Genomic DNA, 57,671 nt, shown 5'->3' with positions numbered 1-57,671 from the left:
AATGGTATGACTGTGCGGCCCATATGTTGTGGATTGGCGATCGCACTCGTCAACTTGATCATGCCCATGTGGAGTTTGCCCGGGGGATTGAAAATGCAATTGGCTTGAAAGCGGGTCCAACAACTGATCCTGATGAGTTGTTACGCTTAATTGATATCATCAACCCGAATAACGATGGTGGCCGCTTGAATCTGATTGTGCGGATGGGAGCCGATCATGTCGCTGACCATCTCCCCGCGCTGATTCGTGCTATTGAGCGTGAAGGTAAGCATGTGGTTTGGAGCTGTGATCCGATGCATGGTAACACCATTAAAGCGCCTAATGGTTATAAAACTCGCCGCGTTGATGATGTCTTGCGCGAAGTACGAAGCTTCTTTGAGATCCATGCCAGTGAAGGCTCTTATGCCGGTGGGGTTCATTTTGAGATGACTGGGCGTAATGTGACGGAATGTGTTGGCGGGGCCTTTCATATTACCGAGCATGACTTAGCTGAGCGTTATCATACCTACTGCGATCCCCGTTTGAATGCGGATCAGGCGTTAGAGTTAGCATTTTTAATCGCTGACAATATTAAAGCAGCGCGTAGCGCGATGGCCTAAACGCTTTTGATTTTCGACAATAAACATCCGAGCCGAGTGCTCGGATGTTTTATCTAAAACTTATTAGATAAACCAGTCTCTCTAGGGTATCTCGACGGTTCAAAATTATATTTTGTTGGTTCTGACAAGGTCAGCTCGCGAAATGAAAAACAATGTGGCGTGATTGCTCATGAGTAACGAGCGGCTGGCAATGAAAAAGTAGGAGCAAAGCCTACTCAGACGAACTCTCTGGTCAACGTTTTATTCAATTTATTATTCATTTGTTATGTCGCATGACGACATGCAATGGAATAACTGCCCGCCAACTCGCTGCAAAAACGTCCCTGAAACGTCAATACGCTCCAAGTAATAGTGCATTCTTGATCATAGTTGCTTGATCTTGATTAGAAAAATCGCGACGATGAATCTTATTATGTGAAACATACACAGGCAATCGACGTGTGAGTGCTCCCTAACAGCCAATGGCTCAACGGGCGATCAGGCTTCAAGGGATAGGAGAATACGATGAAAGTGTTATTTGCAGCGCCAGAAGATGCCTGGGGCGGGATATTTTACCGTTACCAACAGGCGCTACCCGAATTTGAATGGCAAGCATTAGGCCACTATCAATTGCACGATCTGCACGGCGTGGATGTGTTGATCCCAACCATGAGTAAAGTCACCGAACCCGTGCTGGCTTCGGCCAATCAGTTGAAGTTGATTCAGCAAGTGGGGGCGGGGCTTGAAGGCGTTGATTTAGCCGCAGCCGAGATGCGCAAGATTGCGGTGGCCAATGTGCCAACAGGCGATAGCGGTAATGCCGATTCGGTGGCTGAGTTAACTGTATGGATGATGCTCTCCTTGGTGCGTCAAGCGCGCCTTATACCGCAAGCGCTCCAGCAACGCCAGCTTGGCACCCCGTGCGGGGACACCTTACAAGGACGCACGGTTGGGTTAATTGGCTTCGGTGGGTTAGGACAAGCCATCGCCAAACGGCTGCGTGCTTTTGATATGACCTTATTGGCGGTGAAGCGCCATGCTGATACAGCATTAGCCGAACGCTTTGGTTTAGAGTGGTGTGCCGATATGAGTCAGCTTGACACTTTGCTCTCTTGCAGCGATCACGTGATCTTAACGCTGCCCGATTCTCCCGATAGCCACCATCTTTTAAATAGCCATCGATTGGCATTGATGAAACCGAGTGCGTTTGTGATTAATGTTGGTCGCGGTGGGGTGGTCGACACCGATGCATTGGTTGACGCTTTGAATCAACAACGCCTAGCTGGGGCGGGATTAGATGTATTTGAACAGGAACCCGCAGATCCAGATCATCCCTTATTTGCACAAAATGTGATTGCCAGCGCCCATATCGGAGGGGTGACTCACCTGTCTCAGCAGGGGATTTTTGATGCCGTTGTCGAGAATTTACAGAGGCTTAAACAGAATGACCCATTGGCTTATCGAGTTGTATAGCCGATGCTTATTTTGTGACAGATTTAACCACTGCAACTTTGGGCACGAATAACGCTGTAGCTGCTTATTGCTACAGCGTCTGAGTGCGATTACGCGTCACAATGCACAAATTCGCTCGTGCTATTGCCCTGGCATCGGGTGGACACCATCACCACTATGTAATTGTGGACCTGATGGACCTGATGGACCACCACCACCATGTGGTGGTGGAAATAACATGCAGCCTGACAAACTACCGATGAGTATGGTCGTGAGCACGATTTTTATCATAGCTTTCATTGTAACGTTCCAGATTAGGAGATCATACAACAGGTTATTCGTTTATATAATACAATCCAAGGACTTTCTATTGTTTGAGTCATCAAACGACAGCAGTCGCTTTTCGATATATTTCTAAGTTCTTTGCTGTTCGAGACAAATCCTGCAAAGATGAAGGCCTATCTTGAGTGATGTATCTGCCAGTTGGCAAATACTGTAACAAAGGTGAGGCTATGAAAATTTGTTTATTTAGCGCTAAAAAATATGATCGCGAATATTTTGATCTAATCAATCAGACCTACGAATTTGAGCTGGACTATTTTGCTATTACACTAACGCCTAAAACCGCCTCGTTAGCCAAAGGCGCTGATGCTGTCTGTGCGTTCGTGAATGACGAAATAAATGCACAAACGCTCACCATTTTAAGCGAGTTGGGGATCAAAATTCTACTGATGCGTTGCGCGGGGTTTAACAATGTGGACTTGGCCTGTGCCAAACGCTTGGGGATCCATGTAGCCCGCGTTCCTGCTTATTCGCCAGAAGCGGTCGCCGAACATGCGATTGCGTTACTGATGACGCTAAACCGGCGTATCCATAAAGCGTATCTACGCACTCGTGATGCCAATTTTAGTTTGGAAGGGCTGACTGGTTTTAACATGCATGGACGCACTGTTGGTGTGATTGGTACGGGGAAAATTGGGTTGGCTACGGCGCGAATTTTTCGTGGTTTCGGCTGCCAAGTCATCGGTTTTGATCCCTACCCTAATGCCGAGTTTGAAAAACTCGGCGGGCGTTATGTTGCGTTCGATGAGTTGCTTAGTTTGAGCAAAGTGATTAGCTTACATTGCCCGTTAACCGCTGATAGTACTTATTTAATCGACCGCCGCGCTTTCTCATTGATGCAACCTAAAACAGTTCTTATCAATACCAGTCGTGGTAAACTGGTGGATTCTGTTGCTGCTATCGATGCGCTTAAACAAGGACTTTTAGGTGGGTTAGCGCTGGATGTTTATGAAAATGAGCAAAATCTTTTCTTTGAAGATCTCTCGGATGAAGTGATCCAAGACGATGTCTTTCGCCGCTTATCCGCTTGCCATAATGTGATCTTTACAGGTCACCAAGCGTTTTTAACCCATGAGGCTCTGACGGCAATCGCCCAGGTGACTCTCGATAACGCCAAAGCGTTAGGGGCAGGTGATACGACAGTGAATGAGATTATTCAGAACAACCCAGATCACCACTAACGTGCGTTGGCCACCTGTATCATTGCATTTCTGGCAAGTTGAAGGAGCAATTAATCGAAAGGACAAGGAGATATTCAATGATACTGGGACCACTGATTAACAGTGCGGCAATTATTGTGGGCGGGCTTTGTGGCCCGCTGTTGTCGCCGTTAATTCCTCAGCGTTTGCAAAAAGGGTTGCCACCGACCTTTGCGTTGGCCTCTATCGCGATTGGTATTACCATGGTCAATAAATCTCATTTCATTCCAGTGGTGGTGATGTCGCTGATTTTAGGGACCGCCATCGGTGAATTGATTTTTATGGAAGCGGGGGTGAGTCGCGCCGCACAATGGGCACAACGTAAATTGAATCGACTATTGCCGGTGCCGCGAAGCCTGAGTCCGAGTGAATTTAGTCAGCAATTTACGGCATTGATTGTGGTTTTTGGCGCCAGCGGGCTAGGGGTGGTTGGCTCGATGACCGAAGGGTTAAATGGCAATATCCAGCTGTTATTGGTTAAATCAATGATGGACTTTATTACCGCTATGATCTTCTCGATAAGCCTCGGGCCAAGCGTTGCGCTGATAGCGGTGGTACAGTTTAGCGTGCAAGCGATCTTATTTACACTTGCCACCTCAATTATGCCTTATATGGACCCCATTGCATTTGCCGATTTTTCCGCTGTTGGCGGCATTATCATGATCGCAGTGGGACTTCGCATCGCTAACATTATGAATTTTGCAGTGGTGAATTTTTTACCCTCATTAGTACTGGTTTTGCCATTTTCCTATCTTTGGCGGCATTTTTTTACCAGTTAAATAAGACAACATCCTCGGCGGATGCTACTCGCTCTGTAATTATCTTAATCACTTATTTATTAATTGGATGTCGGTCGTTAGTATGGTGATTCCTTTATTCATCATGACTGTTCGGAGTCTAAATTATGTCTGTCGAATTTCACCTACCTAGCCACTATATTCGTGGTGCCAATGTTGCCAGACAACTCGTTGAGTATTGCCAGCGATTGGGGCCACGAACGATGGTGATTGGTGGCCATAAGGCTTTGCAAGCGCTCGAAGAACATATTGGTGTGATCGAATCGACCCGCTACCATTGGTTTGGTGGTGAATGCTCGGTGACTCAAATTGAGCGCTTAAAAGCGCATGCTCGTGAGCAACAAGCGCAAGTCATTGTCGCTGTCGGTGGCGGTAAAGCAATGGATACCGGTAAAGCAGTAGCAGATGAGCTGCAACTACCTATTATAACCATCCCTACTATCGTCGCGACCTGCGCCGCTTTGACCCCTCTATCTGTTCGTTACTTGGATAGTGGTCATTTTTTGGATATATATCATCTTTCCAAAGCACCGGACGTGGTGCTAGTTGATACCACTTTGTTAGCTCATTCGCCGCTTCGTTGGCTGGCCGCTGGCTTAGGCGATACCTTAGCGAAATGGTATGAGTATCGCTCACTTAAACATTCTGAAACAAATTTAATCGGACATCAGCAGTTAACGGCGTTTAATAGCCGCTTATGTTATGACTTAATTGAGCGTTTTGGCGCTAAGGCGTGTCAGGCTTTAGAGCAAGGTCATTCGAGCGAAGCTCTTGAACAAGTCTGTGATGCCATTATTCTTAATGCAGGAATGACGGCGACGATGGCTAGCGGCGTGCATTCTAGCGCAGCACATGCGCTCTATAATGGCTTTACCGTTGATGATGAGGTTCGTGAATTTGGTCATGGGCTGCTGGTCGGTTATGGGAATTTAGTACTGTTGGCCCTTGAAGGGCGCAGTGATGAACAGCTACTCGATGCAATTCGATTAGCACAAGCGTGTTATGTCCCTATTTCGCTAGCGCAGATCAAAGCTAATTGGCAAGCCGAGCAACTGCAAGCCGTGTTTGATATGGCGGTAGCAACGCCAGATATGCATCAATTACCGTTTAGTGTCAGTTGCGAGCAATTAGCCGAGGCGTGTCAGCGCGTGGATGCGCTTAGTGAATGTGTCGCGGGTGAAAGTAGATAAAGTAAAGCCTTGTGGTGAGGATCACAAGGCTTATCCGTATTACATTGCAGCTTTAAAAATAGCGACCACTTCTGCGTGAGTGGGTTGTTTTGGATTGGTAAATCCGCACGCATCGTTCATGGCATTATCTGCTAATACATTGAAGTCTTCTTCTTTCGCGCCTAGCCCTTTTAGACCAGCAGGAATATTGACAGATTGTGATAGTTTAACAATTGCTGCAATTGCAGCATCTGCACCTTGTTGCTCGGTCATGCCAGCCACATCGACACCTAATGCTTTGGCCACATCTGTTAAACGAGCGGCTGCGACTTGTGCGTTATAGCGTTGTACGTGAGGCAACAATACGGCATTACAAACACCATGAGGCAGGTCATAGAAACCACCTAATTGATGCGCCATGGCATGTACATAACCTAATGATGCGTTGTTAAACGCCATTCCAGCCATAAATTGCGCATAAGCCATCTGTTCACGGGCTTGCATGTTGCTGCCGTTATGGACTGCTTCGTACAAAGAGTCGCGGATGATTTCGATGGCTTTAATCGCACAGGCATCGGTAATCGGGGTCGCAGCCGTTGACACATAAGCTTCAACGGCATGCGTTAGCGCATCCATCCCAGTTGCAGCAGTCAGTGATGCAGGCATACCTGCCATCAGTTTAGGATCATTGACGGATAAAACCGGCGTAACATTCTGGTCAACAATGGCCATTTTAATGTGGCGTTCTTGATCGGTAATGATGCAGAAGCGAGTCATTTCAGAAGCCGTACCCGCTGTGGTATTGATACTAATCAGTGGCAGCTGTGGCTTTTTAGAAACATCCACCCCTTCATAATCACTGATATGGCCACCATTGGTTGCCACCAGGGAAATTCCTTTGGCACAGTCATGTGATGAACCGCCCCCTAAAGAGATGACGCAGTCACAACTATGATGATGCAAAGTTTCAAGACCCGCGTTCACATTAGCAACCGTTGGGTTAGGTTGAACGCCATCATAAACCACACATTCAACCGAATACTCTTTGAGTAGCGTTTGAATTTCTGCAGTGACGCCCAGTTTCGTCATCCCAGGGTCAGTGACAATCAACGCCTGTTTAAAGCCTAAATTTTGGATTTGTTGGGCTGCATTTTTTAGGGCACCTTCGCCCATAATGTTGATAGCTGGAATATAAAATGTACTACTCATGAAGCTCACCTTTTGCATAATTGTTAATTTTTCGACTGAATTGTGTCACTCAACCATGTTGATAAATTTGACCTAACTCAAATATTGCGAATAAATCATGTAAATTTATTGTCAGTTGAATTGTTGCATGTTTGTTTATCCCCGATTGATGTTCATCCGCGGTCAAAAAGTATACAAATGCGTTGGTTGAGGGCATGTTGTTGCTTGCAGCAAGCCGAGTATTGATGCAAGGCTGGCATTGACGCTGCAAAAAGCTGGCTTTATTGCAATAGATAAAGTAATCACTGAGTACTATGAGTTGTGTTTGCAGATGGGAAAGGGGTTGATCCAGCACTATCAAGTCGCGACAATTCGATGCGTTACGTTTTACCTTGATGTTTTTTTGCGCAGTCGTTGATGCTTTAACTTTAAGAAAGACGATTGACGATTATCATTAACATCTGGTTTTGAAACGTTGGCTCGTTCTAGGTAACGAGAGTTGTTGTTAACACAATTTGAGTGTCATTACTTAGGTCATAAATTTAACGGTCATAAAAGGAGCGCGTCAATGAATCAATCTAGCCTGTTAGCCGCCATACAGATGAATAGTGGTGATGATGTTGACACCAATATACGCCTTGCCAGTGAGTTGATTGCTCAGGCCGCGGCGAAAGGCGCAAAATATGTGGTGTTACCCGAGTATTTTTATTGGATGGGCGCCGATGAAACGCAGCGCGTTCACTTAGCTGAAGCCTTTGGTGATGGGCCGTTGCAGCGTAAGCTCAGCGAACTGGCCGCAACCTATCAGTTATGGTTGGCCGCAGGGACTTTACCCATTGCCTCTCCTGAGCCTGAGCATGTGTATAACACACAGTTATTATTTAACCCGCAAGGGCAGTGCCAAGCGCGTTACGATAAAGTACACCTATTTGGTTATGACGATGGCTCAATGCGTTACCAAGAGTCAGACGTGTTAACCGCAGGGCGCGACGTTGTCACTTATTCGCTGCCCTTTGCCAAGGCGCGGGCCAGTGTCTGTTACGATCTGCGTTTTCCAGAGTTGTATCGCCAAGCGCCAGATTATCAGATCATCTCTATGGCCGCTGCGTTTACCTATACGACTGGCCTAGCGCATTGGCATACCTTATTGCAAGCTCGAGCGATTGAAAATCAGTGTTACGTTGTGGCGGCTGCGCAAACGGGTGAGCATCTCGGCGCCAAACAGACCTATGGTCACAGTTTGATTGTTGACCCATGGGGAGAAATTGTCAGTGAATGTCCTGCCGGCAATGGTGTGGTCGTTGCTGCTTATGATCCGCAGTTGCTCGCAACGGTTCGCCAGAAGCTCCCTGCACTAGCCCATCGGATGTTGTAGGTAGGGATGAGCGAGATGATGGAGTAGGCAGCAGAATATGACGTTGATTCTGCGGGCGTATGACTCAGTCAGTGGTGTAGTCGTTGTTGTTTAAATCGGGCAGTAAAGAGCAATGGTCAGCCGCTTATGATAGGTTTTACCAGTAGATTGGTAGCGATCTTTAGGTTATGTGGGTTAGCAAACGAAAGGGCGCTGGGCGCCCTTAGAATGGGTGATATTACTTGCTAAGCAAAGGCGGGATAGTTGGCACTATCGGTGCGTTGTCGATATCCGCTTGAGTTATTTTAAATCGCTCAGGGTAGTGTTCTCGGCTGGTGCGGCGTAACGGCTCGGTTGAGCGCCAGGTGTAAAAACAGTGTTGGCACATATGTACGGTCCAAACTCCATTGACAGGAGATTCAGCCAGCAGTTCGATATGCTCATCGCCACAACGTGGACAAATCATCGTTATTCTCCTTATTTTTTATGACGTTCAGCAATCATTTGATTGAGTTTCTCAGCCCATTTAGCCGCTTCGGGGAGATCTTTCACCGGCTGGCTGTAGTGGCCGCGGTTATCTGGGGCGACGGGGGTGGTGGCATCAATCACTAATTTGTCGGTAATGCCAGCAGGCTGTGAGCCTGGGTCAAGCTCTAGCACAGACATGTTAGGAAGCTGAACTAGATCGCCAGCAGGGTTGACTTTGGATGACAGCGCCCACATCACTTGTGGCAGGTTAAATGGATCGACATCTTCATCGACCATAATCACCATCTTCACATATCCCAAACCATGGGGAGTAGTCATCGCCCGCAAACCCACGGCCTTGGCAAAGCCACCATAACGTTTCTTGGTGGAGATAATCGCCAGCAAGCCATGTGTGTACATGGCGTTAACAGCCTGCACCTCGGGAAATTCAGCCTTGAGTTGTTTATATAATGGCACGCAGGTCGCCGGACCAATCAAATAATCGATTTCGGTCCAAGGCATGCCTAAATAGAGTGATTCAAAGATCGGGTTCGTGCGATAGCTAATTTTGTCGATGCGCACCACCGTCATCTGCCGGCCGCCTGAATAGTGGCCAGTGAATTCGCCAAATGGCCCTTCAATCTCACGCTTACGCCCCTCAATAACGCCTTCAAGAATGACCTCTGAACCCCATGGCACATCAAAACCGGTTAACGGCGCTGTGCTAATCGGATAGGGTGCTTCACGCAAGGCTCCTGCCATCTCGTATTCGGACTCATCATATTTCAGCGGTGTTGCGCCCATCAGCGTGATGATCGGGTCATTTCCCAGCGTAATGACGATAGGGAGATCTTCGCCGCGCTCCTCGGCTTTGTGTAAGTGGATTGCAATATCGTGCATTGGTACCGGTTGCAGTGCGAGTTTACGCTTGCCTTTGACTTCCATGCGGTAGATCCCGACATTTTGTTTGTCAAAGTTATCCGGATCGCTTGGATCGCGTGAGATGATACTGGCTTTATCCAGATAGAAGCCACCATCACCATCATTAAGGCGAAATAATGGCAAAATATCAAATAAGTTGATGTCATCACCATCAGCACTATTTTCGGCCCAAGGTGGATTATCACGGCGTTCAGGAGCGACGGGGTAGTTATCCCAACGGCGGATAAACTCATCGATCTGCGCCTTGGTTCCAGTTTGCGGCGACAATCCCAGTGCAATGGCATGGTTCGACCACGAGCCCAAAGTATTCATAGCGATTTGGGCATTGGTAAAACCTGCTACATTGTTGAAAAACAATGCGGGGGCAGCATCCGGATTACTAATGCGTCCAGTGGCGTTGGCGGCTGCGGCGATATCGGGTTCAGCTTGCACTTGTTCTTCTATACGCAGCAATTGCTGGTGTTCATCTAGTGCGTTTAAAAAGCTGCGTAAATCATCATAAGCCATAGATACTCCTTTGAATGTTGGAACTAATGGCGTTCAGGTAGACCTTGCCAACGCTTCGCATCAGGCAAGGCAATATGGAATTGGTCAAGTACACGAGCAACCACGTGGGTAGTGACATCATCAATATGTTGAGGGTGGTTGTAGTAAGCAGGCATCGGCGGCACGATCGCTGCACCCATTTTTGACAGTGCCAACATATTATCTAAGTGGATGCTCGACAACGGCGTTTCGCGAGGCACGAGTACCAGCTTGCGCTGCTCTTTTAATATCACATCAGCGGCGCGGCCAATCAGCCCTTCGGCGTACCCTAAGCGAATGCCTGCTAAGGTTTTCATGCTGCAAGGAATGATAATCATGCCATCGGTGATAAACGATCCGGATGAGATCGCTGCTGCTTGGTCGTCAGGGCGATAGACCACATCGGCAAGTTCGCGGAGATCACCTGCCTTGTAGCTGGTTTCAAGCTCCAAAGTGACTTTTGCCCATTTGGAGAGGATCAGATGAGTTTCTACGTCAGGACACTGACTGAGCGCTTCTAGCAGTTTTACCGCCAAAGGAGCCCCTGTCGCGCCAGTCATGGCTACAATTAATCGCAAAATGATCTCCTACTTGTTCGCATAAGAACTATTTTGCGCTATTATGAGGGGAGTTATCAATAAGATCAATGATTCTTTGTGAGGTAAACTTCTAAAATGATGCATGAACGGTTAGCTATCAAAGGAGTCTCTATGGGTAAATTAATTCACCAAGAAGTGTTCCACCTGATGCGTCGGGTGTTTCAATTACATACCGCAGCGTGGCAAAAAGCCCTGCCGACATTAACCAAACCCCAAATGGCAGTATTACGAACGCTGGCGGAGCATCCTGGGATCGAACAGATTGAATTAATGGCGGCAGCCGCCAGTAGCAAAGCGACGTTGGCTGAAATGCTGCGCCGCTTAGAGCAGCGACAGTGGTTGTACCGACAGACTGACACGAATGACCGGCGCCGGCGGTTTGTTCACTTAACCGAGCAGGGGGAACAGTTGGTTCAAGAGTTACGGCCGCAGTGGGAGCAAGTCGATCAACAATTTTTACAGCGTTTGTCGACAGATGAACAAGGGCTGCTACTGCAATTATTAACTAAATTGGCCCAAAGTGATGATCCGTCTAGTTTGTGATGTGCCCGCTTGCTGTCAATGAGTTTGGAGAGATTATGGCAATAGAATATGTGGTCTTGTTAGATAAACACCGCCGTGCCTACGCTCAGATGGATAAGCGTGCAGTGCACCATCAACAGACCCCATTTCATTTGGGGTTTTCTTGCTACATTTTTAATGCCAAGCGGCAGTTATTAGTGACCCGACGCGCCTTGAGTAAACAAACATGGCCAGGGGTTTGGAGTAATTCAGTATGCGGGCATCCTGCTCCCAATGAGCCGTTCAGTCAGGCCGTGATGCGTCGGGCTCGTCATGAACTTGGGCTGAATATTCGAGCACCACAATTACTAATTGATGATTATCGCTATTGGGCGAAAGATGCCAGTGGTGTTATTGAGTATGAATATTGCCCAATCTATTGGGCTCAGGCGCAAAGTGATTTGGCTTTAAATTCTGAAGAAGTGATGGATTATCAATGGATTAATGGCGATAAACTGGTTCAATCGATTCAGGCTACGCCGTGGGCTTTTAGCCCGTGGATGGTTGAACAGGTGGAATTACTCTGTCAGCGAAAGCTGTGGCCTCATTAATCACGATAAAAATAATTATAAATTTTAGATGAATAGTTATTCTATTTTGCCATATAATCACTCACCAGAAAATCCTGTTGACTAACTCGTTAATGAGTGACTGCCACAGGAGATACACAAATTTAACATTCTTTGTTTTAGCGTATTGAAGAAGGGAAGCGACATGAATATCGTGAAGTGTTTGATCGTTGCATTAGGCGTTGCGGCTGTACCCAGTGTGTGGGCGGGTACAACAGCGATAAAATTTGGGGTAGAGCCACAGTATCCGCCTATGGAGAGTAAAACTTCCGACGGAAAACTGGTCGGGTTTGATATTGATTTAGGCAACGCGATTTGTCAGCAGGCAAAGCTGAAATGTTCATGGGTAGAAAGCTCATTTGATACGCTCATTCCAGCACTGAAAGCGAAAAAATTTGATGTGATTAACTCATCGATGGATATTACGCCACAACGTGCTAAAGCGATTGCCTTTACCCATGCGATCTATCAATTGCCATCACAACTGATTGCGCATAACGGCTCCGGTTTAAAACCGACTGCTGAGGCTTTAAAAGGTAAAAACATCGGGGTGTTGCAAGGTTCAACCCAAGAAAGTTATGCGATGAAACATTGGCAGCCAAACGGGGTGAATATTGTTCCTTATAAAGATCAAAACCAAGTCTACTACGATATGGTATCGGGTCGTTTAGATGGCACATTGGTGAATTCAACCTCAGGACAAGCTGGGTTTCTCGATAAAGCTCAAGGCAAAGGGTATTCATTTATGGGCAAAGCGGTCTACGACCCAGAGATATTCGGTCCAGGCATTGGTTTTGGACTACGCAAAAGTGATAGCGCACTCGTTACTCGGATCAATAAAGCCATTAATGTTCTCAAAGCCCAAGGCTTGGTCCATCAATTGTCGAAAAAGTACTTTAAAAATGTTGATGTAAGCTTACCCGAACAAAACTAAGCTATTCTTCAGTTACGTCAAACCATAGCCGGGTGGGCCACATCTTGCTATGGTTTTTTCATTATGAGTAAAAATTGTTAGTCTACAGTCGACTTTGACTCAGCGATTTTTGGGAGAAGGCATGTTTTATGGGTATGGGGAGCAGGTCTGGCAAGGCACTCTAGTGACGATTGAATTGGCGGTTTTGTCCGTCTTAGTCGCCATATTTTTAGGGCTGTTAAGTGCCTGTGGCAAATTGTTTGGTAATCGCCTACTGCAAGGCTTTGCGCAAGTGTATACCTCGATTATTCGCGGTGTGCCTGATTTGGTGCTGATGCTGTTAATATTCTACAGTTTGCAGATATGGCTGAATCAGTTGACCGATTTTATCGGTCTTTCAACCATTGAGATTGACCCGTTTAGTGCTGGCATTCTCACGATTGGCTTTATTTATGGTGCCTATTTTGCCGAGACTTTTCGTGGTGCTTTTTTGATGGTCCCAAGTGGTCAGCTTGAGGCAGGATATGCTTACGGGATGAGTCGTTGGCAGGTTTTTCGTCTGATTTTGTTTCCGCAAATGATGCGTCATGCACTGCCTGGGGTAGCGAATAACTGGTTAGTGACATTAAAATCCACCGCGTTGGTCTCATTGATTGGCTTGTCTGATGTGGTGAAGGTCACCCAAGACGCCGGTAAGGGGACTTATAAGTTGTTCTTTTTTACGTTGCTCGCGGGCGCGATTTACCTGTTGCTGACAAGCCTCTCTAACGGCGTGTTGTGGTGGTTAGAGCGTCGTTATCAATTTGAACTGAAAAAGCCGTCTATATGATTGATCTGATTCAACACTATTGGAAAGCCTTGCTTTTTAGTGATGGTTACCATTTTACCGGTGTGGTGGTGACGCTGTGGCTGCTGGTGATCGCCATTGCTTTAGGTTTCACTCTCTCGATCGGGTTGTCGATGGCGCGGGTGTCATCTCGAAAATGGGTGCAGTTTCCGGTATGGCTGTTTACTTACGTGTTTCGTGGTACACCGCTTTACGTGCAGTTGCTGATTATTTATTCGGGATTGTTTTCGCTTGATTATATTCGAGGGCATGAATTTTTAAGCTGGTTTTTTCGCAGCGGCTACCGCTGTACGATCCTAGCGCTAGTGCTGAATACCTGTGCGTACACCACTGAGATGTTCGCCGGTGCCATTCGCTCTATCCCTCGCGGTGAAATTGAAGCGGCGCAAGCCTATGGCTTTTCCGGTTGGCAGATGTATTCGCATATTATTATTCCCTCGATGCTGCGCAAAGCTCTCCCTGCCTACAGTAATGAGGTCATCTTGATGTTGCATGCGACCTCTTTGGCGTTTACTGCCACCGTGCCAGACATTTTAAAAATTGCGCGTGATATGAATGCGGCCACGTATTTGTCATTCCAATCGTTTAGCATCGCGGCCGTCATTTATATGTGTATCTCGTTTACGCTGATTGGCTCATTTCGTTTGGCGGAAAAACGCTGGTTGAAGCATCTACAACCCGCTTCGTAAATGACGCTTGCCATTCCCATTGTATAAAGCCCAAGTCATCAACTTGGGCTTTTTCAGCTTAGCGCAGTTCATGACCTCGATATTCAGGGATCCAAAACCAGGTTGCTAAAATATCTAGAACATAAATAATAGCCAGCAGTGCCAGCGCGGTATGAAATGAGTAGAGGCTGGTGAGTGCACCAATCACCAGCGGTCCAAAGCCGCCGACCGCTCGGCCGATATTAAATAAGACATTTTGGGCAGTTGCTCTTGCTTGTGTAGGAAACGCCTCTGAAATCAAAGCCCCATAGCCGCCGAGCATGCCGTTGACAAACATCCCTAAAAACGCCCCAGCAATTAACATCGCGGTTGGATCACTCAGTAAGCTATAGGTAATGACCATCACCACCGCGCCTGTTTGAAACAATAGAAAACTGGGTTTGCGCCCGATGCGATCCGCTAACTGCCCAAACAAACCAATGCCTATCATCATGCCAACAATTGTGACTGCCATCCACAATGATGATTTAGTCAAAGTAAAGCCTAAGTGGTGGGAAAGATAACTGGGCATCCAGATCATCATGCCGTAATAACCAAAGTTTTGTACCGAGGTTAAGACCACAATGCCAAGGCTAATACGTCGTGTCGCACGGTCTTTCATTAATAAGCGAAACGCATTGGTTTTGGGGGAATTCAATTGTGTGCGACGGACAAATAACTCGGGCTCGTGAAGCTTCCAGCGCATTCCCCAAGCAATAAATGCTGGGATAACACCCACCATAAACATGCCACGCCAACCAATGTGAGGTAATAGTGCTGGGGTGAGCAGCGCGCCGGCCAATACGCCTACTTGCCAGCCCAACGCAACATATGACGAGGCGCGGGCCCGTTGTTTGGCCGGCCAGGCTTCAGCCGCGAGCGCCATACCAATTCCAAACTCGCCTCCTAAACCAATTCCCGCAATGGTGCGACAGATTAATAGTTCCTGATAGCTTTGGGCAAACGCGCATAAGCCAGTAAATACGGCAAACAGGACAATACTCCAAGTGAGCATACGCACACGGCCAAAGCGATCACTGAGTGCTCCAAAAATGATGCCGCCAAAAACTGCACCGACGAGTGTCCACGTGACGAGAGCGCCAGCTTGGCTATGGCTTAGATGTAAGCTTTGGGAAATCGCTGGTAACATAAAACCAAGAATCAGTAAGTCAAAACCATCCATGGCATAACCCAATGTTGAACCTATCAGTGCTTTCCAGTGGTAATTGGGTGAGGTGTTGTGTGCAACTGGTATGTCGCAGGACATGAATATCTCCTTAAATGAATGGGGGGTAAGATAACGGCGCTAGATTGTAGCTGATTTTGCGAAGATAAGATGAATTCGTTGGCCGTAAATTGTTATTTCGGCCGTTTAGCGGTGGTTTTACTACGGCTTGATATTTTTTAGATGAAATCGCATTCACCCCCGAGGATTTGAGTGCGATATATTGTGAAGACTCACCCTCAATGGGTAGTCCTTTATGGTTTAATTAGTGACAGCCCCAACAAAACCATATTATTTCATGAGCTTATAGGCCACTACATAATCTCCGATCGTGGTGCCAAGCGAACCATGTCCTCCCGCAACCTGAACCACCATTTGTTCTCCGTGACTATTTAGATAAGTCATCGGGGTTGCCTGTCCGCCTGCGGGCAAGCGCCCACGCCATAATACTTGACCCGTTGAGAGATCATACGCGCGCAGATAATTATCAACAGTCGCGGCCATAAAGGTGATTCCCCCTGCTGTAATAACTGGCCCGCCAATACCTGGCATTCCCAATTTAATCGGCAGCGGGAGTGGCGTCATATCACGAATCGTCCCATTTTTATGCTGCCAGATTGTTTTCCCAGTGGTGAGATCAACGCCCGCGACATATCCCCAAGGCGGTTGTTGGCAGGGAACGCCTAATGGTGATAGAAAAGGCTTAAGTTCAACCGCATAAGGTGCGCCAGCATTGGCATTTAAACCATGTTCACCAACATTCATTTGACCCAGCAAAGCCTCACCTTTGGCTTTCAACTTCGAGATGAAAGCAAGATAAAGCGGCATTGAGAATAGGACTTGTCGTTTGGGATCAACCGCAACACTTCCCCAGTTGAAGACCCCAAAATTACCTGGGTAGACTAGTGACCCCTGTTTTGACGGCGGGGTATATTGTCCTTGGTAACGCAGTGAGTGCAATTCAATACGACAGATCATTTGATCAATGGGCGTAGCTCCCCACATATCGCTTCCAGTTAACGGGGCAGGTTTGAAATTAACCGCAGATGATGGTTGCGTCGGCGATGTATAATCTCCTTTAATCGTTCCTTGTGGTGCTGGATTTTCAGTCATTGGGAAAATTGGTTTGCCAGTTTTTCGATTCAGCACATAAATATCGCCTTGCTTAGTTGGAACAACTAAGGCGGGTTGTTTCCCTTGAACAGTCGAGAGGTCCACTAATACCGGTTGGGCAGGAGTGTCCATATCCCACAAGTCGTGGTGGATAAATTGCTGTACCCATGCGACTTTCCCTGTATCTAAATGAAGTGCTACAACTGACGTTGCATATTTTTCTTCAGCAGGAGTCCGGTACATGCCTAATTGGTCTGGTGTTCGATTCCCCATGGGCAGATAGATTAAACCTAAGGCTGGATCGGCGCTTGCCACCGACCAACTATTAGGCGAACTCACGGTATACGTGTTGCCCTTTGCAATCGGCTGAGTATCATTTGGGTGCGCTGAATCCCAGTTCCAAACCAGTTGACCGCTTTTGGCATCATAAGCACGGATCACGCCAGAAGGTGAATTGATATCGTAGTTATCGTTGACGGAACCGGCGACGACGACGACTCCGTTAGCGACGAGCGGTGGTGACGTCGAATAGTAGTAACCCGATTGTTTAAATGGCATATGTTGGGTTAAATCGAGTTGACCATGATTGCCGAAATTATCACATCGGGCTCCCGTGGCCGGATCAAGGGCTAATAACCGAGCATCAGACGTGGGCAGAAATAACTGCGCATCACACTGAATCGGCTGCAGTTGTTCTGCCGGTTGAACAACCAACTGAGCCATTGGTACTTGCCCAGAAGCTGGTGGCAGGTAAGAAACTCCGCGGCAGGTTTGGTGTTGTCGCTGACTATCAGCAGCAACTTTCGCATTATAGACCCACATCTTTTTACCGCTATCGGCGTTTAATGCGACTAGCCAGTTATGCGGAGTGCATAGATATAAGGCGTTACCTATTTTCAGCGGAGTGGCTTCGTAGGTTGTTTCACCGACGTCTTTTGGCCCCTTTTTATCCCCAGTTTCATAGACCCATGTTTGTTCTAATGAGGACACATTGGCTGGCGTAATTTGTTTAAGTGGGGAATAACGCTGACCTAAATTTGAACGTCCATACGCATACCAGCTGTCATCTGGCACGGCTCCAATACGAGGTGAATCATTGATCACTTTGGTATTTAACTGGCCGTTTAAATTATGCGTTGGCACGAGCATGGTGGCCAATAATGCAACTGTGATAATCGTCCAACTTGTTGTATAAAACCACCCCCCCGAAACGGGGTTGGGCCTTCTTAGCAACAACACCCCAAGAGCTAAAAATAGTCCTAGTCGGGTCGCAAGAGGCCACCAGTCAATTCCCGATTCCCAAACGGCCCAAATCGCCGTTAAAATCAGAAAAATTGCATAAATTTGGCGAACCTTTGCCGATTTTTTAAACGCTAACCAAGCATTATAAAGGAGGAATATCCCGGCGATCAGATAATAAGGGCTTCCATGTAGCGAAATTAAATAACCACCACCCACAGCTAGGGTGGCACCAATCATCAAAGTAAAGACAGCAAATAAGAACATAATCTCTCTTGTTGTGATGATAGACCAATTATACAGCCTTGTTTCTCCGGTTGCATGGTCGCGCAGAAGCGTTAGCTTTTTAGCTAATATTTATTATTAAGAATAGGAGAGATACCCTGTGTGTCAACCTGATGTTGAACCAGCTGATTTTGAGATAACATACAAATGTGCATTAAGAGCAGTACATGCCAAAGAATACAGCCGTCGAGCCACAAGTTAAGCCATCACCTGATTTGAAAAAACGATCACGTCGACTTTTCACCACGGAATATAAACTATCCATCATACAACAGGTGGATGATTGTCGACATGGTGAGTTAGGGACATTACTTCGACGAGAAAAACTCTATTCGAATCAGTTAGCACAGTGGCGTCGAGAGTTTGCCGATAACGGCGTTAAAAGCCTACAAAAATCGACTCCAGGTCCTGCGTCCACTAAAACACCAGAACAAAAACACATCGAGCAATTAGAAAAAGCGAACGCTCGTTTACACCATCAACTAGACGTAAAGGACAGCTGCATTATGCTCCAAAAAAAGCCATCGCCTTAGTGGAAGCGATGGAGCAAGAGAGCGACTATGATGCTCGTTCAAGAGCCTTGTCCTGTCTGAACGCATGGCCAGCCATGTCCTCAATGTGAACCGTAATACGCTGAGGTATCAACAAAAGCGCTCTCTATTTTGTGGCCCTATACAACCAGCATGGCGTCAACGAAAGAGGCTCTTCAACCTAGAGCTCTGACAGAAAAAGAGCGCCAAGAGGTTAAAAGTGTCTTAACCAGTGAGGCGTATTGCAATCAGCCGCCTATGCAGATTTATTATGATTTATTGCAACAAGGCCAGTGTCTTTGCTCCACCAGTGCAATGTATCGAGTTCTTCGTGAAGAACATAAGCAAGGAGAGTGGCGTGCTCAACCACCACCACAATCTCACGTGATACCTCGTCTCACCGCCACGGCCCCTAATGAAGTATGAAAGGTGAAGCGGCCATAAGGGCCTTCAACTTCGGCGACCTGCCCGGTCATGGGCTGCCAAGACACTGGTGTAGTCGCCGAGGGACTTGATGGCAAAGTGAAGGCTTTTGCCCTCAGGGCTGGCGGACATAATGCTGAACGGATGTGGTTCTTTGTCATGGGCAAAACGCACAAAGGCAAACTGGCCCGGCAGATGTTCAAAAACGCCCTTGTTGATGCTGAGCACAACGCTAGTGACGGGCCCGTGAACTTCCACAGCAGTAACAATAGCTTTGACGCGATAGGGCAATAGTCGCCGCGATGATACCTACCGCAGCCAGCGCAATCACCATGTAACCCGCAGGTGTTGCCAGCCAGCGCTCCCGCAGTTGTGCCGTGGCATCGTGGTAGGCGATCAAAATAAACACTGCAGGTACAAACCTATGTGTGTTCCTGAATATTCGGTAAGGCACGCGGTGCAGCAGTGCGATCACTATGAGGATCACAATCGCATAAAACGCATATTCGCCCAGCGTTTGGCCGGTGGAGTAGAGAATTTTTTCGATATTGGAGTAGTCGCCTTTAATTCGCTCGCCAGGGTTGGCAACCCAACCCCATTCAACCCACCAACGCGGCAGCTGTCGAATCAACCAGTGCAGCAAGGCAAAAACTGCCGCATAAATTCCCACCCATTTGTGCAGGCGATACAGCTTGTCCAGCCCGATTCTGCGCTCAAACCAGTCCAACCGCAGTGCAAGCACCACCGTAAGCATCATCAGTGCCAGGGCAATAACCCCGCTTGATTGCGCCACTCCCAGCCGCTCAGGTCAGCCAGAAGATGCCCTGGCCCCGTTGATATCAACGGCCAACAAAATGGTTGGCGCAATAACGTTGGTGGTGGTTTTCACGGGTGGTTCCTCAAGGCTTAAATCTGGGCAGTGGGATAGCGCGGCACATCAAGGCCGCAAAACAATCCGCTCGCGTGTATCGTCCATGGTCCAAGCCTGCTCTACCTGCGCCAGCGGCAGGTTGAGTGTTGCAATCTGAAATCCTGCTGCGGGAGCCGCTGCCAGCACTTCGGCCATTACGGCCAACAGACGCGGCATGGCTACGCTGCCCATGCCGCTGCCCATCATTTGTAGGGCCGATGAGCGCAGGGCGGCGCTGGGCAGGTTGATGTTGCCGCCGCTGACCGACCCTATCTGCACATAGCGCACCGGCACGCCGTCCGGGCCAAAGCGGGCGGCAGCGGCAATCAAGGCCTCCGCACTCTCGCCCCATAAATAGTCCAGCACCACATCCACACCCTGTGCAAATTCTTGTTTGAGCGCCGCTTGCAGAGCGTTGCTATCCTGAGTTAGAGAGACGGTTACATCTGCCCCCAAGTCGCGGAGTGCTTCAAGTGAAGCCGCGTGGCGACCGGTGGCAATCACCTTGCTTGCGCCCAAATATTTGGCAATTTGTACCGCCAAGCGGCCCGAAATACCCGTGGCGCCGTTGATGAGTACCGTCTCATCCTTACGCAACTGGACACGCTCCAGCAGTGCCGCCCAGGAGGACATGGCCGGTATCATCATGGCGGCCGTATGGCTATCTTCCAGAGCATCCGGCAGGGCGAGGCAGAATTGTTCGTCCAGCACACAGTACTCGGCCATGGCGCCAAGGGGGTGTTCCGGCAGGAAAAAGTACACCCGCTGCCCGTCTTCGCACACCCCCACACCGTCAATCCCCGCCACAAACGGCAGCCCGCCTTCGGAGCTGTAATGCGCACCCGATGCGCGGCTTTTGGTGACATGACTGATGGACGATGCTGTTACTTGCACCAGGCGCTGGCCTTCGGCGGCGGTTGGTGTGGGAAAATCGGCGTAAACCGGGGCAGCCTGTCTCAGATGAGTCACCAGTGCGGCTTTCATGATGTAATTCTCTCTTGGGTGAAATATATGCGTATAATGCACATATTAAGCAGGTTTAAGAGGCTGTCAATGAAAAGCGTGAAAAATACACATATATCGGCTCAGCTGCGCGTGCTGCACAGTGCTGTTCTCGATATAGTTGGAGTGATGAACCGTCCCCAGCGCGATGAGTTATTGCTCAAAGCAGCGGGCCTTACGCTGGAGAGGGCGCTGTTTCCGCTGCTGGTGTTGGTGGGTAAATATGGGCCGATTGGTATTGTTGAAATGGCTGAGCTGATCGGCCGTGACTACACCACCGTATCGCGTCAAGTGGCTCGTTTGGAGGAGTTGAACTTGGTAGCACGGCAGGTTAATGCGAAGGATAGACGCATAAAAGAAGCGTTGGTCACCGACAAAGGCCGCGCCATGACCGATCGTATTGATGAGGCGCGGGATCGTATCAGCAGCGCTATTTTTGCGAATTGGGAGGAGGCGGATCTGGATCAACTCACGCTGTTAATACGCCGCTTTGCCGATGCGATTATGAAAACACCCGAAGTGCCGGAGGCGGCCTACACGGCAACTTCACCCGAGCCACCGGCCCATACCGGCTAAATGCACTGGCGGAGCCGCAGCTGATGCCTGAGCTGAGCAACTTCCGCGATAGTCACGTTTTTGCCCTGTAGCAGATTGTTGGCCATGGCTATGCGTCAGGCCAACAGATATTCCATGAGGGACTACCCGGCAAGGGAAGTTGCCACCGCCCAGTAATCTGAAGCAAAGCTGTATAAGTTTACATTCAGAACATATGGGTGGCGATCATGGACTGACTATCGCAGTGAAATGTTAGCGTCTTTTGCCTGCAAAGCAGTGACGAGTAGATATTTTCCTGGTCCTTTAATCCATTCTTCGAATTTTAACAGATGCCCGAACGTCTCTCTCAAAGCCGTCAGATCTGCGCTTCCAGCCCCACGGCCATCATCGATAATGACTGACAGTCGCCCCAGAAAAGCATTTTCCTTGAGAAGCGTATCAGTGAAACGTTGGTATTGAATGGTTTTTCCGGCAGCCTGACTGAGAATGTTTTGTAAATCGATGCCAGTCACTTCATCTCCGGCTATCTCAAGCGTTTGTCCGACGAACTGCTGAGGGTGTTCAAAAATATGGCCGACGATTTTCCCGATATCCTGCACTGCGATAATTTGGAAAGATTGATCAGGACGGACAAAGAAAGAATACTTACCTTGTTCCAGTCCCATGCCGGGCAGTAACAGAAGCTCCATAAATGCTGCCGGGCGGATAATGGTATGGCGGATATCCAGAGAGCTGAGATATTCTTCAATTTCTGTTTTGCTATCGAAATGCCCCATCCCAGTCACCCCTTTGCCGGCGGCACCCACTGATGTATAAACCAGATGCTGAACATCTAGCTCAACGGCAATATCTGCGATAGTTTTTCCATAAAGCACTTCCTGCTCATCGGAAATGCCATAAAGCTCACCCTGACCGGAACTGGGTTGAATGCTGAACACACCGTAAACGCCGGTCATGGCTGCACGAATGGAAGCTGAGTCTGACAAATCGCCACCCACAATCTCGGCGCCTAATGCAGCCAGTTGTTGAGCCTTTTTATTTTGTCGATCACGCACTAGAGCCCTGACTTTCCAGCCATTGGACAATAATACAGATGCAACGGCACCGCCTTGCTGACCAGTACCACCGAAGATAAGGACAGTTTTACTCTGATGATTGAGATTCATAGGTGTCTCCTTGTTATGTGAGACACTAGTAGTATACTATTTATATCTGAATGCAACTAGGTACCTGGATGCTACCTGGTAACTTGGAGTATCCTTAGCGATGTCATCATCACCACAAAAACTGGAACACAGTCGCGTTGTTCTCGAAGAACTTACCAGCAAATGGACACTTCTGGTCCTAAATGAACTTTGCAATGAACCGATGAGATTCAATGCCTTAAGGCGCGCCCTGCCTGATGTAACACAGAAGGCGCTGACACAATGCCTGCGGCGGCTTGAAGCCAGCGGATTTATATCGCGTACGGTGGTGAGTCTTTCACCTGTCGCTGTTATCTATGAGATTTCTCCCCTTGGCCGCTCTTTAGAACCGCATTTACAGGCAATTTTAAAATGGGCTGATGAGCACAGAGAAGAAATTCAAGCGGCTAAATATCGTTATTCATCGGATTAAAAAATCGAGCGAGCTTCCCGACCTTGCCTAAGGGCTGTTGATCGTTGCTGTACAAATTTTATTCAGCAATGCGACGGTAGCCACATCACAGAACATGCCAGTGACACCATACGGGCGTAGTTTCTTGCTAATTTATCGTATCTCGTTGATATAGCACGAAAGTGTTTAATCCTTGCGAAAGTATTCTCAACTAAATGTCGGTACTTATACAGGCACCAATCTGCGCTGTCCTTATCTATATCCTGACCATCATTTCTCTTAGGTATGACTGTGTTACCACCCTTTGAATCAACATATGTCCTCAGAGCTTCGCTGTCATACCCCTTATCAGCGACGAACACATTTATCTCTTTCAGATGGTCGACTAAGCTATCGCGCAAGCAATGTCGTTTCTTTGACCTTCAGATAACTCAAAATAGATGGTCAAACCACCACTATCAACGACCAAATGGATCATTAGTTGAGTGACCACCATGGCTCTTTCCTATGTATTCACTATCTGGTGTCGCTGCCCCCGTACTATGTTGGTGAGCTTTGACTATCGACCCATTAGTAAATACCCAATTGCCATCAGAAAACTTTGCTCACTCATTGAATATATACTTAGAAGGCCTTTTTTAGACCATACGTTAAAACGGCGATATACAGAACTCCAGTCACCAAACTCTGCGGGTAGCTCATGCCAGGGAATACCTGTCCGCAATCTGTAAAGGATGCCTTCAAAGGTCATCCGGAGTTCAAGTTTATTGTCTATGCGGCCCGTGTTCTTCATTATTTGAAGTCGCTTTCCCCACCGCTTATCAGTTAGCATTGTTCTCGGTATGGTGAACTCGGTTGTGGTTTGTTTTTGGCGAAATGATTATAACCTTCACTATGCCATTTAAAAAATCACCACGCTTTAGGGTCATACAAAATGCAATTTAATGAGCAGCTAGTTGGTGCAAAACAGGTTGACACGTTCCGGATATGTGCCCACGCAACCTAACTATCTTTTTAATTATTATTAATAAATAAGTTATTTTCTTATAAAAAATGAGAAACTAATATGATCGGCATCGAACTATCTGCGATGGGAGGTTCAAAATGTGGGGTGTTTGCGCAAACGATTGCATCGCAATATATAGGAGTATACTTCTGCAACTGGGAGCTTGACGTTTCTTCCATTTTAGCTGATAAAAGATATAGATCATGCGAGTGTGATTTGGGTGTCATTCGTGTTATTTAACCAACGATTATTGGTCTGTAGTTATTTCCTTTAGCTAAAAAATAGCTTCATAATGGCGCAATGTCATTGCCCCGATGATGTGCATAATTCAAATTGCCCATTAATATTTCAACGCCTATTCAATGTAAGGTGGCTATATCCGGTTTCGGTTAAACTACGTTCCATAATACTAAGAACTTGAGCGGTAATATCTGGTAATAAAATAGGCGAGTCCTTTTTTCCTGCTAATATCAATTGCGAAAAATGGTCAATTTCAAATTCAAACCCATTTCCCTCAACTGACGATTCGATAGTCAATTTACTCCCCTTATATTCAATGTCGATCACATAGGGATTCCACCACTTATCTTGAATCGTAATGAGTAATTGATCGCCACGTAATATTGCTGAACGGGGCTGGTTCTGGGCAATTGAAGCGGATATTTTGCCATGGATTTTTCCTGAAAAAGTAAAATAAGCATCTGTATCAATATGTGCGTTAGCAAATAAACAGGCCATATTAACTGCAGGCTTTTCGACCTCAACGGCGAGTGTTTTACACAAATCGCAATATAACCAAAGCCCATATACCCCCACATCTAGTGTGGCTCCCCCTGATAACGCGGCGTTAAATAAAGGTAGATCAGGTTGGTAGACATGTTGATTGCCAAAACAAGCTTCAATCGAAGTCAGTTGCAGCTGGTGGGTCACTAAATAAGCTTTGAGTTCCCTATAGGCTGGAAATGTAACGGTTTTCATGGCCTCCAGTAATAGCACATCATTTTGTTTGGCAAGTGCTCTCATGGCGAGCCAATCAGAAAGATTCGTAAACGCTGGCTTTTCCACTAATACATGTTTTTTGTGACGCAAGAATAGTTCGGCTAAAGGTCGGTGATACGGATGAATGGTTGAAATGTAAACGGCATCAACATGAGGGTCCTGCGCCATCTCTTCATAGCAGCCATAGCGACAGTCGCAATCAAATTCCTCACCAAAGACATTTGCTCGAGCAAGATCTCGGGCGGCGACTGCGTATAATGTTACTTGTTCGCGAGAGTTGGTTAGCGCTGTTGCAAAGCGTCTAGCAATGTGGCCTAACCCTGCGATCCCCCAATTCACGTTTTGCTTGGTATGATTCATCACTGTCTCATTAGGTCGTTTTGTATCCTCTAAGTAGTTTTAATTAAAATTAGAACAAATGATAGAGGTGAATCATTGTTATCGTTTTTATGTGAATTGTCTCGCTATGACAAGGCCTATGGAACTCGAGTAGGATTCGCAAAATTATCTGGCTTTCCCCGCCGGATTTGGCCAACGTGTTAACGTGTTGCAGCTACGGCTGGCGAAGCGGGTATTTCAGTTTTAGCCGGTTGTCTAATCTAAGTAGAATGAATGGGCTGTTCGGCAAACGCCGAAAAGGAAACATCGCACCTTGTGCCAAAAGGATGTAAAGAGAGGTGACAATGTGGTATGGCGCGAGGGTGTTATGGGAATGGCTATGCAAATGCAGCGATTGTCATTTGATAGCCGTTTGCTGTGAGGATTTACGGGTCGCACGGTGTTGCGACCCGACTGATGTAGCACGGTTGCAGTTTTTAACGAGTCGTTTCACCGCGTCGGCGCACCACCACATCCACCGTAATAGCGGCTAGCAATACCACGGCTGTCGCCATCAACTGAACAGCAGCTGGCAGACCCAGCAGCGCCATGCCGTTGACAATTGCGGCAATCACTATACCCCCTAATACCGCATGTAATGGATGGCCGCGCCCGCCAAACAGGCTCGTGCCACCGATGACGGCGGTTGCCACTACATACAAGACAATGGTGCCGCCATCAAAGCTAGTTGAAATTGAACGCAAGCGCGAAGCGTAGATAATGCCGCCAATACCGGCAGTGACCGCGGCCAGAGTAAACGCCATCAATCTTATTTTCGCCAGATTAATGCCTGCTCTGCGTGCTGCCTCCGCATTACCTCCAATGGCGTATAAATAGCGGCCAAACCGCAATTTGCCAAGCAAAACTGCCCAAGCGCATAACACCACAAAAACGATGGGGATGACCCACGGCATCCCATTGATTGGGAAACGTACAATGCCGCGATTAGCGTTAGAGATCAGCATTAAAACCAGCCCAGCCAATATGGCCGCAGCGATCTTGAGCCAAGAGAGTCCAATCGGCGGGGCGACTAAGCCGCTGGCGCGGCGCAACCCATCACGGCGCAGGGTAAACAGACTAAAGCCAAGTAGGACCGCGATAGTAACTACCCAGCCAATCATTGGGGTGAGGGTGCCATTCGCAAAGTTATTGATTACTTCACTGTTGATAGGAATCGTTCCACCGGTGCCAAGGAGCTGGATCATCAATCCTTGGAAACCGAGCAATCCCGAGAGCGTCACCACAAACGAAGGTAGTTTTAAGCGGGTGATCAAAAACCCTTGCAGTGCTCCTAAAGCGCCGCTGACACATAGCGCCGCAATCACTGCCGTTGGCCAACTCCAGCCAACGGAGGGCTGCACCAACACTGTGGCGACAGTTGCACCGATCCCTGCGACAAACCCCAGTGATAAGTCAATTTCCCCTAAAATTAAGATGAACACCTCGCCCATCCCAATCAGCATAAATACCGCTCCTTGAACCAATAAATTCACTAAATTGCCAGAGGAGAGGAACTTATCATTCTGAGTTTGGAAGATAGTGGCAATGAGGATCATCCCCAACAGCACGGGTAATACGCCACTTTGACCGGCTAGAATTTTCGCCCATACCGCCTTGAGGTAGCTGCCTAAGGTTTCCACTTCACTGCTTGTGATCACCGCAGACGAGTGAGCTTGACTGGCCTGTTGTTTGGCGTTTTCAACCGCAATCGATGGTGCCGCGGGTGCGGTTGCATCCGCCGTAACGAGATGATCGCTTTTACCGGTTGTCATCAGCTCCACCACTCGCTGCGTGTCAAAGCTTGTGGTTGGGCCTTCACCGACCATTTGTCCTAAGCGCAGTACCGCAATGCGATCAGCCACTGCAAACACATCATTGAGATTATGTGAGATCATCAGTACGGCTAGTCCTTGGTCGGCCAAACGGCGCACCAGTTCAAGGACTTGTCCGGTCTGTGCCACACCCAGCGCTGCAGTGGGTTCATCTAAGATCACCAATTTAGAGTTCCACATCACTGCTTTAGCTACCGCGATGGATTGGCGCTGCCCACCAGAGAGCGAAGCGACAGGTTGGCGAATCGAGCGAAGCGTGGTGACTCGCAGGCTCGATAGCGTCTCGGCGGCCTCACGTTCCATTGCATCTTCATTGAGCAGTTGCCCACTTAGGCGCTCACGACCAAGGAACATGTTCTGCACAACGTCTAAGTTGTCACAGAGTGCCAGATCTTGATAGACCACCTCAATGCCGAGCTGCGCGGAGTCACGCGGAGAGCGGATTCGCACGGGTTCACCTTGCCAACGGATTTCACCGCCATCGGCTTCGTGGATGCCCGCTATGGATTTCACCAACACCGATTTACCGGCACCATTGTCCCCCACTAGGGCAGTGACCTGCCCTAGTGGTACATCTAAATCAACGCCGCTTAATGCCTGCACAGCGCCAAAGTGCTTTTCTAGCCCTCGGATCTGTAATAACGGAGGATCGCTAAGGTGTTGTGTTGTGTTTTGCATAAGACTCCTATGGATTGATGTGCGCGTCTTGGCACGCTTTTGCCATCCCTTCGCCACGGCACAGTTTAGCGGCTTTAACAAAGCCATCTTTTATCACTGTGGTTTTGACATTATGGGGGGTGACCCAAATAGGCGAAGCCAAAACTGAAGGCACCGACTTACCTGTTTTCGAGTCTAATGTTTTGCCATTGACTAAACTTGCGGGGGGCTGCATTCCCGCACGCAGGTAGATCGCTAGCGCTGCTGCCGCTTGCGCTTCTAAGTAGATAGGTTTGTAGACGGTGCCACATTGATACCCAGTAATAATGTTTTTGATCCCCGTTAAGGTTGCATCTTGGCCCGTGGTAGGAAAGGCGTGTGGTGGTACTTTGAGTGTTTTCAGATAGGCGATCACGGCGTTGGCATTACCATCATTCGGGGTGACGACCGCATTCATATCAGAGTGAGCGGTAAACTGCTGTTGGAAGGTCGTTTGCGCAACCGCTGGGTCCCAACTGCCCGCTGGTTCACCGACGTTCACATAAGCACCTGATTTGAATTTGTGCTGCAATACGCTCATATAACCTTGGTGGAACAAGGTGGCATTGTTGTCCGTTGGTGCGCCGCTCATGACCAACACATGTGGTTTTTTGATCTGCCAATCTGCAATACATTGTTCAAGCCCTTTACCGATGAGTTTGCCAACTTCCACATTGTTAAAACTCACATAGTAGGCGCGGCTGCCGCCAAGTGTGATTCGGTCATAATCAATGACTGGCACCCCATGGGCTTTGGCATATTGCTCAATGGCAGCACCGCCGCCAGATGAAATGGGATCCACTAACAACACACTTGCGCCTTGCGCAATATCTGATTGCGCTTGCGTGAGCTGGGTGGCTTCACTGCCTTGGGCATTGCTGATCATGTATTGATCGGGGGTTAGCCCTGCAGCTTTAAATGCTTGCTCTAAGTAGGGTTGGTCAAATGAGGTATAACGGGCCGACGTAGTCGTCTCTGGGAGGATCACTCCAATTTTCCCTGAACCTTTCTTAACAATTGCTTTCAGCTGGTTCATGGCGCTAAAGTTAGGGGTAAAATCGTGCGCTGAAATCGCCGCTTGAGCACAACTGGCAACACCGAGTCCAATCAGGGCAACATAGGTGCTGATGAAGTGAACGCGCCGATTTGGGCGGCGTTTACGATTGGTGGCAACGCGTTTCGGTTTTTTTTGCAATTTAGGTGATGATGTAGATGCCATATTTCTCTCCGTTGAATTTTATTAGACAAGTTCGAGTCGATCGAATCGTCCTATCTTTGCGCATCAAAACAATCAAAGGCGCTAAAGACAGCGGGCGTAAAAATCGCTGCCTATTGGCAGGTAGTATGGATATAGGTCCGAAGAGAAAATGTGAGTTATTCGATGAATGTTAAAATTAGGTGAGTATATGGTAAAAAAGTTGTATCAAATCACATTTTTGATGATAACAATGTTATTTATGTAAAGTGTTCGTGTGGCCTTGGCCGTCCATCTTTATAGTTATCTATTGGAGTGATCTATTATCGAGCCCCCATAAATCGCTCAAGATGAATGTCACCCTAGTTTTCGATATTACCCCTCTTTATAAGTTATAAGGCTAACGGCTACGGCTAAGACCATTAGAAAAAATCAAATAATGGATCGTTTATGGTTACTCAATGAGGTGTGCTATGTTGAATAACATGGCTTAAAAGAGCTCGCGTCCTCAGCGTATTTCCCATATTTAAATAGACACAATAGCGGGCCATAACCGAATGCACTACAGTATTCGTGCTATTAGGGTTGCCCAACCTATTGGATGTACAACCCTAATTATTTATATTGTAATCAATAATTCAAACGTTGAATGTGTGTGATTCCCACTTCATTTTGTAAATTACGATATATATGGATGATTGCAGGAAAAACCGTTGCTTCAGGGTAAACACCTTTTGCATTACAAAAAAAAGCAAAATTAGTTCCTTCGACGACCTGTGTTGCTACAGCTATGGGACTATAGTCGACACCTGTAAATCCTTTCATCGCTTTGGTAAATACTTCTTTATCTTCACTATCTAGTGATCTGAAAACAGACCATCCACCTAATAACTGAGCACCCATTATCTATTCCTTTTATAATGATAGTTTGATGTTGTCAGCAGATTAAATAACTTACTTAGGTTATTGCTAACAACGTTTTTTACGCTGTAAAAAGTTAGTAAAAATTCCTCTTTATTAATAAATTATAACACCCATTTTTAATATTGGATGGAGCGAAAAACATGAGCTCACTATTATTTTTGTTTCATCAATTATTTTTCAAATATTAAAATATTAATTTTCAATTCAAGTTATTTTAACAATTGAATTGAATATTCCTATATTCATATACTATCAGTCAATAGCGATACTAGAATCTAGTTTAAAATTGATTAAAAAATTAATAGCGAGATCACAGTTTATGAATATAACCATGGTTTCAACTTAATCTAATAGTAACTACTTGATTTTAAAGGACTGACTTGAGTATCTAAATTTATCTGTCATTGTTTGTCATGTCTTAAGAGATTCTAGTTTTAATCATAAAAAGAATATAGTTACTTAATGAGTGCTAATAAACTTAGCTGATACAATGAGTTGGTGTGATCCTCAGTGCTATTGTTTAAATTGTATTGGCAAGACTGGAATGCGGGAAACCTGTTATTTTTTATTCTTCGTCCAATCGTATCTGAATAAATGACTTAGGCCATCTGAATGCCAGCCCCGCTACTTGGTCTTGATGCACTGTGCTTGCTTTATCTCCCTACAAGGCCTTACTCTGTTCATACATCGACGTGGTTCAGCTAATCGTATGAGCTAAGATAGCTGGCACGTTACCATTCATACTCACCAATTTATGGGAGCGATGATGATAAATAGTATTCCGGCACTTGGCGCAGGGACCTTTCGCCTGAAAGGCGATGATGCGTATAACTCGGTTAAAGCAGCTTTGGCAGCGGGTTTTCGGCATATCGATACAGCGCAAATCTACAAAAACGAAGAGCAGGTTGGTCAAGCGATTGCAGACAGTTCTGTGGCGCGCGATGATATCTTTTTAACCACTAAAGTTTGGATGGATAATTTCGCCCCAGCGCGCTTTATTGACAGTGTGCGTGAGAGCCTTACTAAGTTGCAAGTAGAGCAAGTTGATCTATTGCTGGTGCACTGGCCCGATGAGTCGGGCAAAGTGGCAATGAGTGATTACTTAAGTGAGCTTGCTAAGGCTAAACAGCAAGGCTTAACTCGCCATATTGGCGTGTCCAACTTTACTATCGCACAAGTGGATCAAGCGATCGCCATTTTAGGTGCGGGTAGCCTGCTCACCAACCAAATCGAAGTCCACCCATTTTTGCAAAACCGGCGACTGGTTGAATATTGTCAGCAGCATGGCCTAACCGTGACGGGCTATATGCCGCTGGCCGTGGGGAAAGTGATGGAGGATGAGTGTTTGCAGGCCATCGCCAAGGCCCACCAGACAACGCCAGCATCAGTGGCCATTGCTTGGCAGTTGCGCCAAGGCTTAGTGACGATTCCATCTTCAACCAAACCGGCCCATTTAGCCGCGAATCTTGCTGCCGCTAATTGCCAACTGAGCGATGTAGAGATGGCGCAAATCGTTCAGCTCGATCGCGCTGAGCGCATCGCTAACCCCGATTTTGCGCCCAAATGGGATGAATAGCATTCGTGCTCGTTGCAACGCTATTGATTAAAACGGCGTGAGAGTGCTAACACTTAAGCGGTGTGCAACAGCTGATCTTTAGCTTATGCTAAATTATGAAAGGCTCAGTCTAGGATATGACCGAGCCTTTATCATTAATATGGGCGTCAATATTTGGTTAGTAGTTGGATTATCTAACCCAAGTTTTTCTCTCGTAGGAAAAGTCCTAAAACGTTTCTGCCCCAATGTTCGCTAGAACTAATCTTAGTAATATTGGTATAAGTAGTGTTTTGATGCAATTTATCTAATACATCTAGTATCAATTAAAGTGTCTATCAAACTAGTGAGTATTGTTCAGTTCTTTCTGTAACCACGATTTGAATGTATTGATCCGTAGAACTCGTGAGGAAGATGGATCGCTAATCATTGAATAGTGAATGCCCGGTCGCAGCCCGATATCAAATGGTTTGACCAATAAGCCTCGTTCGATAAAATCTGCGGAAATGCTTTCAGTCGCTAAACATGCTCCATGCCCAGCGACAACGGCGTTGATCGCCATATCAAAGGTATCAACTTCCATCCATTGAAGGCTTTCTCTTTTAGCGCTGACATTTGCACTACGAAACCATTGATTCCAACTAAAAGAGTCAGAGTGGAAATCAATCAGCCAACAATATAAAAGTTGTTCTGGGTTAATAAACTGCATTGATTCAGCAAGTTGCGGAGAACAATAAGGATAAATCGCTTCTTCAAATAGTGTCTCTTGCTCTAAATCAAGATGTTCAACGTTCTCATTCCCCTGCCAGATTAATACGTCGGTTTCAGTATGCCGGATATCAATCTTTTTGACCGATTGGACTCGAATAGGGACATGTGGGTATTCCATGGTGAATTTCCATAACCTAGGCATCAGCCAACGTGTCGAAAAAGATCGTGGTGCACTCACATTTAACAACCCTTCCAGCGGTTCGTTTTGAATTCTATTTAGTCCAGTTATGATGTGTTTAAACCCATCATCGATATATTTTTGGAGTATCTGTCCTTTGTCAGTTAGGTGCATTTCACGCCCGCGGCGAATAAATAATTTACACCCTAATCGCTCTTCAAGCTGGCGTAATTTTTGGCTGATTGCGGCTTGAGTTACATACAGCTCTTCGGCCGCTTTACTATAACTTTTTAAGCGAGATGCGGATTCAAAATAGCGAAGCGCTGAAAGATGACGGAGTCGGTTGTCCATAAGTTTTACTTATAGTCCCTGTAATAAATAGTTGTTCGTAACTGAGCTCTATTGCCTAGATAATAACTATATCTAGTATGCAGTCAAGGCTAAATTAATGTTTATATTTATACATCTAAAGAGCTTTTTTCACTTTAATTTATTGAAAAGTATATATTTTAGAAAAAATAAAAACAAATCAAAAAATCATGTAAGCATTATGAGTGCATATATCAAAAAAGACATTGGGCTATATCCTAGAAAGGATGTAGACAAGCATTTTGCTAGATTTTTATAAGCTCATCTAATGAGGGGGTGCAGGGAAATGGGGGCAAAATATTAATAATTAACTTATTTATTTTTAAATTAAGTAAGAATATCTGCGTCAGTTTGTACAAAAATTGATTAATACTCGCTAGGCTAGTACTACATTGTTCATCCTAAGAAATTATGAATCGTCAAGCTATGAGCCAGATTATTACTGCGGTATTTACTCAGCGTCTGATTGAACAATTGTTTAGATGCGTAAATGTAAGCGGAATCGGATGTGTAGCCAAACTTTAGGGCAATATCCTAAATCGATTTCTTCGGGTCCAATAGTTGTAGAGATAAAACCAGTCTTATTTTCCCGCCACAATGAGGAGGATCGTCTAAATTATTTCGAACAGACTCTAGATAAAATTCGCTCTGATGTACCCACTTTTTTAGCTCATTCTTTGCAGCGTGAATGGCAGAGCTGGTTGTCGTTTAAGTTTTGTGAAAATTGATAAGAGTCGCTTATCTATTGGAATGAGCAATGAAATGCCGTCACTATTCATCATTACGATATTAGTGATATGGACTAGTTTAGCTTTCGACTTTTCCATGGCGAGCCGCTGGATGTTTTTAAAGTCAATTTTACGTGTAGATTGGACGAGGGGCCCTTGGTCATCACTGATCTAGCGCGTTGAGTATACGTTCTGCTAACTCATCTCGGCGATGATCACATCCCCCCGATGTTCCTATTAAGCTAAATGCTGGTCAATTAAGTACAGTGAACAGTGCTAAAAATTTAAAGTATTTCAGAGGATTTGATGGATTCTAAACTCTGAAAGACATTTCTCACATATCATCTAAGTTGTCTGAACAAAAATGTATTTCCCTATAACCTCAAGCTATGCCCCTCTAACAAATAGATATTCGATATTTTTCATAGACGGTGAAATAGTAGTTGATACTAGAATAAAAAATAACCACCAGTCAAACCTATAATATTACATGTTTTTGATATTTTATAATTAATTCAATTAGTTATATTTTAGAGGGCGAATCATATTTATTTCAAGATGAAACTAACGCAACATTATGAATTATAAGGATATAACTATGAATGTGAAGCAAAAGTCAACTCGCTTGGCGAGTGTTTTCTTAGTGCTTTTTACAGCCTTCTCACTCCTTATGAGTGGTATAGCAAGTGCGGAGCAGATATTACGAATTGGTAATATGGGAGAACCCGCTTCTTTAGATCCTCACCATATTGATGGAGTGTGGGAATCACGCATTGTCAGTGAGTTATTTTTAGGACTGACGACACAAGCGGAAGATGGTTCGATTATTCCAGGGGCAGCTAAAAGTTGGAAAATATCTGATAAAGGAACGGTTTATACGTTTACTCTGCGTGATTCGAAGTGGTCTGATGGCAAACCGGTTAGAGCACAAGACTTTGAATATGCGATGAAACGTATTCTTAACCCAAAAACAGCTGCAGCATATGCTTCACTGTTATATGTCATCAAGAATGCGCGTGAAGTTAACAGTGGTCAGCTTCCCGTCGACCAACTTGGTGTAAAAGCGTTAAATGATAAAACGTTGCGTATTACCTTAACCGGCCCTAAACCTTACTTCTTAGCGTTATTGACACACTATACAACGTTCCCTCTACGTGAGGATGTTATTGAAAAACTTGGACATGACTGGGCGAAAGATAGCCGCATGGTCAGTAATGGGCCATATAAATTAGCACAGTGGATACCTAATGCGCAGATTGAATTAGTTAAAAATAACGACTTCTATAACGCAAAAAATGTCGCGATTGATAAGGTTTATTTTTACCCTCAAGAAGATCGCTCCGCAATGCTCAAACGTTTCCGAGCTGGCGAAGTGGATATTGTGACTGATTTTTCGTCATCTGATTTAACTTGGATCAAACAACATTTAGCCCGTGATGTACATATTGCTCCGTATTTGGGTGTGTATTATTACCCAATGAACATGCAAAAAAACAAAGCATTAAAAGATATCCGAGTTCGTAAAGCGTTATCGATGGTAATTAATCGTCAAGTTATTACGGACAAAGTTTTAAAATCAGGTGAAATTCCAGCGTATAGCTTTGTTCCACCGAATACGGGCACCTATGGTCAACCATCATATGTTCCATGGAAAAACCTGTCTCAAGGCCAACGAATCAAAAAAGCGCAGCAGTTAATGGTTGAGGCTGGTTATGATCGATCTCATCCGCTTAAATTGACATTAAGTTATAACACCTCAGAAAACCATAAAAAGGTTGCAATTGCTGTAGCTGCCATGTGGAAGAGTGCATTGAATGTTCAAACGGAATTGATGAATACTGAAGTCAAAGTACACTATGCCAATCTTAAAAAACGTAATTATGATGTGGCGCGCGCAGGTTGGGTGGGTGACTACAATGACCCACAAAACTTTTTATTCTTGTTAGAAAGTAAAAACATTAAGAACTATGCTGGATTTAATGATCCTCAATATGATCAACTAATGCAAAAAGCTTCGGTTGAATTTGATATGCATAAACGCGATATGCTATTGCATAAAGCTGAACAAATTGCGATGAATAAGATGCCTGTCATTCCAATTTTTTACTATATTTCTAAAAACTTAGTAAGTCCTAAGGTACAGGGATGGAAAGATAATGTTATGGATGTACATCGCATTCAATATATGTCTATAAAAAAATAACCATTAATTAAAAAGATGAGTATAGCCTTATGGTTGTACTCATCGTTCATAAGCTAAGGTGGTTTATTTATGTTTTTTTATATATTGAAACGGGTGTTTTATGCAATTCCAACATTGCTAATTATTATTACGTTAGCATTTTTCATGATGCGTTTAGCCCCAGGGGGGCCATTTGATACCGAACGACAACTACCTCCAGAAATAGAAGCTAATATTCTAAAATCGTACAATCTTGATAAACCATTGTATGAGCAATATTTTATTTATGTTGATCATTTAGTACATTTTGATTTTGGTCCATCGTATAAATATCGAGACTTCAGTGTAACTGAACTGATCGAATCTGGATTGCCAGCTAGTATGAAAATTGGTGGATTAGCCATATTGTTGGCGACCCTTATTGGAATATTATTGGGTATCCTTGCCGCGCTCAATCAGAATAAAAGATTAGATTATTTTATTATGAGTGTGGCAATGACGGGGATTGCCATACCTAACTTTGTCATTGCGCCTGTTTTATCGCTTATTTTAGGGGTCTATTTATCATGGTTGCCAGTTGGCGGGTGGGGTAATGGCGACCTACATCACATTATTTTGCCTGTTTTCTGCTTAGCGCTACCTCAAATTGCGTATATTGCTCGGTTATGCAGAGGTTCGATGGTCGAAATTCTGCATTCCAATTTTGTTACCACCGCTAGAGCTAAAGGGTTACGCGAACGGATTGTAGTTTTCCGCCATGCCCTTAAAGGCGGCTTGTTACCTGTCATTACCTTTTTGGGACCGGCAATTGCCTCGATTACCACAGGTTCAGTGGTTATCGAATCGATTTTTGATATTCCGGGTATTGGTCGTTATTTTGTCAATGGTGCACTTAATCGGGATTATCCGCTGGTTATGGGTGTCGTCGTTTTCTATGCAGCATTAATTATTTTTCTTAATCTGGCTGTTGATATTATTTATAGCTTTATAGATCCAAAATTAAAATTGGGTGATAGGAAATAATACAATGACAATACCAACCGAATCGATCACAGATCTTGAAACTATGGAAGATGAACAAGTTAAAGGACGTTCATTATGGCAAGATGTGCGTAGAAGACTATTTCGTAATAAAGCCGCTGTTGTTTCAATGGTTATTTTAGGACTTATTCTGTTATTAGCTATTTTTGCACCTTTTCTTTCGAAACATCCGTATGACGCAATTTATTGGGATTATATTCAAGTCCCTCCTGACTTTGCTCATGGGTTTTGGTTTGGTACCGACTCCAATGGTCGAGATTTATTCGTCCGCACCTTGTATGGCGCTCGCGTGTCGTTAGCTGTTGGCTTTATTGCGGCTACTGTTGCCTTAATTATTGGGGTAACTTACGGCGCTATTGCTGGATATACTGGCGGGCGGGTTGATGATTTAATGATGCGCTTTGTGGATATTATGTATTCACTACCTTTCATGTTCTTTGTGATCCTATTAATGGTGTTTTTTGGCCGAAATATCTTTTTGATATTTGTTGCTATTGGTGCGGTGGAATGGTTAACCATGGCACGAATTGTACGCGGACAAACACTTGCGATTAAAAATAGAGAGTTTATCGAAGCTGCGCGCGCTTGTGGAGCTCCGACTTGGCGGATCATTTTCCATCATATTATTCCCAATGTATTGGGCCCTGTGATTGTGTATGTAACCTTAACAATCCCTCAAGTTATTCTTACTGAAAGCTTTTTGTCTTTCTTAGGGTTAGGGGTACAAGAACCATTAACCAGCTGGGGCGTACTGATATCCGAAGGCGCTAATGTCATGGAGAGTGCCCCTTGGATGTTGATCTTTCCTGCAACTTTTCTAGCGGTCACTTTATTTTGCTTTAACTTTATTGGTGATGGGTTACGCGATGCATTAGACCCAAAGGATAGGTAGAACAATGGATACTATCTTAGAGATAAAGAATTTTAGTATAGAGTTTGAGACGCCTGAAGGCCAAGTACTCGCGGTATCGAATATGAATGTTGCCTTGAAAAAAGGGCAGAGCCTCGGTGTAGTTGGGGAGTCAGGTTCAGGTAAAACACAGACATTCTTAGCCCTGATGGGTTTGTTAGCGAAAAATGGACGTTGTTCAGGCCAAGCCTCGTTTTATGGACACGATCTATTACAGATGTCCGTGGAACAATTAAATCAAATCCGTGGGGTCAAAATGTCGATGATCTTTCAAGATCCGATGACCTCGTTGAACCCTTATTTAAGGGTTTCGAGGCAAATGACCGAAGTGCTTATTGAGCATAAAAATTACAATAAAAAGGATGCGTTAGAAAAAGCAATTCATATGTTAGATCTAGTGGGTATTCCTGACCCGTCGCGGCGTATTCATATGTATTCTCACGAATTTTCTGGCGGGATGCGACAGCGGGTGATGATTGCCATGGCTTTACTTTGTGAACCTGATTTATTGATCGCCGATGAGCCTACGACTGCGCTGGATGTCACAATTCAGGCTCAGATCTTAGAGCTGCTCGATGAGCTCAAACAGAAGCTGGGGATGTCTATTGTCATTATTACCCATGACTTGGGGGTGGTGGCTGGATTATGTGATCAAGTGATGGTGATGTACGGTGGGCGCGTGGCCGAACATGGGGATGTGCAACAGATTTTCTACCATCCGCAACATCCTTACACGCAAGGTCTGTTGCAGTCGATGCCAAGTTTAGTCAGCGAATTGGATCAAGCCTTGTACTCTATTCCTGGGCATCCGCCTAACTTACAATCGTTGCCAGCAGGCTGCGCCTTTAACCCGCGTTGCGCCAAGTGCATTGATGCGTGTAGTCAAACCCAACCGGAGCTATTAGCGGTTGCCAGTGGCACGATGGTAGCTTGCCATCATGTACATACGCCGCACGTTGCGGAGAATCTGTCATGACCGATGCTATTTTATCTGTTCAAAATTTAAAGGTGCACTTTGATATATCGTCTGGATTTTTTCGTCGTCAGCCGCGTTCGGTTAAGGCTGTTGATGGGGTTTATTTTGACTTAAACAAAGGAGAGACTCTGGCAGTCGTTGGCGAATCAGGATGCGGTAAGTCCACACTGGGACGCGCTATCTTGCAGCTATTACCCAATACCGATGGGCAAGTGATCTGGATGGGCAAAAATATTAGTGAGTTCTCTCAATCTGAGCTGCGACCACTGCGAAAAGAAATGCAGATTATCTTTCAAGACCCATTAGCAAGTTTAGATCCTCGTATGACCATTGGCGATATTATTGGAGAGCCTCTGCGGATTCATTATCCGGACTTATCTAAAAATGAAATCCGCGACCAAGTACGTGAAATGATGGATACAGTGGGTTTACTGCCTCGCATGATCAACCGTTATCCGCACGAATTTTCAGGTGGGCAATGTCAACGAATCGGAATTGCGCGGGCGATGATCGTAAAACCGAAATTGATCGTGTGTGATGAGCCTGTTTCAGCACTTGATGTCTCTATTCAGGCGCAAATCATCAACTTATTAGAAAACTTACAAAAGAAATTTGGTTTGTCACTGCTATTTATTAGCCACGATTTATCAATTGTGCGTCATGTTAGCCATCGGGTGATGGTGTTGTATTTAGGTCATGTAGTCGAGATTGCTAGTAAAGAAGAACTGTATAGCAACCCTCAGCATCCCTATACCAAAGCGCTGATTTCTGCTGTGCCCATTCCCGATCCGAGGCGCAAGGTGGCGAGTGAGCGAACCATATTACAAGGTGATCTACCATCCCCTATCAGTCCGCCTTCAGGCTGTGTTTTTCGTACTCGCTGTCCGAATGCCACTAATGTCTGTGCGCAACAACTTCCGATACTGCAATCAATTGCCTCACACCATCAAGTGGCCTGTTTGCATGTAGACCATTTATAACGGACTTGCAACATGCGTTTAAGAATAAGGATAGAACAATGAATGTAACATTTACTGAATTATCATTACCGTCACAGGGCACCATTCTTTTATTAGTACCGCAAAATGGCTCGCTTTGTCAGTTAGGTAACCAACTGGATGACGTTACCCAAGGAGCGTTGAGTAGAGCTCTTGCCAGTAGTCAATTTACCGGTCAAAGTCAAAGCTGGGTTGAACTATTAGCGCCAGCTAATACCGAGTTAGAGCGGGTCATTATCGTAGGGGTGGGAGATGGTTCACCGCTGGTAGTTGAAGAATCCGCAGGCGAGTTGATGCAGCAATTGAAACAACCGTTAGGATCAGCTGTTTATTTGGTGACAACTGATATGACCCAAGCGGTGCATTTTGTCTTTGGCTGTCAGTTGGGACTTTATCGCTTTGATAAATACCGTACTCATGCTGAGTTTAGCAAACTCCCTATTATTGAAGAGCTAACCGTCGGCTGTACGGATGTTGTGGCTGCGCAACAAATGTATGCTCCACTAGCCGCCGCTGCGCACGGAATCACTATTACCCGAGATTTAGTGTGGGAACCCGCCAATGTATTAACTACTGAGTCGTTTAGTGCTTATTGCCAAACGCTCAACCGCTTTGGGTTAGAAGTGGAAGTGGTGAGCAGCGCGAAAATGCAAGAACTAGGGATGGGGGCCTTATTAGGTGTGGGTCAAGGTTCTAAATATGAAAGCCAAGTGGTGGTTTTAAAATATCAAGGACGAGATGATCAAAGTGCGCCGATTGCCTTTTTGGGCAAAGGGGTTGTTTTTGATAGTGGTGGTTTATCGCTTAAATCCAACGCATCTATGAATACTATGAAAGAAGATATGGGTGGCGCTGGTACGGTTACAGGGCTGATGGTGACATTGGCGCAGCGTAAGGCCAATGTTAACGCCATTGGTGTACTAGGCCTAGTCGAAAATATGCCAAGTGCAGAAGCGCAGCGTCCTAGTGATGTGGTTACCACCATGTCTGGGCAAACGGTGGAAGTGATGAGTACCGACGCCGAAGGGCGGCTAGTATTATGCGACCTCTTAACCTACACACAACGTTTTTATCAGCCGAAAGCGATGATCGATTTAGCAACTCTTACGAGTGCCATTATTATGGCTTTAGGTGAAGATATTGCGGGGATTTTTTCGAATAATGATCAACTAGCGATAGCCATTAGCGAAGCCGGCGTGCTAGAAGGTGAACCAGTATGGCGAATGCCATTGGGGGAGAGCTTTAAACGACTAATCACTAGTCATATTGCCGACATGCGTAATAATGGTAATAAGATAGGGATTGGTGGCTCAGGTGTGGCCGCTCAATTCTTATATAGTTTTATAGAAAATGACACCCCATGGGTACATATTGATATTGCGGGCACTGCGTGGACCGATGAAAGCAAACCGACTCGACCCAAAGGTGCTACAGGCTTTGGGGTACGCTTATTAGATCGTTTAGTTAAAGAGCATTTCGAAGATTAATTCATCTTTATATATACACCGCCAACTTTGATGTTGGCGGATAATTTGAGCCTGTAACCGATTCTATGTAACTGCCATTTAGTGAATATACTTTTCGAGGTTTTCCCCGAACTCAATAATAAAACAACTCATCACCTGGCGTCAGTTTTGATAGCCTTGCTGACGCTGACGCTGACGCTGACGCTGACGCTGACACTGACATAGCGGGCGGGCATCTTCAGTAAATGGCATCGAGCCAGGCAGCCGAATACAAAGCATCTAAAGGGCGCTGCGGCTATTTTTAAGCTCAGGGATGAAATGCTCCGTGACACTGCTGATTGTGGCCTCTGATACATTGATGCCATATATATTCAACCTGTCCACGGATAGCTCGGACGCTTATTTCGAGCGAGAACATAAACAGGACTTTGCGGTCTATCTCATTGGTTGTTTGGTTGTTAACCAGCATCGGCTCAAATGACTCTATACGGCCACGAGGAGTATCTAGCTTGATCGCGCCGCCAACCCTGATTTTTCGCCCATTGACAAACAATGGCTTCGAGAAGGTTTAAAAGCGAATCAATAGATATAAAAAGGCCAGAGCTAAGTCTGGCCTTTTTACATTTTTGGGCAAGCAAATGTGGTGATCAACTAAAACCGTGGCCAATTTTAGTTGACCACTACATCAGCACTTTTCTTGGGCACTTTGCGGATTAAATACATTTTGCTCTTTCGCTCAACCAAGCTAACAATCGCTCCAGTACCTTGTTTGCCTAAAACGGTATCGACCTCCCAATCGCCAAAACGTTGTTTGGTATCCACTATCTCAGGGCGTTCTTCGATGCCAATTCGATTAGGAATAATGACTCGTTTGGCACGGCTTCCTTTGCGGTATCGTCTACCGTTATGTCGTAAATACTTATAGAGCTTACCGCCTTGGCACTTGTCTCTTTGCACATAACCATAAATCCATTCGTGGCTGACAGGTAATCCTATTAAGTGGCTTACGCCTGATATTTGCTCAGGACTCCACTTTAGCGATAAACAAAACTCAACGTAGTCGCTGGTTTTCTGTGAGATCTGACTTTTCGCTGCATGGTGTCGTCGATATTGAGCACGCTGCTGTGCAACACTCGGATCATAAGTTCCATCAATGGTATGGCGTTTTAACTCTCGGCTGATGCTGGAGTGACTGACATTGAGTCGCCTACCAATCTCTCTGTCACTTAAATGTTGGCTCAGATAGACTTGGATCTGGTATCGCTGCCCTTCGAGCAACTGCTTGTAGCTCATGGTAATACTCTAATTGTTTGGCGACGTTAGAATACCACCTATGGGCAGTTGATCTCTCGCCACCTACTCAACCATGAGTGGTGCACTTATTATCTGAATTTGCGGTAACAATATATTTTAAATATTTGTCTGATCATTGGCTTATTCACCACTTTTGGAAGAGAACTTATTCAATCCGTATTGGCTGGTATCTAGAAAAGTTTTAAATCGAAACTGTTCCGAAGTTTGTTATCGCTCGGTTCTAAGCGGATATCATACGTTAATGTTAAAATGCCTATGAAGTTCTTTTTTACCTTTACTAGTGATAACAACTTCGCGATATCCAGGAACTCTTTCTATCCAATTATTACTTTCAAAAAAACTAAGTAGTAATGCTCCTAAGTGACCACCAACGTGGAACTTTCTTTCGCTCCAATCTAAGCATGGACAACATTTTTTCCTTCTAGTTTTCTCATCGATATTGATACCTAACTGTAAAAATTTTTCTTGTCCTTGCTTAGTAACCCCTTTGCCATCACTGTTAATCCAGTTATTTTTTAATAGTGAATCATACAGTTGAACAGCTATTTCGCCGGCTAAATGGTCATAACAGGTTCTTGCTTGGAGCAGTTCTTGAGGCACTTTGGAACGAGAGGGACTACTTACTTGGAAAGTAATTCCCATCATTTTTTCGAGTAATACAGCGACGTTCTTACTATAGAGGCGAAAATATCTGTGGCGTCCCTGAGACAAACATATAACAAGATTGGCTTTTAGCAGACGGGATAGGTGAGAACTAGTAGTTGATGGTGCAACCTCTGCTACAACGCTTAATTCGGTAGCAGTCCAAGCTTTTCCATCCATCAACGCACATAGGATTTTCATCCTAGAGGCGTCCGACATGGCAGCTGCTAAGGCGGCCATGTCGGTTTCCTGACTAAAGTTCATTGATGTTATTGAAGAGATACTTTCTTTACTCAAGTTTATACAGCCCAGTCAATTGTTGCATTTTTGGCCAATGTATAGTTATCGGTTACAAGTATCAATCGATTAGCATGATCACTGTACTGAACAATAATGTTAACGCCTTTATCTCCTAACGCTTTAGCTATCGCACCAAGCTCACCGGGTTGTTCTTGTTTGAGTTTTCGTATGAGTGGAGAAGTGACACCCTTTACTTCAAACCCATTATCAGTAAGGACATCCCTCGCTCTTTCTCCATCTTCGACTAGGAAATGAGCATGGCTGTGATTTTCATGAGCAAAAACTCCACCGCCTTCTAGTCCAATTCGATTCTTTCCAAGGACTTCACCAAATCGCGCTAATTCTCCAGGACTATTTTTTAAAATTATATGTATATCATGCATGTTTCTATCTCTATGTTATTGTGAATAATATTCTTGAGTTGAGGTCAGAACGTTGATTTTGTAAAAAGAAAAAATAGTAGATTTTCCTTCATCTTGAGCAAGCTTGTGCTGCACATTTTTCTTCCAATGCTTGATGGCTTTTTCATCTTTCCACCAAGATAGAGATATAAATTTGTCCGGGTTTGTTGTGCTTTGAAAACGTTCGATTGATATAAAACCATCGATATCACTGAGAAGTGGCTTTAATTGTTCCGCCAACTGGAAGTATCTGTCTCTCTTTTCCGCAACAGCCATTGCCTCAAATAATACAGCAATCATTTCTTTACCTATCGATGTCAGTTAATTGTTATAGGTACTATAGCTAATTGGAAACATGATACTTCGCCGATGACCGAAATATGGTTGTTGTATGCTTGACGTTGAGGGTAGAAGGAATTACCCAAAACACAGTTTTCCATATCTGTTCTAATTCATAGTTCACTAAATTAAGTTGTAGCTCTAAGAAGCTTTTGTCCACCTTCGAGCTAGCGAGATCTGCGCTGGCTCATTTATGCCCAAATATTGGTTAGAGTTAAGTGGCATTTTCATTTTGTTAATAGGTATTTGCCCTACCAGAAGTAATACTAGTCAAAAGGAAAGACCTGACCCTGTTAACTCGTTGGTTGGTAAGCAGTTCGCGAATATTGGATGGGTTTGGGGCGATGATGGCTTTGCCGCTGACCATATATTCCAGCACCTTAAGTGGCGAGGCCCAAGGGCTAACGGCGGGTTGTAGGGCGATATCAAATTGCGCCAGCCAATAGGGCATTTCATCCCGTTCAACGAGCCCGGTGCTATGAAAATTGTCTTCCATATTGAGTTTTTGGGCTTGCTGCTTAAGCGCGTCGATGACCGGGCCATTACCAATGCTCAGCAACATAAGATCGGGATTATGTTGCTGAGCAATCAGATCCAGCACTTGGTCAAGGTGGTGCCATTCACGACAGAAGCCAACAGAACCAATCACACGTTTGTTAGCAAACTTTGCATCTCGAAGGATAGGCGAGTGGGTGCCAAAGCGAGTCGGATCAATACCGTTGGGAACCACGGTAATGCGTTCACGCGGCACACCTGCTTGCTCAATATAGTGTGCCAACACTTCAGTAACGGGCAATACGTGGTCGGCGTTGCGCCAAGCGTAATACTCCGTCCACTTCGCAAATTTTTCGAGCGCTATGCCGCCATATTTCTTACGTTCATCATAAAGCGGTGAGTTCACTTCAAGTACCAGCGGTAAGCGAAACAGTGTCTTAGCCCAAATTCCGGCTGGCAGAAATAGGTTATACCATTCATAGATCGCATCTCATTAATAGGAACACACGCACTTAAATATGGTGTTCCAAAAATCTAAAGGTAATATGCTCCCGATGTTGTTAAGGTCTGTATCCTTGTTAAATTGAATCGTGGAACAGTTAGGTTAGAACCAAAATATTTTCATCTATACAGTGGTACTAATACTTTTTCTATATCCTGTTGTGATGTTTTTAGAAGTGCTCGTTCTGTATGTCTATGATGAAAATAATCTTTTATTATTTTTGAAAATAAGTAGCTTGGGCTGTTTTTGTCGCTATTTCGATAAGCAATTGATAGTTCAAGGTTGGGTAACGGAGGGTATCCATCACTGTCACCTAAGACTCGAAATTTATCAGTAGTTGTACTTTCGAGTACTACTGTAACACAACATCCAGATTTTACTGCAGCGATAACACCAGTGTGACTGGTACTGCTGAAATTAATATTAAATAAAATTCCGGCTCGATTTAATGCGTCTAATGCAATTTCTCTATCTCCACATCCTTTAGAAAATAAAGCTAAAGGGACCGGGCGATTTTTATAAATATAGGATGTTGGTGAACATACCCATTGTAATGGTTCTATATGTATAACCTCATGATTAATGTGATTAGGACATCCTCGGGTTAGAACCAAATCAAGTTTGCCTTGTTCATAATTTTCCCATATATCACTGCTATAGCCACATTGAATTTCAATTTCAATTTCTGGATATGCTTCTGCACATCTTCTTAATAATTCAGAAAAAAAACAGCTGGCGTATGTGTCCGATGTGCCAACTTTTACCCTCCCTTTGGGGAGATTTTCGGCCATCATAACTATAGATTTGTCATTAATATCCAAAATTTGAATAGCGTATGGTAAAAATAATTCCCCTTTCATAGTCAGTTCTACCATAGAAGTGGTTCTATCAAATAACTTGTGTCCAATTTGCATTTCGAGCTTTTGTATTTGTTGGCTGACGGCTGATTGAACTCTATTGAGTCTTGTTGAAGCCTTTGAAAAGCTCTTTAGTTCGGCAACTGTTACAAATGTCCTTAAGATTGAGGTATCTAAGTTCATCAAGTCTATCTCGTTTTATGATATTGGTTATCTCAATTATTAATTTTTACGATTAGGATTTCCGTGATATCTATATGAAAAATAGAAAATAAAGTGTGGAGACAAAAATGAGTTCAAGAATTATTGGGAAAATAGACCTTACTATGTACAGTGAGTTAAGCAAAGAAACCGAATATCTAAATAGTATTCCCAAAAACAATGAGGAGTACGATGAATTTGGTCAGGGGTATTGGAAAAATCTATCTCTTTATAATAGTTCGGGTAGGCATGATGATTCACAATATAAAGAATCTAAATCTTGCTCCCTACTAGCTATATAGAATATTGCCCCCAAATAGATGAGATTCTAAGAAAAAATTTTAACTTTGATAACTTAAAAATGGTTAGAGCTAGAAATTTAGTTGATGGAATGGTTGTTCCTCATCGTGACTTTGTTGAGTTCAAGGATAGTTCAAAACATTATCGAGTGTTCTTGTCAATAGAAGAAAATCTTAAATCTTATCACTCAGATGATAGTGGTGTTTTCCAAATGCAAAGAGGAGAAGTTTGGTTCTTAGATGCAGCAATTGACCATGCAGCAATTAACTTTTCTACAAAAAGTCGAATGTTTCTATGCTTAGACTTTTTGCTAGATCCAGATCTAGAACGAGAAATTATTTTTAATAGAGACTCCATAATTGATTTTTCAGTTAAACCCACATATAGAGAAAGAAAGAAAATATCAAAATATGATATTGATAAAATAATTGACCATACTTCTTCATTAATTGATAGATCAAACTTCAAGGACCATCTATTCTCATTGTCAAAATTCCATTTCACATATGATGTATCGGTAAGGGAAAACTTTGATTGGTTAATTTTGGCAACGAAAAATTTGGAAGATAAAAAGCTATATAGAAAAGCTACAGAGTTGAATCGTTACTTGTTGGATCAACGAGAGTTAAACGAACGTTTCGTAATTAACGAATGGAATTGATAAGGTGACATGGCAGATGATTAATTTAGTAAATGTAGCACCATTTATTTTTTTATGTATGTGGAGCAGTGGTGCATTTTTTGTCAAAACAGGTCTAGATTCATCATCTGTCTGGTCGTTTCTAACACTAAGGTCGTTAGGTGCATTTATACTCATTCTTCTAATTTATATTTTTTTAAAAATCAAAAAGGAAGCTAATAGAAGGGAGCATTCATTAAGTAGAAAAAATGTAATGGTGTTATGTTTGAATGGATTGTTTCTACAAATTTTATATCAGTCATTTTATTTTCTTTCCATTCAACACAATCTTTCTGTGGGATTAGTGGCCTTGGTTTTAGGTTTGCAACCTCTTATAATACCGATTTTTAGTGGAGAACGTATCAAAATAAATGGTGTACTATTTCTGCTTCTCGCATTTTCAGGTCTATTCATTGCATTATTTGGTTCTAAAGATTTTAGTAGTTTCAGTTGGTCAGGGCTAACGTTTGCAATTTGTGCCGTACTAGCAATTACAGTTGGTTCAGCATGTCAAAAGAAAATAGAAGTCAATCCATTAGAATCTGCTTTAGTACAGAATGCTTTGGCATCTATAGTATTTATTTTAGTAGTTTACTTTAATGGGTGGAATGTCACATGGAGTCTATCATTTGTTATTTCATTATTGTGGATGATTACGGTGGTATCAACCGGAGCATTACTCTTACTTTTTTATATGATTAGGCAAGGTTCGGTTAATAAAGTCAGTAGTCTTTTTTATTTCGTCCCGATAGTAACTATGATATTTGATTACTTAATATTCAAAACTCCGATGCCATCTATGACTATATTTGGTTCATTAATGATTCTAATATCCGTGTTGTTGTATAGAAGGTGTTGATAGCTGAATATTTTGTCACTAAGGAAATAGTATCGGTTATAAAGTTACTTCTTATCATGTCGTTGTAACCATCCCCTAAAATAGGTGTATCCCCCTGTGTCAGGATAGTTGTCGCCTCATTTGTTATTATAAATAGACAGGGGACGGTAAGTAAAACCAGTGGATTACCAAAGACATTCAAGTGCCTTTAAAGAAGCCATCTTACAGAAGCTCTACCAAAGCCGGTTGTCGAGACGTGAGTTTGCCGAACAAGAAGGCATTAAGCTCTCCACCCTGTATAGTTGGCAAAAGCAATTCAACACATCAGGATTTAGCGAGTCAAAAGTGAGTTCATCAGATAAATGGTCAAATGAAGAAAAGTTTGCTGGAAAATTATCCCAGGAATAATTATTGGTTTCTAAGAACTGCCAATATCTCTTAAGGGCGCGAACACTTGCTGTTATATCGACTGCTTTTCGAATATTCACCAAGTAATTGAACCAGAGGTTCACCGGGAGCAGGTATTCGTTGTCTTTAGAGTAAAAGGTAGGAAATCCACTTAATTGAATGGATGTCGATTTACTTGAAGGCGGATAGATTCGGGGAACATCAAAATTTTTAGAATTTACAACAGTAACCATACCAGCCTCCAATGTATTTGACATACATAGAGGCTAGTAGGTTTTCCAGAGTTTACAAATCTACAGGGTGGGTTTTCCAGACGCCGATCTACATAGTCACAAACTCTTCAGCGCTGGTGGGGTGAATGGCGACGCAGCTGTCAAAGTCTGCTTTGGTAGCGCCCATTTTCATGGCAACGCCAAAGCCTTGTAATATCTCATCCATCCCTAAACCGATGCCATGTAGGCCAACGACTTTTTCATCTTCACCGGCGCAGATAAGTTTCATCTTGGTGGCTTGGCGATGGGATGTCACTGCGGTGTACATCGCGGCAAAGCTTGAGGTGTACACTTTGATTTGATCATCGCCAAATTGAGCGCGCGCTTGCGGTTCGGTTAATCCGATTGTGCCAATGACAGGGTGGCTAAAGACCACCGAGGGTACGAGATCGTAATCCATCTTGGCAGTTGGTTTGTTGTTGAATAAACGCTCGCTTAGCAGTCGCCCAGCTTTTACAGCCACAGGGGTCAGCTCAATTTTACCAATCACGTCCCCAAGGGCGTAAATGTTTTCAACATTGGTGGTTGAGTATTCATTTACATGAATATAACCGCTGTCATCGGCGGCCACACCAGCGGCGGCTAAGTTGAGCTGGTCGGTGTTGGGTTCACGGCCAATTGCCCAGATCACGCAGTCTACTTCGAGGCTATTGCCATTCTCAAAGGTTAGTTGCAAGCTACCATCAGTTTGTTTTTTTAGCTGTTTCGGTGTGCTGTGGGTGTGCAGGGTTGGGCCCTCTTCGGCCATAATTTCAACTAATGTTTCATGCAACATCGGGTCAAAGTCACGCAGCGGGGCATGTTTGCGCACGGCAAGATGGGTTTTGCTGCCCAGCGCGTGCAACACCCCAGCCAGCTCGACGGCAATATAGCCGGCGCCAACGACCGCGACCCGTTTGGGCTGCTCATTGAGGGCAAAAAAGCCATCGGAGGTGATGCCAAGCTCAACCCCTGGAATATTGGGGAGCGTTGGCCGCCCGCCGGTGGCGATCAAAATGTGTTTGGCGCGATACAGTGTGCCATCTACATCAACGGTGTTAGCATCGATAAATTTGGCAAAGCCATTGATGCGGGTGACGCCATTATTGTCAAAGCCGCGTTGATAGGAGCTGTGAATACGCTCGATATAGGCTTGCCGGTTTTTGACTAAATGGGCCCAGTCAAAGTGGTTAAGCGTGGCATCAAAACCGTAATCTGGGGAGTATTTCTCAATCGCTTCGGCAATTTGCGCGCCAAACCACATGACTTTTTTGGGCACACAACCCACATTGACGCAAGTCCCGCCGACTTCATTTGCTTCGATTAGTCCAACTTTTTGACCGTACATCGCCGCGCGATTGGCTGATGCAATCCCGCCGCTGCCTGCGCCAATACATAAATAGTCAAATTCATTGATAGACTGCGTCATGCGTCTTTCTCCCAGTTAAATAGTGCCATGAAATAACATCGAGTATAACGATAACTCACTCATTGGTCATATGGTTATCGACGAATCGAACTATCGGTTTTATCTATCGATAGGATTGGTGCGGGTTTGGTTGATTTCATCACAAATTATCCCCATATTAGACAGACATGCATTATTTGTTACTGAATTTAACAAGGAGTTGGTATGGCCAATCCGCTATTAGACGCCGAAGGTTTACCGCTATTTTCGCAGATTTTACCTGAACATATTTTACCTGCGGTGGAGCAGTGTATTGCCGACTATCGCCAAACCGTTGAACAAGTGGTCGCGCAAGATCATTACAGCTGGGATAATTTTATTGAGCCCCTTGTTGAAGTCTCAGACCGGCTGAACCGAGTGTGGTCGCCGGTGGGCCATTTAAACTCTGTGATGAATAGCGAAACGCTGCGCGAAGCGTATGAAAGCTGCTTGCCGCTGTTGTCTGAGCTGAGCACTGAATTAGGCCAGCACCCAGGGCTGTTTAACGCTTATCAACAGCTCAAAGCCAGCGATGAGTTCGCAAGCTTTAGCAAAGCGCAGCAAAAAACCATCACCGATGAGCTGCGTGACTTTGAGCTTTCTGGTATTGGCTTACCTGCCGAAAAACAAAAACGCTTTGGTGAGATTAGCCAGCGTTTATCTGAGCTCTCTTCAACCTTTTCTAACCATGTGCTTGATGCCACACATGCTTGGCACAAGCATGTGACCGACAAAAATGAGCTGGTCGGATTACCTGAATCAGCGATTGAAGCGGCCGCCGTTGCCGCTAAAGCGAAAGAACTCGATGGGTATGTATTAACACTCGATATTCCAAGTTATCTGCCGGTGATGAGCTATGCTGATAACCGCGAACTGCGTGAAGAGATGTATCGCGCCTTTACCACTCGCGCCTCGGAACTAGGGCCTAATGCGGGCGAATTTGATAACACTGATATTATTAAAGAAACGCTGCAACTGCGCCATGAGTTGGCCCAATTGCTCGGCTTTGAGCACTATGGCGCATTGTCGTTGGCCACCAAAATGGCTCAGACACCGGAACAGGTGATTGGCTTTTTAGATGATTTGGCTAAACGCTCGAAAGCGCAAGGTGAAGAAGAACTGGCTGAACTGCAAGCTTTTGCGCGCGAACAATGTGGCGTTGAGCAGTTGCAAGCATGGGATAACGGCTACTATAGCGAAAAACTCAAGCAGCATAAATATTCAATTTCGGACGAGCAATTACGCCCGTATTTTCCTGAAGATAAGGTGCTAAGTGGGTTGTTTGAAGTGGTGCATCGCTTATATGGCATTCGCGTTCAACCTGTTGAAGGGGTCGATGTGTGGCACCCTGAAGTACGCTATTTTGAGATCTATGATCAGCACAATGAGCTACGTGCTTCGTTTTATCTTGATTTGTATGCACGCGAGCACAAGCGAGGTGGGGCGTGGATGGATGAATGCCAAGTTCGGCGCATCAAAGCGGATGGTTCACGGCAATTGCCAGTGGCTTATCTGACTTGTAATTTCAATCGCCCGACAGGTAATAAACCCGCGTTATTTACCCATGATGAAGTGCTCACCTTATTCCATGAGTTCGGTCATGGTTTGCACCATATGCTGACCCAAATTGATGTCGCAGCAGTGTCTGGGATCAATGGCGTAGCGTGGGATGCGGTCGAACTGCCGAGCCAATTTATGGAAAACTGGTGCTGGCAAAGTGATGCGTTAAGCTTTATCTCTGGGCACTATCAAACCGGTGAACCACTGCCTCAAGAGCTACTTGATAAATTGCTTGCTGCGCGGGATTATCACTCAGCGATGGGAATGCTCCGCCAGATTGAGTTCTCTCTATTTGACTTTAAACTGCATTCACAAGATCCAGCAAATATTTCGGTACAGCAAGTCTTAGATGGCGTTCGTGATGACGTCGCCGTGCTTAAAGTCCCTGAATTTAACCGCTTTCAAAATGGTTTTGGCCATATTTTTGCGGGTGGCTACGCCGCAGGTTATTACAGCTATAAATGGGCTGAAGTGCTCTCAGCCGATGCATTTTCATTGTTTGAAGAAAATGGTATCTTTGATGAGCAAACCGGTCAGTCGTTCTTGCACAACATCCTTGAAAAAGGAGGATCGCAAGAGCCGATGGAACTATTTACCGCGTTCCGTGGCCGTGAGCCCAACGTTGATGCCTTATTGCGCCATAGTGGTATTCGCGCCGCATAAGTGCTTTGTTCGTTGTTAAGTAACGCCGCAGTATCGATGTGCTGCGGCGTTACTTGTTTTAGCGTCTAGGGTTTGTACCTATCAGCCTTACCCTATGAATGCTTAACTTCCTCTCATCCTCTCCCTTACGCCTTCTCCTGACAAACTGTGATGCACTTGGAAAAAGTGCTCAGTTTGCGATCTCAGTGATGCCTTTTCGCACTGAATGTTTGAGTGCTATCACACTTTTTGTGCCTCCTCTGTGTGAACTAAGTGATTCTATGGGTGTCGTTCCACCTATTCACTCAGCCGTAAATAATCTCCAAGTCGGATGATTTGTTCTTTGTTGTTCTCATTGATAATCGCTTTCTAGGGAGTTTTATCCCGAAGCCAAATCGGGCGCCGTTGCGACTGACTGAACATCTCTCAAATGTTAGTTGTGAGCGCATTAGATCATTAAATCAGCACTTATCTACATGGATGAGGCGGTAAAGGAGAGCATCGATGGATGGAATCAGAAAAGGGAGAACATCAATGATAGGCTTTCAAAAACTATCACTGTCAGTAGCACTGGCGCTTGGGATCACGTCGCTACCAGCGATGGCGGTCGACTTTCATGGGTATGCTCGTTCCGGCATTGGTTGGACGGGGAGTGGCGGGACACAGCAATGCTTTCAGGCAACGGGCGCTGATAGCAAATATCGTTTGGGTAATGAATGTGAAACCTACGCTGAACTGAGTTTAGGTCAGCAAGTTTGGAAAGACGGCGAGCAGAACTTTTATATCTCTTCTCGAGTGGCATATTCTGTTGATCAACAGAATGACTGGGAGTCCACCAGCCCTGCATTTCGGGAAATGTATGCGCAAGGCAATGGGTTATTTAGCTCGCTGCCTGGCGCTTCAATTTGGGCGGGTAAACGCTTTTATCAACGCCATGACGTCCATATGATCGACTTCTACTACTGGGATATTTCTGGGCCAGGTGTTGGGCTTGAAAATATCGATTTAGGTGTGGGTAAATTATCTGTTGCCGCAACGCGCGATACCGAGGCAGGTGGTGCGACCAGTTTTGGTAGCGATAAAAATGTTTACAACGACAACTTCGATGTACGTCTTGCCGATATCTCGGTCAATCAGGGCGGTAAGTTAGAATTGGGCTTAGACTATGGTAAAGCGCATATCAAAAGTGATGCCAAGTTTAAAACCAACGCTTCAAAAAGTGGGTATATGCTCACAATGGAGCACACGCAAAGTGTGCTCAGTGGTTTTAACAAATTGGTGGTCCAATATGCGACTGACTCAATGACCGCAGGCAATGGGCATAGCTATGGTGGCTCAACGAGTAATGATGGGTCGATGGTGCGAATACTCGACCACGGTGCCATTTCTATCAATCCGAAGTGGGATATGATGTATGTGGCAATGTATCAGAAAAAAAACCTCGACAGCAATGAGGGAACAACTTGGTACACCATGGGGATCCGACCCATGTACAAATGGACCAAAACGATGAGCTCATTATTAGAGCTCGGTTATGACAACGTCAAGGCGCAGCATGTGAGCGAACGCAATAGTCAGTATAAAGTGACGCTCGCGCAACAGTGGCAAGCGGGTGATAGTATCTGGTCACGTCCGGCGATTCGCTTATTTGTCACCTATGCCAAATGGGATGAAAACTGGGGCAATGTCAGTGATGTCCAAACGGCTGGGGCGAGTACACGAGGCGATAATAGCGAAGTCAGCTTTGGCGCGCAAATGGAAGCCTGGTGGTAAACCGAGTAGGCGTTTACATATAACTTAACAGCAAAATAGGTACGAGCTTTCGTACCTATTTTGCCATTAGGGCTTAAGCCGATTAAGCTCTGTTTGCTTGAGTGAGGTTAACATGTGGTTATCAAACTATCTCAAAATACTAGTGGTGATATTGGTCTGTGGGCTAAGTGGTGTTGTGCAGGCTGAACCATTGGTCGGTTTAAAAGCGTCGGCCGGTGAATGGGCAAATACGGATTTTTCTAAATTAGCTTGGCAACCGATTCAACTCCCCTTTAAACAACCGTTAAATTTTCAATCTCCTACGATTGATTTGGCCGCGCAAGTCGCTGGGCAAATCGCGACGATTGCAGTGCCCGCTGATCAAGGCAATCTCTCGATTAAAGTTTCAAGTGCACTCGATGATCATCATCTCTACGCGATGAATGTATTGGTGCTCAATCAGCAAAAAGTCCCTGAGCGCTATTATCCATTTCGCTTGTTTCATTATAAAAAGGCGGTATTTTTAAAAGAAGATCGTGTGGAAGGCGAGTTTAATTTAGCCCCCTCACCAGGACAAAAATTTATCTATTTGTTGGTATTCACCACCCGTCATGATCTGAAAGGCCAAACCGTGTTGACCGATCCGGCCAAGGTGTTTGCAGCCGGAACCAATAGCGTGCAGCCCAACATCCCTGATCCGGTCGCCTCGCATGGTCCATCTGGTTTGGTGACAATTTCGATCACGAGTCATCAAAATAATGTGATCGGCAACCAGCCAGTGAGTGCGGCCTTGCCCACCAAAGTGTCAAGCCAAACGCAGCAATATTTTGATCATGCGGTAGCCAAAGCCGTGGCAAAAGGGAATATCAATCAAGCACTTGATCTAATTAACGAGGCGGAACGCTTAGGTATTCACTCGAGTCGGAAAATTTTTATCAAAGCACTCAAAGCCGAGCAATCTCAATAAAGGGTCCCTGAGGCAGGGGTGCCTCAGGAGAATGATTAATGCGATAGGCCACTCTCTTTGAATAGTCGCTGACAGGCTTGACCATCTTGATGGAATAGATGACAGCGATGCGGGACTAATCCAACAGAGAATTGTTGGCCTTTCTGCACATCGACCACGTCATTTTCTCGGTAAACGACATAGGCATTAAGCTGCGGAACTTGAATATGGATTTGAGTTTCAGCGCCTAATTGCTCCACCACCTGAATTTCACCATCAAGGGTGATATCTGCGCGCTGGCTGGGAATAAAATGTTCGGGACGAATCCCTAGGGTCATCTTCTCTCCAATCGTCACACTTGAAGCATCCATTGGTAACCAAATATGACGCTGATTAGGAAGCGTCACTTGAATTTGTTCTAAAGCGGTGTTGAGCACTGTAACCGGAATAAAATTCATTTTTGGTGAACCGATAAAGCCCGCGACAAATCGATTCGCTGGATAGTGATACAATTCCAACGGTTTACCGACTTGGGAAATTCCACCTTGATCGAGCACCACAATTTTATCAGCCAGTGTCATCGCTTCAATTTGATCGTGGGTGACATAGATCATGGTACGCTGTAAGCGACTATGAAGCCTTGAGATCTCAATACGCATTTGTACCCGCAGCGCTGCATCTAAATTCGATAACGGCTCATCGAGTAAGAAAACTTGTGGCTCAGCCACCAACGTGCGACCAATTGCAACGCGCTGGCGCTGGCCACCTGATAGCGCTTTAGGGCGTCGTTCCAGCAAGTGAGCCAGTTGCAGTGTTTCGGCTACGCGATTCACTCTACTGGTGATATCTGCTTTATTGACCCCAGCCAGTTTGAGCCCAAACGACATATTGCCAGCCACATTGAGATGGGGATATAGCGCGTACGATTGAAACACCATCCCGACGCCGCGCTGCGCGGGAGGAATGTCATTCACTTTTTTTCCGTCAATGAATAATTCGCCCGAGGTGATGGTTTCAAGGCCAGCAATCATCCGTAGTAAGGTCGATTTACCACAGCCTGAAGGCCCAACGAACACGACAAATTCACCGTCGTTAATTTCAAGATTGATATCTTTAGAAATCACCGCATCACCGAAAGCTTTGGTGATATGTTGCAACACAACATCGGCCATGCTGATACTCCTTTATTTTCATCTAGTTATCCAGTCAGCGCGGCTTAGAGTGCGACGTCGACTTTCCATAGCGTCAGTATGCGCTGTGGTGTTCGAGTTGAAATCATCCACTGTCACAGAAGTTAAAGGATGAAAGGCAAGGAGGAGTGAGAAATCGATACTGCCGCGTGATGGATAAGCGCTATTTAGCGCACTGAAAAAAAACCGATAAATTCTTCAACCCTACCCTGTGAACAAGTCAGATCATTTCATTCATAGCTTAAGCTAAGCGTAGTTGTTGTTCTGGTATTTGGAAGCCAGAGGCCTTACGTACTTTTTTCTAACCTAATACACAATTTAAATTACAGGCTCCGTGTTACAACTAGCTTCTTGATTTTGCAACTCGCTCGAGTCGTTCTTTATTTGATTCAGATTGCATCGTTTGTTTTTATTATTCTGATGACTGGCTTTGGCCACAGCTCATGCAACGTTAATTTTTTTTGCTTCCAATTGATGTGATGATCACATGAGCTGTTTCAGCTTATTGCTCTGATGTGGCGCGCTACTTTGACACTGCTTCAGCCTGTTTATGTTTCTCATCGCTTCGGTTGGCTGCTTTTAACTTAAACAACTCATGCGCTTTTTCTGGTCACCTATTTAAGGCGTTTCGTTGGTTACGGGGCTTGTAACTTTGTCATGGGTGCGGCAATAAAATCTTTTTTATCGCCCGAGTATGGAGTGGGCTATTTTTCTCAAGCGCTTATTGCATCTATTACTTTCACTTCGATGATAATGAGCCCATACTCATCAATGCATGAATGAACAATGTTGACACATTGATGATTCGTGGCGGCCCTTAGGTTGGCGAAAACCGACTTTAGGTTTATACAATGACAATAGGTGATATCTATCATGAGTAAGGGTCAAGATACAAAACGCGATTCTAAGAAAAAACCACTGATGACGGCCAAAGAAAAGAAAGCCGCCAAAACTGCTAAAAAAGTTGAACCTACTTTTTTAAGTCATTAATTCTGAAAAAAGCCACCTGCACTCGGTGGCTTTGCACTTGTTTATATATCCCTTGCCGACAGGCCTTTAGCATCAACCCACAGGTTAAATCTAATCTATAATCTCATGAACTAGTTCGTGCCAGTGCGACTTAGCCTGCTAAGTTGTTGGGCTTGAGTATACCCGTTCTTTAAGTCTTAAATATGTATCTTCCCTGTAGGCGTTGTTGCTCTGTGTTCTTGAATGGCATAGCCGCTCCCTTGTTTCAGCTTGTTTCTTCATTAGTGCAAGTCCTGTGGGAATAAACTTCAAATTTCATAACTTAGATCACACTCATATCCGTTGAGGAGGACTATCGAGGATGATGAATAATGCTTCCCATCTGAGCACACTATCAGGGTGAGTCGAT

49 protein-coding genes and 7 pseudogenes (1 of these 56 cut by a window edge) are annotated in these 57,671 nt (G+C 45.0%); 28 read left to right on the top strand and 28 right to left on the bottom strand.

What is annotated here, in order from left to right:
- Positions 1-599 carry the 3' portion of a class II 3-deoxy-7-phosphoheptulonate synthase gene (locus ABUE30_RS14410; protein ID WP_408624524.1) on the top strand. Its footprint begins 760 nt before the window's first position, so the window shows 599 of its 1,359 coding nt (coding positions 761-1,359); its start codon lies beyond the left edge, outside the window; it ends in the stop codon at positions 597-599.
- Positions 600-1,103: 504 nt separating this feature from the next.
- Positions 1,104-2,051 (top strand): 2-hydroxyacid dehydrogenase, encoded by a 948-nt coding sequence (locus ABUE30_RS14405; RefSeq protein ID WP_408624523.1) that lies wholly within the window; start codon positions 1,104-1,106, stop codon positions 2,049-2,051.
- 120 nt (positions 2,052-2,171) lie between these two features.
- Here the strand turns inward: ABUE30_RS14405 and ABUE30_RS14400 are convergent, their stop codons facing one another.
- Positions 2,172-2,330, bottom strand: coding sequence for a hypothetical protein (locus ABUE30_RS14400; RefSeq protein WP_408624522.1), 159 nt, complete (start codon positions 2,328-2,330; stop codon positions 2,172-2,174).
- Between the two features lie 212 nt (positions 2,331-2,542).
- On the opposite strand from ABUE30_RS14400, the gene ABUE30_RS14395 reads away from it, so the two are divergent.
- From ABUE30_RS14395 to ABUE30_RS14385, 3 genes are all read left to right on the top strand, one after another.
- Complete coding sequence (locus tag ABUE30_RS14395; RefSeq protein ID WP_408624521.1) at positions 2,543-3,553, top strand: 2-hydroxyacid dehydrogenase; 1,011 nt, start codon at positions 2,543-2,545, stop codon at positions 3,551-3,553.
- Positions 3,554-3,633: 80 nt separating this feature from the next.
- Entirely contained in the window at positions 3,634-4,350 is a 717-nt protein-coding gene (locus ABUE30_RS14390) for a DUF554 domain-containing protein (protein ID WP_408624597.1), read from the top strand.
- 125 nt (positions 4,351-4,475) lie between these two features.
- On the top strand, positions 4,476-5,558 hold the full coding sequence (locus ABUE30_RS14385) for an iron-containing alcohol dehydrogenase family protein (RefSeq protein ID WP_408624520.1): 1,083 nt from the start codon (positions 4,476-4,478) through the stop codon (positions 5,556-5,558).
- Between the two features lie 39 nt (positions 5,559-5,597).
- On the opposite strand, the gene yiaY is transcribed toward ABUE30_RS14385, so the two are convergent.
- On the bottom strand, positions 5,598-6,746 hold the full coding sequence (gene yiaY / locus ABUE30_RS14380) for an L-threonine dehydrogenase (protein ID WP_408624519.1): 1,149 nt from the start codon (positions 6,744-6,746) through the stop codon (positions 5,598-5,600).
- A gap of 547 nt (positions 6,747-7,293) precedes the next feature.
- Here yiaY and ABUE30_RS14375 point away from each other — a divergent pair.
- Positions 7,294-8,100, top strand: a complete 807-nt coding sequence (locus ABUE30_RS14375) for a carbon-nitrogen hydrolase family protein (RefSeq protein ID WP_408624518.1) — start codon at positions 7,294-7,296, stop codon at positions 8,098-8,100.
- 217 nt (positions 8,101-8,317) lie between these two features.
- On the opposite strand, the gene ABUE30_RS14370 is transcribed toward ABUE30_RS14375, so the two are convergent.
- Genes ABUE30_RS14370 through ABUE30_RS14360 form a run of 3 tightly spaced genes read right to left on the bottom strand, consistent with a single transcriptional unit; the run spans position 8,318 to position 10,592 of the window.
- Entirely contained in the window at positions 8,318-8,545 is a 228-nt protein-coding gene (locus ABUE30_RS14370) for a non-oxidative hydroxyarylic acid decarboxylases subunit D (protein ID WP_408624517.1), read from the bottom strand.
- Positions 8,546-8,556: 11 nt separating this feature from the next.
- Positions 8,557-9,996: a non-oxidative hydroxyarylic acid decarboxylases subunit C gene (locus ABUE30_RS14365; RefSeq protein WP_408624516.1), complete on the bottom strand. Its 1,440-nt coding sequence runs from the start codon at positions 9,994-9,996 to the stop codon at positions 8,557-8,559.
- 23 nt (positions 9,997-10,019) lie between these two features.
- Complete coding sequence (locus tag ABUE30_RS14360) at positions 10,020-10,592, bottom strand: non-oxidative hydroxyarylic acid decarboxylases subunit B (RefSeq protein WP_408624515.1); 573 nt, start codon at positions 10,590-10,592, stop codon at positions 10,020-10,022.
- 132 nt (positions 10,593-10,724) lie between these two features.
- Between ABUE30_RS14360 and ABUE30_RS14355 the strand changes: the two genes are divergently transcribed.
- The 5 genes from ABUE30_RS14355 (at position 10,725) to ABUE30_RS14335 (ending at position 14,192) form a co-directional block, all read left to right on the top strand.
- Entirely contained in the window at positions 10,725-11,156 is a 432-nt protein-coding gene (locus ABUE30_RS14355) for a MarR family winged helix-turn-helix transcriptional regulator (RefSeq protein WP_408624514.1), read from the top strand.
- A gap of 35 nt (positions 11,157-11,191) precedes the next feature.
- The gene (gene idi, locus ABUE30_RS14350) at positions 11,192-11,725 is read left to right on the top strand and encodes an isopentenyl-diphosphate Delta-isomerase (protein WP_408624513.1); all 534 of its coding nucleotides are present in this window, start codon (positions 11,192-11,194) and stop codon (positions 11,723-11,725) included.
- Positions 11,726-11,888: 163 nt separating this feature from the next.
- Positions 11,889-12,677, top strand: a complete 789-nt coding sequence (locus tag ABUE30_RS14345) for a transporter substrate-binding domain-containing protein (RefSeq protein WP_408624512.1) — start codon at positions 11,889-11,891, stop codon at positions 12,675-12,677.
- Positions 12,678-12,798: 121 nt separating this feature from the next.
- Positions 12,799-13,485 carry an ABC transporter permease gene (locus tag ABUE30_RS14340; RefSeq protein ID WP_408624511.1) on the top strand — a complete coding sequence of 229 codons (687 nt, stop codon included), beginning with the start codon at positions 12,799-12,801 and terminating at the stop codon, positions 13,483-13,485.
- The gene (locus tag ABUE30_RS14335; protein WP_408624510.1) at positions 13,482-14,192 is read left to right on the top strand and encodes an ABC transporter permease; all 711 of its coding nucleotides are present in this window, start codon (positions 13,482-13,484) and stop codon (positions 14,190-14,192) included. Before ABUE30_RS14340 ends, ABUE30_RS14335 begins: the two co-directional genes overlap by 4 nt.
- Before the next feature lie 58 nt (positions 14,193-14,250).
- Here the strand turns inward: ABUE30_RS14335 and ABUE30_RS14330 are convergent, their stop codons facing one another.
- Both ABUE30_RS14330 and ABUE30_RS14325 read right to left on the bottom strand, forming a co-directional pair.
- Positions 14,251-15,477: an MFS transporter gene (locus ABUE30_RS14330; protein ID WP_408624508.1), complete on the bottom strand. Its 1,227-nt coding sequence runs from the start codon at positions 15,475-15,477 to the stop codon at positions 14,251-14,253.
- Positions 15,478-15,726: 249 nt separating this feature from the next.
- On the bottom strand, positions 15,727-18,054 hold the full coding sequence (locus ABUE30_RS14325) for a membrane-bound PQQ-dependent dehydrogenase, glucose/quinate/shikimate family (protein ID WP_408624507.1): 2,328 nt from the start codon (positions 18,052-18,054) through the stop codon (positions 15,727-15,729).
- Positions 18,055-18,239: 185 nt separating this feature from the next.
- Here ABUE30_RS14325 and ABUE30_RS14320 point away from each other — a divergent pair, with 185 nt between their 5' ends.
- Positions 18,240-18,605, top strand: coding sequence for a transposase (locus ABUE30_RS14320; RefSeq protein ID WP_408624506.1), 366 nt, complete (start codon positions 18,240-18,242; stop codon positions 18,603-18,605).
- Positions 18,606-19,052: 447 nt separating this feature from the next.
- Here the strand turns inward: ABUE30_RS14320 and ABUE30_RS14315 are convergent, their stop codons facing one another.
- From ABUE30_RS14315 to ABUE30_RS14305, 3 genes are all read right to left on the bottom strand, one after another.
- Positions 19,053-19,253 (bottom strand): ferredoxin reductase domain-containing protein, encoded by a 201-nt coding sequence (locus tag ABUE30_RS14315; RefSeq protein WP_408624505.1) that lies wholly within the window; start codon positions 19,251-19,253, stop codon positions 19,053-19,055.
- 4 nt (positions 19,254-19,257) lie between these two features.
- Positions 19,258-19,818, bottom strand: coding sequence for a ferric reductase-like transmembrane domain-containing protein (locus ABUE30_RS14310; protein ID WP_408624504.1), 561 nt, complete (start codon positions 19,816-19,818; stop codon positions 19,258-19,260).
- A 144-nt stretch (positions 19,819-19,962) separates the two neighbouring features.
- Complete coding sequence (locus tag ABUE30_RS14305; protein WP_408624503.1) at positions 19,963-20,919, bottom strand: quinone oxidoreductase family protein; 957 nt, start codon at positions 20,917-20,919, stop codon at positions 19,963-19,965.
- Positions 20,920-20,988: 69 nt separating this feature from the next.
- Here ABUE30_RS14305 and ABUE30_RS14300 point away from each other — a divergent pair, with 69 nt between their 5' ends.
- A complete protein-coding gene (locus ABUE30_RS14300; protein ID WP_408624502.1) occupies positions 20,989-21,513 on the top strand; it encodes a MarR family winged helix-turn-helix transcriptional regulator in 525 nt (174 codons plus the stop codon).
- Between the two features lie 215 nt (positions 21,514-21,728).
- On the opposite strand, the gene ABUE30_RS14295 is transcribed toward ABUE30_RS14300, so the two are convergent.
- Positions 21,729-22,658, bottom strand: coding sequence for an NmrA/HSCARG family protein (locus ABUE30_RS14295; protein ID WP_408624501.1), 930 nt, complete (start codon positions 22,656-22,658; stop codon positions 21,729-21,731).
- A gap of 100 nt (positions 22,659-22,758) precedes the next feature.
- Between ABUE30_RS14295 and ABUE30_RS14290 the strand changes: the two genes are divergently transcribed.
- Complete coding sequence (locus ABUE30_RS14290; RefSeq protein ID WP_408624500.1) at positions 22,759-23,109, top strand: winged helix-turn-helix transcriptional regulator; 351 nt, start codon at positions 22,759-22,761, stop codon at positions 23,107-23,109.
- A gap of 62 nt (positions 23,110-23,171) precedes the next feature.
- On the opposite strand, the pseudogene ABUE30_RS14285 reads toward ABUE30_RS14290, so the two are convergent.
- The 6 genes and pseudogenes from ABUE30_RS14285 to ABUE30_RS14260 form a co-directional block, all read right to left on the bottom strand.
- Positions 23,172-23,932: pseudogene (locus ABUE30_RS14285) on the bottom strand (IS5 family transposase).
- Positions 23,933-24,442: 510 nt separating this feature from the next.
- Positions 24,443-25,453, bottom strand: a complete 1,011-nt coding sequence (locus tag ABUE30_RS14280; protein WP_408624499.1) for a Gfo/Idh/MocA family protein — start codon at positions 25,451-25,453, stop codon at positions 24,443-24,445.
- A 455-nt stretch (positions 25,454-25,908) separates the two neighbouring features.
- A pseudogene (locus tag ABUE30_RS14275) lies at positions 25,909-26,958 on the bottom strand (sugar ABC transporter permease); the annotation flags it as partial.
- 234 nt (positions 26,959-27,192) lie between these two features.
- Positions 27,193-27,981 (bottom strand): annotated as a pseudogene (locus ABUE30_RS14270) (ATP-binding cassette domain-containing protein); the annotation flags it as partial.
- A gap of 7 nt (positions 27,982-27,988) precedes the next feature.
- Entirely contained in the window at positions 27,989-29,218 is a 1,230-nt protein-coding gene (locus ABUE30_RS14265; protein ID WP_408624498.1) for a sugar ABC transporter substrate-binding protein, read from the bottom strand.
- A 606-nt stretch (positions 29,219-29,824) separates the two neighbouring features.
- The gene (locus ABUE30_RS14260) at positions 29,825-30,097 is read right to left on the bottom strand and encodes a hypothetical protein (protein ID WP_408624497.1); all 273 of its coding nucleotides are present in this window, start codon (positions 30,095-30,097) and stop codon (positions 29,825-29,827) included.
- 790 nt (positions 30,098-30,887) lie between these two features.
- Between ABUE30_RS14260 and dkgB the strand changes: the two genes are divergently transcribed.
- Positions 30,888-31,694, top strand: coding sequence for a 2,5-didehydrogluconate reductase DkgB (dkgB, locus tag ABUE30_RS14255; protein ID WP_408624596.1), 807 nt, complete (start codon positions 30,888-30,890; stop codon positions 31,692-31,694).
- Positions 31,695-32,013: 319 nt separating this feature from the next.
- Here dkgB and ABUE30_RS14250 read toward each other — a convergent pair whose 3' ends face one another.
- On the bottom strand, positions 32,014-32,910 hold the full coding sequence (locus ABUE30_RS14250) for a LysR substrate-binding domain-containing protein (RefSeq protein WP_408624496.1): 897 nt from the start codon (positions 32,908-32,910) through the stop codon (positions 32,014-32,016).
- A gap of 414 nt (positions 32,911-33,324) precedes the next feature.
- Positions 33,325-33,695 (bottom strand): annotated as a pseudogene (locus ABUE30_RS14245) (helix-turn-helix domain-containing protein); the annotation flags it as partial.
- A gap of 538 nt (positions 33,696-34,233) precedes the next feature.
- Here ABUE30_RS14245 and ABUE30_RS14240 point away from each other — a divergent pair.
- From ABUE30_RS14240 to ABUE30_RS14215, 6 genes are all read left to right on the top strand, one after another.
- Positions 34,234-35,859 carry a peptide ABC transporter substrate-binding protein gene (locus ABUE30_RS14240; protein WP_408624495.1) on the top strand — a complete coding sequence of 542 codons (1,626 nt, stop codon included), beginning with the start codon at positions 34,234-34,236 and terminating at the stop codon, positions 35,857-35,859.
- Between the two features lie 69 nt (positions 35,860-35,928).
- Positions 35,929-36,861: an oligopeptide ABC transporter permease OppB gene (oppB, locus tag ABUE30_RS14235; protein ID WP_408624494.1), complete on the top strand. Its 933-nt coding sequence runs from the start codon at positions 35,929-35,931 to the stop codon at positions 36,859-36,861.
- A 4-nt stretch (positions 36,862-36,865) separates the two neighbouring features.
- The gene (locus ABUE30_RS14230; RefSeq protein WP_408624493.1) at positions 36,866-37,771 is read left to right on the top strand and encodes an ABC transporter permease subunit; all 906 of its coding nucleotides are present in this window, start codon (positions 36,866-36,868) and stop codon (positions 37,769-37,771) included.
- A gap of 4 nt (positions 37,772-37,775) precedes the next feature.
- A complete protein-coding gene (locus ABUE30_RS14225; protein ID WP_408624492.1) occupies positions 37,776-38,765 on the top strand; it encodes an ABC transporter ATP-binding protein in 990 nt (329 codons plus the stop codon).
- On the top strand, positions 38,762-39,745 hold the full coding sequence (locus ABUE30_RS14220) for an ABC transporter ATP-binding protein (protein ID WP_408624490.1): 984 nt from the start codon (positions 38,762-38,764) through the stop codon (positions 39,743-39,745). The genes ABUE30_RS14225 and ABUE30_RS14220 overlap by 4 nt, the downstream gene beginning before the upstream one ends.
- Before the next feature lie 38 nt (positions 39,746-39,783).
- Positions 39,784-41,250, top strand: a complete 1,467-nt coding sequence (locus ABUE30_RS14215) for a leucyl aminopeptidase (RefSeq protein WP_408624489.1) — start codon at positions 39,784-39,786, stop codon at positions 41,248-41,250.
- Positions 41,251-41,916: 666 nt separating this feature from the next.
- On the opposite strand, the pseudogene ABUE30_RS14210 reads toward ABUE30_RS14215, so the two are convergent.
- The 6 genes and pseudogenes from ABUE30_RS14210 to ABUE30_RS14185 form a co-directional block, all read right to left on the bottom strand.
- A pseudogene (locus tag ABUE30_RS14210) lies at positions 41,917-42,522 on the bottom strand (IS30 family transposase); the annotation flags it as partial.
- A 252-nt stretch (positions 42,523-42,774) separates the two neighbouring features.
- On the bottom strand, positions 42,775-43,425 hold the full coding sequence (locus ABUE30_RS14205; protein WP_408624487.1) for an ArsR/SmtB family transcription factor: 651 nt from the start codon (positions 43,423-43,425) through the stop codon (positions 42,775-42,777).
- A 59-nt stretch (positions 43,426-43,484) separates the two neighbouring features.
- The gene (locus ABUE30_RS14200) at positions 43,485-43,868 is read right to left on the bottom strand and encodes an amino acid-binding protein (protein ID WP_408624485.1); all 384 of its coding nucleotides are present in this window, start codon (positions 43,866-43,868) and stop codon (positions 43,485-43,487) included.
- A 15-nt stretch (positions 43,869-43,883) separates the two neighbouring features.
- A complete protein-coding gene (locus ABUE30_RS14195; RefSeq protein WP_408624484.1) occupies positions 43,884-44,186 on the bottom strand; it encodes an antibiotic biosynthesis monooxygenase family protein in 303 nt (100 codons plus the stop codon).
- Positions 44,187-44,460: 274 nt separating this feature from the next.
- Complete coding sequence (locus ABUE30_RS14190) at positions 44,461-45,180, bottom strand: glycosyltransferase (protein WP_408624595.1); 720 nt, start codon at positions 45,178-45,180, stop codon at positions 44,461-44,463.
- A 161-nt stretch (positions 45,181-45,341) separates the two neighbouring features.
- On the bottom strand, positions 45,342-46,262 hold the full coding sequence (locus tag ABUE30_RS14185; RefSeq protein WP_408624483.1) for a LysR substrate-binding domain-containing protein: 921 nt from the start codon (positions 46,260-46,262) through the stop codon (positions 45,342-45,344).
- A 107-nt stretch (positions 46,263-46,369) separates the two neighbouring features.
- On the opposite strand from ABUE30_RS14185, the gene ABUE30_RS14180 reads away from it, so the two are divergent.
- The 4 genes and pseudogenes from ABUE30_RS14180 to tnpA form a co-directional block, all read left to right on the top strand.
- Positions 46,370-46,582 (top strand): hypothetical protein, encoded by a 213-nt coding sequence (locus tag ABUE30_RS14180; RefSeq protein ID WP_408624482.1) that lies wholly within the window; start codon positions 46,370-46,372, stop codon positions 46,580-46,582.
- Positions 46,561-47,241 (top strand): aspartyl/asparaginyl beta-hydroxylase domain-containing protein, encoded by a 681-nt coding sequence (locus ABUE30_RS14175; protein ID WP_408624481.1) that lies wholly within the window; start codon positions 46,561-46,563, stop codon positions 47,239-47,241. The genes ABUE30_RS14180 and ABUE30_RS14175 overlap by 22 nt, the downstream gene beginning before the upstream one ends.
- 16 nt (positions 47,242-47,257) lie before the next feature.
- On the top strand, positions 47,258-48,118 hold the full coding sequence (locus tag ABUE30_RS14170; protein ID WP_408624480.1) for a DMT family transporter: 861 nt from the start codon (positions 47,258-47,260) through the stop codon (positions 48,116-48,118).
- A gap of 159 nt (positions 48,119-48,277) precedes the next feature.
- A pseudogene (gene tnpA, locus ABUE30_RS14165) lies at positions 48,278-48,484 on the top strand (IS66 family insertion sequence element accessory protein TnpA); the annotation flags it as partial.
- On the opposite strand, the pseudogene ABUE30_RS14160 reads toward tnpA, so the two are convergent.
- A pseudogene (locus tag ABUE30_RS14160) lies at positions 48,415-48,738 on the bottom strand (site-specific integrase); the annotation flags it as partial. The pseudogenes tnpA and ABUE30_RS14160 sit on opposite strands and share 70 nt — an antisense overlap.
- Before the next feature lie 88 nt (positions 48,739-48,826).
- Positions 48,827-50,185, bottom strand: a complete 1,359-nt coding sequence (gene gorA / locus ABUE30_RS14155) for a glutathione-disulfide reductase (RefSeq protein ID WP_408624479.1) — start codon at positions 50,183-50,185, stop codon at positions 48,827-48,829.
- 204 nt (positions 50,186-50,389) lie between these two features.
- Here gorA and prlC point away from each other — a divergent pair, with 204 nt between their 5' ends.
- The 3 genes from prlC (at position 50,390) to ABUE30_RS14140 (ending at position 55,124) form a co-directional block, all read left to right on the top strand.
- Positions 50,390-52,426, top strand: coding sequence for an oligopeptidase A (gene prlC, locus ABUE30_RS14150; protein ID WP_408624478.1), 2,037 nt, complete (start codon positions 50,390-50,392; stop codon positions 52,424-52,426).
- A gap of 513 nt (positions 52,427-52,939) precedes the next feature.
- Positions 52,940-54,178 (top strand): maltoporin, encoded by a 1,239-nt coding sequence (locus ABUE30_RS14145; RefSeq protein ID WP_408624594.1) that lies wholly within the window; start codon positions 52,940-52,942, stop codon positions 54,176-54,178.
- Positions 54,179-54,290: 112 nt separating this feature from the next.
- Positions 54,291-55,124 carry a MalM family protein gene (locus tag ABUE30_RS14140; protein WP_408624477.1) on the top strand — a complete coding sequence of 278 codons (834 nt, stop codon included), beginning with the start codon at positions 54,291-54,293 and terminating at the stop codon, positions 55,122-55,124.
- A 35-nt stretch (positions 55,125-55,159) separates the two neighbouring features.
- On the opposite strand, the gene malK is transcribed toward ABUE30_RS14140, so the two are convergent.
- Positions 55,160-56,275, bottom strand: coding sequence for a maltose/maltodextrin ABC transporter ATP-binding protein MalK (gene malK / locus ABUE30_RS14135; protein WP_408624476.1), 1,116 nt, complete (start codon positions 56,273-56,275; stop codon positions 55,160-55,162).
- Positions 56,276-57,671: the final 1,396 nt, after the last annotated feature.

Source organism: Celerinatantimonas yamalensis (assembly GCF_046054155.1).
Lineage (GTDB): Bacteria > Pseudomonadota > Gammaproteobacteria > Enterobacterales > Celerinatantimonadaceae > Celerinatantimonas > Celerinatantimonas yamalensis.
The sequence above is the reverse complement of the archived record's forward strand: the minus strand, read 5'-3'. Positions and strand labels throughout refer to the sequence as shown.

Coding starts and splice junctions, on each gene's coding strand:
- ABUE30_RS14225 (WP_408624492.1), top strand. CDS start 37,776: ATGGATACTATCTTAGAGATAAAGAATTTTAGTATAGAGTTTGAGACG.
- ABUE30_RS14205 (WP_408624487.1), bottom strand. CDS start 43,425: ATGGCCGCCTTAGCAGCTGCCATGTCGGACGCCTCTAGGATGAAAATC.
- ABUE30_RS14305 (WP_408624503.1), bottom strand. CDS start 20,919: ATGAAAGCCGCACTGGTGACTCATCTGAGACAGGCTGCCCCGGTTTAC.
- ABUE30_RS14240 (WP_408624495.1), top strand. CDS start 34,234: ATGAATTATAAGGATATAACTATGAATGTGAAGCAAAAGTCAACTCGC.
- ABUE30_RS14330 (WP_408624508.1), bottom strand. CDS start 15,477: ATGTCCTGCGACATACCAGTTGCACACAACACCTCACCCAATTACCAC.
- ABUE30_RS14385 (WP_408624520.1), top strand. CDS start 4,476: ATGTCTGTCGAATTTCACCTACCTAGCCACTATATTCGTGGTGCCAAT.
- ABUE30_RS14290 (WP_408624500.1), top strand. CDS start 22,759: ATGTCATCATCACCACAAAAACTGGAACACAGTCGCGTTGTTCTCGAA.
- ABUE30_RS14295 (WP_408624501.1), bottom strand. CDS start 22,658: ATGAATCTCAATCATCAGAGTAAAACTGTCCTTATCTTCGGTGGTACT.
- ABUE30_RS14335 (WP_408624510.1), top strand. CDS start 13,482: ATGATTGATCTGATTCAACACTATTGGAAAGCCTTGCTTTTTAGTGAT.
- ABUE30_RS14370 (WP_408624517.1), bottom strand. CDS start 8,545: ATGATTTGTCCACGTTGTGGCGATGAGCATATCGAACTGCTGGCTGAA.
- ABUE30_RS14200 (WP_408624485.1), bottom strand. CDS start 43,868: ATGCATGATATACATATAATTTTAAAAAATAGTCCTGGAGAATTAGCG.
- prlC (WP_408624478.1), top strand. CDS start 50,390: ATGGCCAATCCGCTATTAGACGCCGAAGGTTTACCGCTATTTTCGCAG.
- ABUE30_RS14345 (WP_408624512.1), top strand. CDS start 11,889: ATGAATATCGTGAAGTGTTTGATCGTTGCATTAGGCGTTGCGGCTGTA.
- ABUE30_RS14170 (WP_408624480.1), top strand. CDS start 47,258: ATGATTAATTTAGTAAATGTAGCACCATTTATTTTTTTATGTATGTGG.
- ABUE30_RS14405 (WP_408624523.1), top strand. CDS start 1,104: ATGAAAGTGTTATTTGCAGCGCCAGAAGATGCCTGGGGCGGGATATTT.
- gorA (WP_408624479.1), bottom strand. CDS start 50,185: ATGACGCAGTCTATCAATGAATTTGACTATTTATGTATTGGCGCAGGC.
- ABUE30_RS14355 (WP_408624514.1), top strand. CDS start 10,725: ATGGGTAAATTAATTCACCAAGAAGTGTTCCACCTGATGCGTCGGGTG.
- ABUE30_RS14365 (WP_408624516.1), bottom strand. CDS start 9,996: ATGGCTTATGATGATTTACGCAGCTTTTTAAACGCACTAGATGAACAC.
- ABUE30_RS14185 (WP_408624483.1), bottom strand. CDS start 46,262: ATGAACTTAGATACCTCAATCTTAAGGACATTTGTAACAGTTGCCGAA.
- ABUE30_RS14325 (WP_408624507.1), bottom strand. CDS start 18,054: ATGTTCTTATTTGCTGTCTTTACTTTGATGATTGGTGCCACCCTAGCT.
- ABUE30_RS14220 (WP_408624490.1), top strand. CDS start 38,762: ATGACCGATGCTATTTTATCTGTTCAAAATTTAAAGGTGCACTTTGAT.
- ABUE30_RS14145 (WP_408624594.1), top strand. CDS start 52,940: ATGATAGGCTTTCAAAAACTATCACTGTCAGTAGCACTGGCGCTTGGG.
- ABUE30_RS14400 (WP_408624522.1), bottom strand. CDS start 2,330: ATGAAAGCTATGATAAAAATCGTGCTCACGACCATACTCATCGGTAGT.
- malK (WP_408624476.1), bottom strand. CDS start 56,275: ATGGCCGATGTTGTGTTGCAACATATCACCAAAGCTTTCGGTGATGCG.
- idi (WP_408624513.1), top strand. CDS start 11,192: ATGGCAATAGAATATGTGGTCTTGTTAGATAAACACCGCCGTGCCTAC.
- oppB (WP_408624494.1), top strand. CDS start 35,929: ATGTTTTTTTATATATTGAAACGGGTGTTTTATGCAATTCCAACATTG.
- ABUE30_RS14195 (WP_408624484.1), bottom strand. CDS start 44,186: ATGATTGCTGTATTATTTGAGGCAATGGCTGTTGCGGAAAAGAGAGAC.
- yiaY (WP_408624519.1), bottom strand. CDS start 6,746: ATGAGTAGTACATTTTATATTCCAGCTATCAACATTATGGGCGAAGGT.
- ABUE30_RS14265 (WP_408624498.1), bottom strand. CDS start 29,218: ATGGCATCTACATCATCACCTAAATTGCAAAAAAAACCGAAACGCGTT.
- ABUE30_RS14260 (WP_408624497.1), bottom strand. CDS start 30,097: ATGGGTGCTCAGTTATTAGGTGGATGGTCTGTTTTCAGATCACTAGAT.
- ABUE30_RS14375 (WP_408624518.1), top strand. CDS start 7,294: ATGAATCAATCTAGCCTGTTAGCCGCCATACAGATGAATAGTGGTGAT.
- ABUE30_RS14395 (WP_408624521.1), top strand. CDS start 2,543: ATGAAAATTTGTTTATTTAGCGCTAAAAAATATGATCGCGAATATTTT.
- ABUE30_RS14215 (WP_408624489.1), top strand. CDS start 39,784: ATGAATGTAACATTTACTGAATTATCATTACCGTCACAGGGCACCATT.
- ABUE30_RS14250 (WP_408624496.1), bottom strand. CDS start 32,910: ATGGACAACCGACTCCGTCATCTTTCAGCGCTTCGCTATTTTGAATCC.
- ABUE30_RS14140 (WP_408624477.1), top strand. CDS start 54,291: ATGTGGTTATCAAACTATCTCAAAATACTAGTGGTGATATTGGTCTGT.
- ABUE30_RS14280 (WP_408624499.1), bottom strand. CDS start 25,453: ATGAATCATACCAAGCAAAACGTGAATTGGGGGATCGCAGGGTTAGGC.
- ABUE30_RS14300 (WP_408624502.1), top strand. CDS start 20,989: ATGAAAAGCGTGAAAAATACACATATATCGGCTCAGCTGCGCGTGCTG.
- ABUE30_RS14180 (WP_408624482.1), top strand. CDS start 46,370: ATGAGTTCAAGAATTATTGGGAAAATAGACCTTACTATGTACAGTGAG.
- ABUE30_RS14320 (WP_408624506.1), top strand. CDS start 18,240: ATGCCAAAGAATACAGCCGTCGAGCCACAAGTTAAGCCATCACCTGAT.
- ABUE30_RS14340 (WP_408624511.1), top strand. CDS start 12,799: ATGTTTTATGGGTATGGGGAGCAGGTCTGGCAAGGCACTCTAGTGACG.
- ABUE30_RS14230 (WP_408624493.1), top strand. CDS start 36,866: ATGACAATACCAACCGAATCGATCACAGATCTTGAAACTATGGAAGAT.